The sequence below is a fragment of the Noviherbaspirillum malthae genome (genome assembly GCF_015352985.1).
Classification (GTDB): domain Bacteria; phylum Pseudomonadota; class Gammaproteobacteria; order Burkholderiales; family Burkholderiaceae_D; genus Noviherbaspirillum; species Noviherbaspirillum malthae.
On the sequence record NZ_JACYXF010000001.1, the window covers coordinates 111952 to 166471 of the forward strand.

Consider the following 54520-nt stretch of genomic DNA (forward strand, 5'->3'; position numbering starts at 1 on the left):
CATTGTTTCATTGACGATGCGGTCTGTCCCGCAGCGATGCGACCGGCGGCATTCATCCTGATCGGCAGCGGCTTCTTCCATCCATCGATCAGGGGTTTGTTGGCCAGCGCCGATGCGTGTGCGTCAAAGAATTGCCTGTTCAGTTCGACCAGTGCTTCAGCCTGCTGTACCTGATTTTCCGGATCGTTTTCAATTTGCTTTTTGGCTTGATGATATTCGCGATAACGATGCCAGTTGATCGCGTCAGGCAAAACCGGTTCTGAAGCGCCGGCGTCGGTCGGAGCGGCAGGAGTGCTTGATTGCGTATCTTCTGCAGCGTCCTTTGACGCCGCAAGTGCAGCGTGCGCAATGCCCCGCAGGCGATTGAGCAATTTAACTTCCTCACTTTCGTTGTCAACGTCCTTTTTGTTCAGCGCCTGCAGATAGGTTTCGTAGGCCTGTACCTGCTGCAAGGTCTCTTCTCTCGCGCCCGGATCGATGACGGCTGACAGCTTTGCCAAGGCAATGATTGCACGCTTGGCCTTCGCTTCCCCGTCTTTTTCGGGGCCGTCGCTGAGCTGGTAGGCGACGTAGGCGAGCACCGCCGCCAGGGTGGCGCCGGCCAGTCCTGCGCCGGCGGCCACGCCGGTAATCATCACCGGGGCCAATATCGAAACGCCGGAGGCGGTCAGCGTGCTCAGCGTGCCGATCCCTCCGGTCATGAGGTTGTACTTGTTGCCCTGCCATTCCACCTTGGCGTTTTCCGAGGCATTCCGGTATTTCTCCATGATATGCAGCCTGTGGGATATCTTGGCAGAGAGCAGGAGCAGCCTGTCGAGCCGCTGAGTTGATTGCTGTGCCGCGGCTGCGCTATCGCTGTTTTCCCGACGAGGCTCAGTTGCGGGCTGCGTCAATTCCGTGAGCAATGCCGTAAGTTCCTGCACGTCCTTGTCGAGGCCGCCCAATTTGGTCGCCGCAGACCATGAGGCCTGCAGGACATTCGGTGCGTGCCTGGCAGCAGGTGCCGCATCGGCGCGCCCGAGAGGGAACACATCTTCGGTCCCCGCATTATGCAAACGGCGTTCTCCGGAAGCCGCAACGGCGATGGAGGTCAGGAGCAGGCTGACAGTGCGCACCGCGGATAGCACCAGCTTGGCAATGGGATCCGGAACTATGAGTTGTGCAGCTCCCAGTGCATTGGTCAGCGTTGAACCCGCAACGACATGCTGGCGGTGAAGAGCACCCGTGCCGGTTCTTTTGAAACTTTTCAGCACGGCCTCGGGGTCTTCTTCCCCCACGGCGCGGAGAAATGCCAGGATGATTTCCTTGTGGTAAGCCGCGCGCAGCAGATGTGGTTCACGGACCCGTCGAAACCAGCGGGGCTTCTTGATCCCGGAGAGCAGAAGTTCTTCACTTCCTTGGGCCAAGTTCGCGCGGTGCTTGTATTCGTAAAGCAGGGCCATCATGCGTGAAGTGTCAATGAAACTTTCCTGAGACGTCAGGCATTTCTTCCGATCGCTGTCGTTTCTAAGCCAGTCATTGCAGATTGCCTCAGCGACCTGCGGCCAAGCGGAGTCGTTGTCCGGCCCGTACCTCAGCGCCGGCTCGTGCGGTAAAAACTTCGTATTCAAGATTTGCCGCGCGCGGTTTCGCATCCCCGCCATTCTCGGCGTGGATGAAGCTGCGGCTGCCGGCGATTCCGGCGCAGATGCGGAAGCGGCCGGTGCGACCGTATCAGTGTCTTGCAGCCGCGGCGCGTTGCGTTCCTGGTGACTTGCAGTACGGGGAATATTGCCAATACCAAGGCTGGATGTGATCGCTCTTAACATGACACGCTCGCCGGACGGGGTTAAATGCATAAGTGGACCCAAATGCATTGCGGTTCCATAGCGCTTTGAAATTTCATCAGCTTGAAACAATCCGCCTTTAGCATGCGGGCTTCGATGTCAAACCCGCATGATTTTTTCAAAGTGAAATGGGCCGCAACATGGAATCGTCCTCACTGCTGCAAGCGCGCGCGCAGATCCGCCTCGACCGGGATCTGCTGCAGAGGCTGTCGACAAGAGCGCCGCTGCGCCTGCTGCTGCAAACACTGGCGGAATGGCTGCTGATCGCGGCATTGATGATGACGGCAACCCATGCCGAACATGCGGCGGTCAGCGCCTTGTGCATCCTGCTGATCGCGGGACGCCAGCATGCCTTGCTGATACTGATGCATGAATACGCGCATCATCAGTTCAGCCGCAAGCGGGCATGGCTGAACGACATGCTAGGCGATGCGCTGGCCGCGCTGCCGTTCTTCCTGACGGTGCACGGCTTCCGGCGCAATCACATGCCGCATCACCGGCATGTCAAGACCGAGGCGGATACCAACTGGGCTTCCGCGCTGACGGTCTCGCGTTACCAGTTTCCAAAGTCAAGGACGCAGACCTATGCGGAAATGGCCAAGCATGCGCTGGGCTGGTACACGCTCAAGGAATTGAAGCACTACGCCGTCGATGCCGGCATGGCCGTCGACCTGCCGCCTGCGGTCCGCCGCTTCCGCATCGCCCATGCGATCTTCGTTCTTGCGCTCGTTGCCTATTTCGATCTGTGGTGGACGGTGTTGCTGTACTGGATCGTTCCGCTGACCACCTTCCTGGTGGGCATACTGTATGTGCGCGATGTGAGCGAGCATTTCGGCATGCCGTCGGAGGGCATTGCCGGCGCGAGAACCATGCTGGGCAACCGGGTGGAACGCCTGTTCTTTTGCCCGCATGGCATCAACTTCCACACCGAGCATCATCTTTATCCTTCGGTACCTTTTCATCATCTCGAGTCACTGCACGAGGCGCTTCGGAAGGACGATTACTATCGCCTTCACGCCGTGATCGCGCAGGGCTACCTGACCGGCATGGTGGATCAGCTGGCGCATGGGCGCGGCGCATCAAAGCCGTCCGCTCCGGAGGCAGGTGATGCTGCCGCACCCCTTCCCTGATGCGTCGCACGACGGGACCGGATCATGAAGATCATTTCACGCTACCTGCGAGCGGACGATATTCCCGAGCTGCTGATACTGGAACGAGCGAAATGGGAAGCACATCAGGCGGCCGACGCCGACGCGCTGCTGCAGCGTATCGAAACCTATCCGCAGCTCTGCATCGGCAGTTTTTGCGCGAGTTCGGGCAGGGCGCTCGCATCGCTGTTCATGCGTCCGGTCAGTCCGCATGCCTTCACCGCGCCGACGCGCTGGGATATCTCCGCCGATGTGCGCCTATGCCACGGCGCATCGGAAGCGGGCCGATCGCTGTTCGGGATCAGCCTCAGCAGCCTGGACGCGAGGGCCGTAGCGCAAATTTTCCGCTTCTTCTATCCCCGTGCGCTGAAGGCGGGATGGCGCGACATCTATCTCGGGTCACCGATTCCCGGCTTCAGGAAGGCGCGCGAAAAAGATCCGCAGCTGCAGGTCTGGCAATACGTGCATTCGCGCCGGCGCTTTCATGGCGACGAGCCGCTCGATCCGCAGCTGCGGTATTACCATCGAAAGGGTTTCGAGGAAATCATCTCGATTCATGAAGACTACTTTCCCCACGAGGATTCCCTAAACTACGGAGTCATCGTGCGCGGCGTCATTCCGCTGGCGGCACCGCGACGGCTTTGGCGCATCACGCCGATGTGCATACTGGAAACGTTTTCCATGGTGGCCATACGCTGATCACATCACCGGCCGCCCGCATTCGAACAATTTTTCCAGAGTGCAATGTTTGCTTTCAAGAAGCGCTTCATGCGTTGAATATTTCTCAACGTTGGTAAGGAATGTGAAAAGAATGTGCGCAAGGCGGAGATACTCTAAGACTCGCTTAAGCTTCGCATGCCACACTCTTTCCGTACCGAATGCAAGATGCCGCGCATGCATCACTGGCATTCAACCGGATCGACACTTCACTGAGGGATATATGACCACCCATCTCACCATTGCCAATGTCAGCGCAGCTTCCTCTCGCAGTGCCGTCTCGCCGGTCGTCAAGACCGGCCAGCAAACCACGACGGTGGCGCGCGGCAGCCGGGTGCAGCGTATCGAACTGGAGCGGCGTGACCGCTTCGGCCGTTTCGGCCGCCGCTGATCCGCTATCCGTCGTTGCGCCGTCAACGGCCTGCGCATGCCAGTCATGTGCAGGCCGTTTCAGTTTTTTCCGTCGTTTTCCCTTCTCCGCCGAGGCTGCAAGTTTTCGGTGCCATGCGATCCCTGATGCCCAAGGCATTGTCATCTTGCCCAGACGTCGCACGCAAAAGGGCGGCCGGTCATAAATGGTTCTAGAATCGAGTCTTTCCCGCACTAGAACGGCAAGCCCGTTACGACATGAAGATTCTGCTAGTTGAAGACGATGCAATGATCGGCGAAAACATACAGATTGCGCTCGAGGGCGAGGACATTTCCGTTGACTGGGTCAGGGACGGCGAAGCGGCCGACATGGCGCTCGCGACCCATACCTACGACGCGATGCTGCTCGACCTCGGACTGCCGGGAAAGGACGGCATGGAAGTGCTGCGCAGCCTGCGCGCCCGCACCAACAGCACCCCGGTGCTGATCGTCACCGCGCGCGATTCGGTGCCCGAGCGCGTGCTGGGCCTGAAGACCGGGGCCGACGATTATCTCGTCAAGCCCTTCGATGTCGAGGAATTGATCGCCCGCCTGCATGCGCTGGTCCGGCGTTCGCGCGGCATGACGGAAAGCACTTACCGCAACGGCAACATTGAAATCAATATCGAAACCCGGCAAGTCATGGTCGACGGCAGCCAGGTCATTCTGTCATCGCGCGAATGGGCGATCCTGGATGCGCTGATCGCACGTCCCGGCGCCATCCTGTCGCGCAGCCAGCTTGAAGAGCGGCTGTACGGATGGTCGGGCGATGTCGAGAGCAATGCCATCGAAGTCTATGTGCACGGCCTGCGCAAGAAGCTCGGCCCGCAGTTCGTGATCACGGTGCGCGGTCTCGGTTACATGGTGGGCAAATCATGATGCGTTCCCTGCGCGTCCGGCTGATCCTGCTGCTCGGCGTGGCCATCCTCGGCTCGGCCGCACTGCAGTTCACGGTGTCGCTGCGCGAAGCGATGCAGGAAGCCAACAAGCTCTTCGACTATCACATGAAGCAGATGGCCTTCGCGCTGAAGGACACTGCGTTCGACGATACCGAGTGGTACACCTCGTCCAAGCCGAGCACGAATTTCGATTTCGTCATCCAGGTCTGGGGCGACGACGGCGTGCGCGTCTTCCAGCGCCGGCCCTACCTGTTCCTGCCGCAGCAGGGCGCGCTCGGCTTTTCCACGGTGTCGCTGAACAACGGCGACTGGCGGGTGTTTGCCATCGAGAACCAGTCCAAGCGCATCCAGGTTGCGCAGAAGATGGATACCCGGCGCGACCGCGCCATTTCGCTGGCCATGCATTCGCTGTGGCCCATCATCCCGGTGTCGCTGATGCTGTTCGCCGCAGCCTGGTGGGTGGTGACGTCCGCACTCAGTCCGCTCAACCGCATCGGCCATGACCTGTCGCACCGCAATGCCGATTCCACTGCACCGGTGTCGGACGCGGGCGTGCCGCAGGAAGTGTCGCTGCTGGTGGCCGAACTCAACCTGCTGCTGACGCGCATGGGCAGCGCCCTGCAGTCGCAGCGCAATTTCGTGGCCGACGCGGCCCATGAACTGCGTTCGCCGCTGACCGCGCTCAAGCTGCAGCTGCAGACCCTGACCCGGGCCAAGGACGACATGGCGCGCGCCCAGGCGGTTGCCCGGCTGCAGGGCGGGGTGGACCGTGCGTCGCGGCTGGTGGAACAGCTGCTCGTGCTGGCGCGGCAGGATCCGATGTCGGTGCCCGCCAGCGATACCGTGGTGGACCTGCAGGCCTGCATCGAGTATGCCGCCGCCGACGTCGCGCCGCTGGCCGCCTCCAAGAACGTCGAAATCCGGCTGGAAGCCGCGGTGCGCACCGCCGTGGAAGGCGATGCCGAGGCCCTGCGCATGATGACGCGCAACCTGCTCGACAATGCGGTGCGCTATACGCCCGCCGACGGCAGCGTCGCCGTCGCCATTGCGAGTGCGGAGGGCAAGGCTCGCCTGACGGTCGAGGATTCCGGGCCGGGCATTTCGGAAGAGAACAGGACACGGGTGTTTGATCGCTTCTATCGTGTGCCCGGCACCAGCGCCGGCGGCAGCGGCCTGGGCCTGGCCATCGTCAAGGCGATTGTCGACCGGCACCAGGGCAGCGTGGAACTCGGCCGTTCGGCGCTCGGGGGCCTGAAGGTGGAAGTGGATCTGCCGCTGCACGATATCGTGAGCAAGCCTGAACCGGTGGCGGAGACCGTCTAGTTTAAGCTTCCCCTAAGCTAATTCGGGCATGATGAAGCCGTACTGCCACTCAGCAGGTGGCATTGAAGGTTCCCTTTTGGCTCGGCAGGTCCCTGGACCGCCGAGCCATTTTTTTGTGGCCGGCAAACATGCCATGCAGGACAGGAAGCGGCGCCGCAATGCAAAAGCCCGCTTCTTGTGGAAGCGGGCTTTCATGTCTCTCTCCTCAACTCCTGAGAATGGATTTTTTTAACAGCAGGCAGATTCTGCATCATTTTCAGGAATTTGAAAATGGTGCTGCAATCATTGCTCCGATGTTTTCCGGTACAGCATCAATCTTTCTTCCGGCTTAAGTTTCCCCTAAGCATAGTCATGCAACATGGCGCTGCTTGTGAACGCAGCGGCAACGGCGCCCGCCGTTCAGGCAGGCGCAAAAGCAGGTCCGCCCCGAACGCGGGCGCGCTGTTCCGGCCAAGCCGGAGGGCGATTGTTCAATTTTCAATTTCAGAGCACGTGCATATCGTGCATACGTACATAGGCGCGTTCTGCATTCCGCCGTATTTCGATTCGCGATCAATGCCGTGCCTTGGCGCGGCCCCGCGGCAGGCAGGACGATCCCCTCAACACATGGCGTAAGAAACCTGCCGCAACTCGATATCCGGTTATCGACCGCATGCGAGGATGCGCGGGGCCCGGCACCCGGGTGGCCAAAGCGCTCAACCCGCGCACACCCGGCCGCCTCCGCGGTCCAAGGATCTCGTGATCCAGGGTTGCAACGGGCACACGTGCGCCATGCAGCGAGCCGGCATGCCATGCCGCCTTGCCAACCAGCCAGGAAAAAGATGACAGAATTCCTACCTATCAGTACCGGTTTCGTCTGGCCGCTTGCCGTGGCAATTGCCTGGTTACTGGGCGAAATCGTGCACCGCTCGACGAATCTGCCCCGCATCAGCATCTACAGCCTGACCGGCGTGCTGCTCTCCTATGCCCAGACCGGCATGCTGCCGCGGCCCAGCGAAGGCGAAATCACGCTGATCGCCAACATGGCCTTCGGCCTGATCCTCTTCGAGTTCGCCTACCGCATCAACCTGCGCTGGCTCAGGCTGAACTGGTGGCTGGCCGTCAGCGGCCTGGCGGAATCGGTCGCCACCTTCGTGCTGGTGTATCTGGTGGCGGGTTCCTTCGGCATTACCGGCCTGCCGGGTCTGCTGATCGCGGCGCTGGCGGTATCGACCTCGCCGGCGGAAGTGCTGCGCGTCGTGAACGAGCAGCGCAGTTCGGGGCAGGTGACCGAGCGGGTGCTGCACCTGGCGGCGCTCAACTGCTTCTTCGCGGTGTTCATCTTCAACCTCATCGTCGGCCTCTGGTCCTTCCAGCATTCCGGCAGCCTGTGGGGCGCCGTCTCCAACAGCCTGCTGGTTCTCGTCGCCTCGGGCGCGCTGGGCATCGCCTTCGGCTATGCGGTGCCGGTGCTGCTGCGCAAGATCGGCATTCTCGCGCAGGACGCGACCCTGGCGTTTTCGATTGCGGTGATCCTGCTGGCCGCGCTGGCCCAGGCCTTCAAGATCTCGCCCATCCTGGCCACGCTCAGCTTCGGCCTGATGGTGCGCCACCGCCGCGAAGCGCTCAGTCCGGCGCAGCGCAATTTCGGCGCGCTCGGCGACCTGCTGACGGTGCTGCTGTTCGTCTTCATCGGCGCCAGCCTCGCCTGGCCGCGCATCGTGGCCGGCGCCGACATCGCGCTGGCCCTGCTGGGCGCGCGTTTCCTTTCCAAGCTGGCCGGCGCCACGCTGTTCGCCCGCTTCAGCGGCACCACCTGGCGCAAGGGGCTGCTGACCGGCGTTGCGATGTCGCCGATGTCGGTACTGGTCATCGGCCTGCTGGTACAGACGCGTTCCATGGGCATCGACCTGATGGACCAGCTCGCGCCGCTGGCGACCGCCACGCTTCTGCTTGCAATCTTCGGTCCGGTGCTGACGCAGCTGGCATTGAAGTTTGCCGGTGAAACTTCCGAATCCGAGGAGAAATGACATGCCGCTCGAACCCTTTGGCGAGTCCAAACCCCTGACGCTGGGCGTCGAACTCGAACTGCAGCTGGTCAGCCTGAGCGACTTCGACCTGGTCGATGCCAGCCCCGACATGCTCGCGCTGCTGTCGCGCCGCAAGTTTCCCGGCAACGTGGTGCCCGAAATCACGGAGAGCATGATCGAGATCTCGACCGACGTGCATACCAACCATGCGGAGCTGCTGGCGCAGCTGCGCGAGATCCGCGATACCCTGGTGCGCGCCGGCGACATGCTCAATGTCGGCGTCTGCGGCGGCGGCACGCATCCCTTCCAAAACTGGTCGGAGCGCAAGATATTTTCCAAGCCGCGCTTCCAGGAAGTCTCGACCCTGTACGGCTACCTGGCCAAGCAGTTCACCATCTTCGGCCAGCACGTGCACGTCGGCTGCAGTTCCGGCGACGTCGCGCTGCGCCTGCTGCACAGCCTCAACCGCTACGTGCCGCACTTCATCGCGCTCTCGGCATCGTCACCCTATGTACAAGGCAGGGATACCCTGTTCAATTCCGCGCGCCTGAACTCGGTGTTCGCCTTTCCGCTGAGCGGCCGCGCGCCTTTCCTGCTCACCTGGGAAGAATTCCAGAACGAGTATTTCGCCAAGATGGAACACACCGGCATCGTCAAGAGCATGAAGGACTTCTACTGGGACATCCGCCCCAAGCCGGAATACGGCACCATCGAACTGCGGGTGTGCGACACGCCGCTGACGGTGGAGCGCGCCGCCGGGCTAGCCTGCTACCTGCAGGCGCTGTGCTGCTATCTGCTCGAGGGCATGGAGCCCGCGCCGCGCGAGGAGGATTACCTGGTGTACAACTACAACCGCTTCCAAGCCTGCCGCTTCGGCTTGGACGGCACCATCGTCCATCCGCAGACGCATGAAGCGAAAACGCTGCGTGAAGACATTCTCTCCACCCTGGAGCGCATCCAGCCCTTCGCTGCGGCGCTGGGCGGCGAAGCTGCGCTGGCGCACATACGGCAAGCCGCACAGGCGGGCAGCGACGCCAGCTACCTGCGCGACAAGCGTGCGCAATGCGGTAGCACCGAAGGCATGGTCAACGAGGCGGTGCGCCGCTTCCGCGAGGATTTCGAAATTGCATGACGCCCGAGTCTTCGCTGCCCGGGGCGGCTTCAGGCAAGCGATGCCGGCACGGGTGCCGGTGCAGCGGCCAGCATGGCCGACAGCTGCGCCGCCGGCACCGGCTTGCTGTAGTAGTAACCCTGCACCTGATCGCATGAGGCGGCCTGCAGGAAGTCGCGCTGCGCCTCGGTTTCCACCGCTTCGGCCACCACCGTCACGTTCAGCGTCTTGGCCATGGCGACGATCGCACGCGTGATGCCGGCGTCCTTGGTATCGGAGGGAAGTCCGCGCACGAAGGCGCCGTCGATCTTGAGCGTGTCGATCGGCAGGTTCTTGAGCGTCGACAGCGAAGAAAAGCCGGTGCCGAAATCATCGACCGCAATGCGCACGCCCGCTTCCTTGAGCCGCACTATCGTCTTCAGGCTTTCCTCGAAGCGGTCCATGAACATGCTTTCCGTGATTTCCAGCTCCAGCCGCGTCGGGTCCATGCCGGTCTCGATCAGGATTGCGGCGATATCGCGGTGCAATCCCTCGTCGCTGAACTGCGACACCGACAGGTTCACCGCCACGTTCAGGTCCCCGAAGCCCTGTTCGCGCCAGGCGACGGCCTGCCGGCAGGATTCCTCGATCGCCCAGCGTCCGAGCTGGTGGATGAGGCGGGTTTCCTCGGCCAGCGGAATGAAGCGGGTGGGAGGCACCGTGCCCAGCTTGGGATGCGTCCAGCGCATCAGGGCCTCGACGCCGACGATGCGGCCGCCTGGCAGTCCGACCTTGGGCTGGTAATGCATCGAAATCTCGCGGCGCTCGATGGCGGTGCGCAGATAGGTTTCCAGCGTCAGCTTCTCGATCACATGCTCGTTGAGCTCGTTGCAGTAGAAGCGGAAGGCATTCTTGCCGTCGTCCTTTGCCTTGTACATGGCCACGTCCGCGCAGCGCAGCAGCGACTGCTCATTGTGGCCGTCGCGCGGAAACAGGCTGACGCCGATGCTGGCGGTGACATAGAACTCCTGTTCGCCGATGACGAACGGCCAGCGCGCCACCGCCAATATCTTTTCCGCGACCACGGCCACCGTCGCCGGCGCATCGACGTCTTCCAGCAGCACGACGAATTCGTCTCCGCCCAGGCGCGCAATGATGTCGCTTTCGCGCAGGCAGTGCCGGATGCGGGTGGCGACTTCCTGCAGCAGCTGGTCGCCGGCTTCATGGCCCATCGTGTCGTTGACCGTCTTGAAGCGGTCGAGGTCGATGAGCAGCAGGGCCAGCATCCTGCCGTGCCGCTGCGCCTGGTTCATGGCTCGCAGCAGATGGCTGCTGAGCATGCGCCGGTTCGGCAGCGAGGTCAGTGTGTCATGGTAGGCGAGATAGGCCACTTTCTCTTCCGAACGGATGCGCTCCTGGATCTCCTGGCGCAGCTGGCTGTTGGCATGCATGAGTTCCGCGGCCTTGCGTTCGAGGTCGTTGTTCACCTTCTCCAATTCCAGCGTATGCTGGCCGGAACGCGCGGCGAGGTAGGAATCGACGACGGAAAGATGAAAGCTCGTCGCCAGCAGCAGGAAAGCGATGCCGCCCACGGCCCAGGCCAGCCACCAGGCGTTCAGCACGCCGTTTTCGGTGATGCAGACGGCGCCGGCGGGAATATGCGCAGCCGCCATGCCGGTGTAATGCATTCCCGCGATCGACAGTCCCATGACCAGCGCGCCCAGCAGCCGCAGCGGCAGGCCGGAGGCTGCTCGTGCGCCGCGTACGCGCCGGTTGATCGACAGCGCGCCGGTGGAGGCGGCGGCTGCAATCAGGATGGAGGTGAACACCAGCCAGGAGTCGTAGGTGACGGCCGGATTCAATGCCAGCGCCGACATGCCGACATAATGCATGGCGACGATGCCGCCGGCCATCACGGCGCCGGCAACAAGCAGCTGCGGCTTCCTGCCGGAGGGAAGGTTCAGGATATGCAGCGAATAAGCGCTGACGCCGATGGCGATCAGGAGGGACAGCACCGTCGGGCCGAGGTCGTAGAACACCGGGATGGCCAGCTTGAGCGCGAGCATGCCGATGAAATGCATTGCCCAGATGCCCGTGCCCATGGACAGCGCGCTGCCCGCCAGCCAGCAGGCCGCGGCCCGCCGGCTTCTTGCCGCCGCAACGCGGCCGGTCAGGTTGAAGGCGACGAAGGAAGCAAAGACGGCAATGGCGATCGAAAGCATGACGAGCCAGGGCTCGTACCGTGATTCCATGGTGTGTATGTATTCAGGCCAGGTTGAGCCGGCGGACCCCATGTCGCTTCGGCAAGCCGCCAGTCAACTGCTCAACGTGCGAATGGCGCACGCTGCCATGGCGGACCCGGTTCATGATATCCCGAGCCGTATCTTCCAAGCATCTATTTTCCGTCTGAACCGGCGCTTTTCCTGAATCATGCCGCACCAACGTATGGAGTCATACGGAGTTGCCTGGAAAATGCCCCGTTTTCCATGGTGTTTCCAGGGTGTTTAACGGATGGTGCCGATGGCCATCGGCTCCGCCGGCAGCTGGGCCGGTCTTTTCATGGTGGCATTGACAATGGAATCGAAGCGCGGCGCGCCGACCGAACCGCACTGGCGCCTGGTGTTCGGCCGCTGCCCCAGCGGCACGCTGTAGCCGATGCGCATGGCGGTGCTGCCGGCGCCGTCGTTCTGTTCGCGGACGACCTGCAGATTCCATCGGTCGCGCGTCAGGGTCAGGTCGAAGCGCTCTGAGCTGCTCGTGCTGGCATAGCCGCCATGCAGCTGAAGGCAGTCGTCGAAGAAATGGGAATAGCGGACGCGGTTCGACGATTGAGATTCGCTGCGCATGGCGGCCGCATCGCCGAAATAGCTGGCCTGGTTCAAGTCATGCTTGAGTTCGAGCCTGGAGACGGGCGAGGGGCGCAGGTTGAGACTGAGCTGGTAGCCGTCGGTGCGCCCGGATGCCGGCAGCTGGATGCCGGCCATGCCCGCATCCAGCGTATCCGGGTCGGTGAGCGTCGATACCGCCGACGAGGCGGCCGCATTGGCCTCGACCTTGTACGCGGAAATACCGAGGTCGGACAGGTATTCGTAATGGTCCCAGTATTTCTTCGCGCCCAGCAGGTAGCCTTGCTGCTGTACCGCCGCAATGCCCGAGCTGCCGTCCGTGGCGCTATGCAGCTGCGACCCGGCGATACGGAATCGCACGTTTTTCTTGGGCGCGAAGATGCCGTTGACGACCACTTCCGATTGCTGTTCCCGGTGGGTAAGGGTGCCACCCACGCCGAACTGCTTCGACAGGGCACGGCCGTAATCCAGGGTCAGGGCCGGAGCCACCGTGTACTGCTCGAGCTTGGCGTCCCATTTTTCCTGCTGGCCGTTGTAGCCGATCATTGCGCGGTCGCGCGCGAGGCCGAAATAGCCGGGCGCATGCATGCCGCCCTGCAGGTCCGGCAACTGGCCGAGGATGTCCTGGTCCGGTTTCGGTCCCATCGCGGCTGCGCTCACCTGAGTCGAAAAAGTCAGCATGCTCAAGCTTGCATGCCATTTGATGCGATTGAAGAATTGAAAAAGCATGCGTTCCCGGCCTCCCTGTCCAGCTGCTTGACATGGCTCCCTTGCAACGGGCAATAAGAGCGGCAGTATTCTTGAACATTCCGACATGCATGGACAGCACCGGGCAGAAAATAGTTGCATTGAAAAAACTTCAACATCGGAAACGCTGGCGGTTTTACTTGTCGTTGTGATCAATGTGGCATCGGTAATGCCGGCAGGAGATTTGATGTGAACGGGTATTGGTGCGAGAAGCTTTTGTCAATCCATTGTCCATGACAGAAGGCTTCGCATACAATGTTGACATATTGAGCATTCCGCGTTGCATCGTGTCCAGAACCCTAATCCATTTCATGTCTTCCAATGACCTCTGACGCTACTCCGGCCGCTCCGCTCAGCATCGGCTCGGTCGAGCGCGAGACCGGCTTGTCCAAAGATACGCTGCGCATCTGGGAACGGCGCTACGGATTCCCGCAGCCCGGACGGGATGCTTTCGGCGAGCGCATCTATGCGCTGGAAGACGTGCGCAAGCTGCAATTGCTCAAGCGGCTGATCGACATCGGGCATCGGCCGGGAAAGATTGTCGATCGCAATATCGAGGAATTGCAGGCGCTTGCGCAAGGCATCGCCCGCACCGCGTTGCCGCTGCGTATCGAAGACGGTGAAAGGGAAGAACTGCAGCATTATCTCGATCTGTGCAAGACGCACCGCTTCGAGGAATTTCGCCGAATGCTTTCGCAGGACCTGCTGCGGCTCGGGCTGTTCGGATGCGTGGTCAACATCATTGCGCCGCTCAACCATATCGTGGGCAGGCATTGGGCCAACGGCAGCCTTGCCGTCTTTGAAGAGCACCTCTATACCGAGTCGGTGCAGATCGTGCTGCGCAATGCGATTGCCGCCGTTCCGAGACCGCACGGCGGCGCCGGACGGCCGCGCGTCCTGCTGACCACTTTTCCCCAGGAGCAGCACGGACTCGGCCTGCTGATGGCGGAAGCCATCTTCGCGCTGGAAGGCGCAAGCTGCATCTCGCTCGGCGTGCAGACGCCGATCATCGAAATTTCCAGGGCCGCCGAAACGCAGCATGCCGACATCGTTGCACTCTCGTTTTCTTCCGCAATGAACGGCAACCAGGCGCTCGAAGGCCTGCGCGATCTGCGCGCCGGCTTGAAGCCGGATACCGAAATCTGGATAGGCGGCGGCTGTGCGGTGCTGGCCCGCCGTCCGCCGCCCGGCATTGTCGTGCTCGACCTTTCCGACGTCGCAGCGCAGCTCGGTGAATGGTATCGCCGCCGCAATCCGCACGATCCGCATTGAGCAGCCGCCGCGGCGGTCGTTAATGTGCATGATCTCCGGCACTCGAACTCGTTGCCGTTGTCATAATGCCGATGCCGTGAAATGAACTTGCCTTATCAGGGAGAAACATTTCGCTGGCAGTTGTCATGGTTCAAGCCAGGTCGGAAACTTCTGCAGATCCGATATGAATGCCATGGTGTTCAACCTGCGCAACTCACTTGCAGCTCCTTATTCCAAGCATCGTGTCAAACATGTCCGGAAAGGGGTTTCCACGCTTTTCTTTGGTAAAATCAATTGGTTAACTAATCTCGAAGGTGCGTGATGCTGTACCCAGAACTCTTCAAATCGCTCGAACAAGTCCGCTGGAACATGGAAAAAGACATTCCGTGGGACCAGTTTGATGCATCGAAATTGTCGGACGAGCAAGCCCAGACCATCAGGATGAATGCGATCACCGAATGGTCCGCATTGCCCGCGACCGAAATGTTTTTGCGCGACAATCGCGGCGACAGTGATTTCTCCGCGTTCATGTCCGTCTGGTTCTTTGAAGAGCAGAAGCATTCGCTGGTACTGATGGAATATCTGCGCCGTTTCCGTCCCGAACTGGTTCCGACCGAAGAGGAACTGCATAACGTGCGTTTCGAATTCGATCCCGCGCCTCCGCTCGAAACGCTGATGCTGCACTTCTGCGGCGAGATCCGCCTGAATCACTGGTACCGCTGCGCCTCCGATTGGCATACCGAGCCGGTCATCAAGGCCATCTACAAGATCATCAGCCAGGACGAAGCCCGCCATGGCGGCGCTTACCTGCGCTACATGAAGAAGGCGCTGGGCGAAGTGGGCGATTCGGCACGTGCCGCATTTGCCAAGATCGGCGTACTGATGGCCTCCGCGCGCCGCACCGAAAAGCCGCTGCACCCGACCAACCTGCACGTCAACCAGTCGCTGTTCCCGAATGACACCGTGCAGAGCCGCCTGCCGGATCCGAACTGGCTGGAACGCTGGCTCGACGGCCAGATCAAGTTCGACGGCGAGTGGGAAAAGAAGGTGGTCGACCGCATCCTGCACAACATGTCGCTGCTGTTCGAACGTACCTTCGAGTCGGTGCAGGACCTGAACCGCTACCGCAAGGAAGTCACCGCGCGCCTGCAACCGGGGCAGCTGAAGCCGGCCGCCTGAGCGCCGGCGCCGGACGCATCAAGACCGCAGGACGCAATCGCGTTACACTCGAGGGCCGCAGGGAATTTCCTGCGGCCCTTTTTCTTTTTTCGTTTCTTTTTCCTTTGCTCCATGCCTGAATTCGAAAAGAAACTCTGCCGCCGCGACGAACTCGCCGGGCGCATCGCCCGTCTGCCCAAGCCCGTGGTGCTGACCAACGGCGTCTTCGACATCCTGCACCGCGGCCATGTCACCTATCTCGCGCAGGCGAGGGCGCTCGGCGCGTCGCTGGTCGTCGCCGTCAACACCGATGCCTCGGTCAGGCGCCTCGGCAAGGGCGACGACCGGCCGGTCAATGCCTGCGAGGACCGCATGGCCATTCTGGCGGCGCTGGAATCGGTCAGCATGGTCGTGCCCTTCGATGAAGACACCGCGCTCGAAGTGGTGCAGGAAGGGCGTCCGGACATCTACGTCAAGGGCGGCGACTATGACATGAACGCCATTCCCGAAGGCCGCGCCGTGGCTGCCTATGGCGGACGCGCGGTGGCCATCGATTTCGAACACGACCGCTCCACCACCAAGCTGCTGGCGAAGGTGCGGAAAGCCTGAAGGGGACTGCAATGACAGACGCTTCCTTTGTCCCATTGGTTGAAGCGACGCGCGGCGGACACACGGAATCGATTCACCATGGCGCCGTGGCGGTCGTCAATGCGCGCGGCGAATTGCTGTATCACGCCGGCGATCCCGACTTCCTGACCTTCACCCGTTCGACCATCAAGCCATTCCAGGCGCTTCCCTTCCTGCAGGACGGCGGCCACGAGAAATTCGGCTTCGAATCCCGCGAACTGGCGCTGCTGTGCGCCAGCCATTCCGGCGAAGCCATGCATACCGAGACGGTGGAACGCATGCTGCGCAAGGCCGGCTGCGACGAGCATCATCTGCGCTGCGGCTGTCATGTTCCGCTGTACTACCCAACGCATGACAAGGCGCCCGATGCCGGAGCGAGCTTCAACCAGCTGCACAACAATTGCAGCGGCAAGCATGCGGGATTTCTCGCCTGGTGCATCCAGCACGGCAAGCCGCTGGACAATTACGTCGAGCCCGCGCATCCGCTGCAGCAGTCGGTGCGGCAAAGCCTCGCAGAGGTAACCGGTCTCGCGCCGGACGCCATGCCGATGGGAATCGACGGCTGTTCTGCGCCGAATTTCGCATTGCCGCTGTCACGTCTGGCGCTGGCTTATTCCAGGCTGGCACAGGGCGACCGCGATCCGGTCTACGGCAGCGTGATGGGCGACCTGTTCGACGCCATGACCGGCCATCCCGAACTGGTGTCGGGCAGCGGCCGCAGCGATCTTGCCTTCATGCAAACCGCGCCGGGCGACTGGGTGGCCAAGATCGGCGCCGAGGCGGTGCAGGCGATCGGCATACGCTCGATGGGCATCGGCATCGCCATCAAGATTGCCGACGGCAATACGCGGGCGCTTCTTCCCGCCGCCGTTGCCGTGCTGAAGCAGATCGGCGCCATCGATGGAGTCGACGATACGCCGCTGGCTTCCTGGGCCAGCCCGCAGATCAACAATTGCAGGGGTGTGCACACCGGCGGCCTGCGCGCGGTGTTCACACTCGCCGGACATTGAAGAGGAACATGATGGAAAGAAGAACCCTGCTGAAGACGGCGCTCGCAGCACTGCTGGTCCCTGCCGCCGCCCGCGCCGCGGCGCCCGCCATCCAGGTATTCAAGACGCCGAGCTGCGGATGCTGCCATGCCTGGGTTGATCACCTCCGCGAAAACGGATTCACGGTGAAAGCGACCGATGTGGAGGACACGGCACCCTACCGCAGCAAGTACAAGGTGCCGAATGAACTGGCTTCCTGCCATACCGGCGTGGTCGCCGGTTATGCGCTGGAGGGACATGTGCCTGCGGCCGACATCAAGCGCCTGCTCGCGGAACGCCCTAAAGCCTACGGGCTGGCGGTGCCGCGCATGCCGATGGGCTCGCCCGGCATGGAAGGAGACCGCAAGGATCCTTTCGATGTCATCCTGATCAGGCAGGACGGCAAGCATGCCGTCTACCGCCACTACGGCGCCTGATACAAATCCCGGGGCATGTTACACCCTGGGATTTGTATAACGCGGAGCAAGCCGCGCAGCCCGGGCGGCGCGGCTGCAGACTTCAATGCTGGTGAAGCGCGGGAACGGGGGTGGCCTGCTGTCCCGGCTGCTTGCCCGCGTCTTCCACTAGGACCGACACCTCGGTCTTGCCCGCCTTTTCGAAGCTGAGCGTCAGCGGAATCTTTTCGCCCGCCTTCAAGGGCTGGTTCAGTCCCATCAGCATGATGTGATAGCCGTTGCCCGGCTTCATTTCCACCTTTGCGCCGGGCGGCAGGCCGATTTCGCCGACCTCACGCATCTTCATCACATTGCCTTCCATCGACATGGTGTGGATCTGCGCCGATTTCGCGACGGGAGATGTCACGCCGACGAGCCGGTCGCCCTGGCTTCCCTTGTTTTCAATGCTCAGATAGGCCGCTCCGCCGGGCTGATGCGCGACGGTCGGACGCGCATAGGGATGCCCAATCTGCAATTGCTTTACCGTGTATTCATGGGCATGCGAGACGCCGGCCAGCAGAACGGCGAACGTGAGGAATGAGAGGCGATGCAGGGTCATGAAAAATCCTGGTGATAAGAAATAAACAGGCTCAGCTTCCGCCGGCGAAGCCATTCTGCCGCCAGGCTTCGTAGACGACCACGGCGACCGTGTTGGACAGGTTGAGGCTGCGGTTATCGGGCCGCATCGGCAGCCGGATGCGCTGCGCAGGCGGGAAGGAATTGCGCAGCTCCGGCGCCAGCCCGCGCGTTTCGGAGCCGAACACGAAGACGTCGCCGGGGCGGAACTCTAGGTTCGCAAACGGCGCGGAGCCGTGCGTCGTCATCGCGAACATGCGCTGCGGATCGGGCGACTGCGCGGCGAGAAAGGCTTCCCAGCTCGCGTGCACTTTCATCGTCGCGTAATCATGATAGTCGAGGCCGGCGCGCCGCATCTTCGCATCGTCGAGCGGAAAACCGAGCGGCTCCACCAGATGCAGCTGCGCGCCGGTGTTGGCGCACAGGCGGATCACATTGCCGGTATTGGGCGGAATCTCGGGCTCAACCAGAACCACATGGAACAAAACGGCCTCCTTGCTTGTTGATCAATGTTGCGGCGTGCGGGCGAAGACGAAATTCGTGACCCGGGCGGCGCCGAAACGCTTGAGCGTCGCAGCGACCTCATTCAGCGTGTCGCCGGTGGTCATGATGTCATCGACGATGCCGACATGGCGGCCGCGAATCAGGTCTATCGATGGTGCAGCCACCGTAAAGGCACCGCGCACGTTTTTCTGCCGCTCGTCCGGGTGCAGCAGCGACTGGGCGCGGGTTTCGCGCTGCCGCAGCAGCAGTTGCCTGTGCAGCGGGATGCCGAGCATGCGCGACAAGGGCCGGGCAATTCCCAGCGCCTGGTTGAAGCCGCGGTCCGCGAGGCGGCCTACCCCCAGGGGCACTGTCGCAAGCAGTTCCGGTAATATCAGCCTGTCATGCCGCAGCATGGCGTCACGCATCACCGCCGCCATGACGGGGGCCAATGCCAGCTGCCCGCCGAACTTCAGACCGAGCGCCATGCGGTCATGCGGCGCCGCGTAATCGCAGGCAGCGACAGTCGCATCGAACGACGGCGGCTGCCGCAGGCATTGGCCGCAGCGTTCATGCGCGCCTGCCGGCGTGGGCAGCGTCATCGCGCAGCAGCGGCAGCGCGGCGTTGCAATCTCGAAAAAGCAAGTCTTGCAGGCGTCGCAAAGGCTGTCGCACGCCGATGCGCCGCACAGCGCGCAGGAAGACGGCAGCAATGCCGGCAGCCGGGCGAGGGCAGAGCGGGACCAGTGACGCAGGCTGGAGAACATGAAGCGGGCGAATGTTCAAACGTGTAAACTGGCCGCATTATCTCATCGCCCGACCGGATTTTTCCTTGGCTTCAGCACATTCTTCCGACAGTTCCGCATCCAGCGGTCCGATCGACCTGCGGACCGTCCGCCGTCTTTTTTCCGATCCGGCACGCATCAGGGAATCGGATTTCCTGCGCAGGGAGATTGCCCAGCGCATGCATGAACGCCTGTTGCTGATCAAGCTGCAGCCGAAAGACGTCCTGGATCTGGGCTGCGGCGAGGGGGCCGATCTGGCCGGGCTGCAGTCGCGCTATCCGCAATCGCGCATCATCGGCATCGATGCTTCTTCTGCTCTCCTTGATGAGGCGCGCAGGCATCGCGAGCAGGTGATGTCATCGATGCAGCGTCTCTTTTCCAGATGGCTGCCGGGGAAGGGAGGCGCCGGCGATGCGGTGCACATGATCTGCGGCGACTTCGCCCGCCTGGCGCTGCAGACCGGCTCGGCCGATCTCATCTGGTCCAACCTTGCGCTGCACTGGCATCCGCAGCCGGACCTCGTCTTTTCCGAATGGCGCCGCGTCCTGCGCATCGACGGCCTGCTCATGTTTTCCTGCTTCGGCCCGGATACCTTCCGCGAAGTCCGCGATGCCTTTGCCGAAGTCGACGATGCCGCGCATGCGTTCTCGTTCGTCGACATGCATGATTTCGGAGATATGCTGGTCAATGCCGGCTTTTCCACGCCGGTGATGGACATGGAAAAGATCACGGTGACCTACGATTCCGGCGCGAAGCTGCTGGCCGACGTGCGCGCCTGGGGCGGCAACCCGCTGCTGACGCGCCGCCGCGGCCTGCTCGGCCGCAGCGCGCACGCCAGGATGCTCGAGGTTCTGGAGGGCCGGCGCAACGCCGAGGGAAAAATACCGCTCACCTTCGAAGTGGTGTACGGCCATGCCTTCCGTCCCGCTCCACGCAAGACTTCGAGCGGAGAGGCAATCATCCGTTTCGATCCGCATCGCAAACCGTAAGTGCGCGCAAATGCGGCCGCGCGATCCGTATGCCGATCCAGGCGCGGCCGACTGTGATCAAAACATCAATGCGCCACAGCCGAATCCACCCGCAAAAGCGGCGCCGGGGCGGCCGTTGCGGCTGGTACGCGACAATTTTTTCCGCTTGATAAGCAGCTAAGTCTGGCCTTATACTTCCGTGGTTTTGCGTAGTGATTGTATCCCTTAGTCCGTAGCCGCAATCAGGATTTTTTATGGCGTCGCGCGAATGGATTTTGAGGCGCAATTGTTCGATCTCGCCGCGGCAGCTGGTCGCAGTTTATGTAGCGTTGTGCATGACTTCGCTGCTGATTGCGACGGTGTTTGCGCTGCGCGGCGCCTGGTACATCCTCGGCTTTGCCATATTGGAAATGTTGGCGGTGGGAACTGCCTTTTTCCTGTATGCTCGCCATGCCAATGACCGGGAACGGATTGAACTGGCAGACGACTGCCTCCTCGTTGAACTGATTCAAGTGGAGCGCATTCGGCAATTCAGGCTGGATCCGCGCAGTACGCGCGTTGCATCGCCCGAATCGCGACATGCGCTGATTTCGCTGGAGACGCGGGATTGCAAGGTGGAAGTCGGCCGGTTTTTGACGGAATGGAGAAGACGGGAGCTCGCCCGGGAATTGCGAAGCGAGCTGGCGTCAAGAAAAATTACAGGATTCCAATTTTAGGTTTTTGAGGAAAATATGAAACTTGCGAAGCGCCTCCAAACACTGATGCTCGGTGCGTCGCTCCTGATGGCCGGTATGCCAGCATGGGCGGTGGTGGATAGTCAGGGCGGCCCTGCCGTGCGTCAGTTGAATTTCCAGCAGCCGGTCACCAAGATCGCTGAAGAAATCTACTCGCTGCATAACCTGATGCTGGTTATCTGCCTGGCGATTTTCATCGGCGTCTTCGGCGTCATGTTTTATTCCATCCTCAAGCATCGCAAGTCTCTCGGCCACAAGCCCGCCACTTTCCACGAAAGCACCGCAGTCGAAATCGCCTGGACCGTCGTTCCTTTCCTGATCGTCATCGGCATGGCATTGCCTGCAACGAAAACCGTGGTGGCAATGAAAGACACTTCCAACGCCGACATCACCATCAAGGCGACCGGCATGCAGTGGAAGTGGGGTTACGATTACCTCAAGGGCGAAGGCGAAGGCATCTCCTTCCTGTCCGCCCTGTCGACGCCGCGCGAGCAGGTCGTCGATCCCACCAAGGTCAAGAACGACAACTACCTGATCGAAGTCGACAATCCCGTCGTCGTTCCGGTCAACAAGAAAATCCGCATCGTCACCACCGCCAACGACGTCATCCACGGCTGGACCATCCCGGCCTTCGGCGTCAAGCAGGATGCGATCCCCGGCTTCGTCCGCGATACCTGGTTCCGTGCGGAAAAGACCGGCGTCTACCGCGGCCAGTGTGTGGAGCTGTGCGGCAAGGAACACGCCTTCATGCCCATCGTCGTCAACGTGGTGAGCGAGGAGGAGTACAAGAAGTGGGTCGACGGCAAGAAGAAGGAAATGGCTGCACAGGCTGATGATCCGAACAAGACTTATACCGTCGACGAGCTGAAGCAGCGCGGCGAAAAGGTGTACGCAGCCAATTGCGTGGCCTGCCATCAGGCCAATGGCAAGGGCGTACCGGGCGCATTCCCCGGGCTTGACGCTTCCGCTGTCGTCACCGGTCCCAAGGGGCCGCAGATCGGCATCCTGCTGAACGGCAAGGGAGCGATGCCGCCTTGGAAGGGCGTATTGAACGACACCGATATTGCTGCCGTGATCACCTATACACGCAACTCCTGGTCCAACAAGGCACAGGAAAATATTGTTCAACCGGCTGAAGTGCTGGCTGCGCGCAAGTAATAAGAGAATTAGGAGATTGAGATGAGCACCACCGTAGTCGATCACGCCCACGATCACTCTCACGACCACGCGCATGACCATCCGCACGGCTGGCAGCGCTGGTTGTTCGCAACCAATCACAAGGACATCGGTTCGCTGTACCTGTGGTTCTCCTTCATCATGCTGCTGTCCGGTGGCGTACTCGCCCTGGGCATCCGCGCCGAGCTGTTCCAGCCCGGCCTGCAGCTGGTTCAGCCGGAGTTCTTCAACCAGCTGACCACCATGCACGGCCTGATCATGGTGTTCGGCGCGATCATGCCGGCCTTCGTCGGCTTCGCCAACTGGATGATCCCGCTGCAGATCGGCGCATCCGACATGGCGTTCGCCCGCATGAACAACTTCTCGTTCTGGCTGCTGCCGCCGGCGGCGATCCTGCTGGCCGCGTCCTTCCTCGTGCCCGGCGGCGCGACGGCTGCCGGCTGGACGCTGTATGCGCCGCTGTCGACCCAGATGGGCATCGGCATGGACATGGGCATCTTCGCGATGCACATCATGGGCGCATCGTCGATCATGGGTTCCATCAACATCATCGTCACCATCCTCAACATGCGCGCTCCCGGCATGACATTGATGAAGATGCCGATGTTCTGCTGGACCTGGCTGATCACCGCCTACCTGCTGATCGCCGTGATGCCGGTTCTCGCCGGCGCGATCACCATGACGCTGACCGACCGCCACTTCGGCACCTCGTTCTTCAACGCTGCCGGCGGCGGTGACCCGGTCATGTACCAGCACATCTTCTGGTTCTTCGGCCATCCCGAGGTCTACATCATGATTCTGCCGGCGTTCGGCATCGTGTCGCAGATCATCCCGGCCTTCGCCCGCAAGCAGCTGTTCGGCTACGCATCGATGGTCTATGCAACCGCATCGATCGCGATCCTGTCGTTCATCGTCTGGGCACACCACATGTTCACCACCGGCATGCCCGTGACCGCGCAGCTGTTCTTCATGTACGCGACCATGCTGATCTCGGTGCCCACCGGCGTGAAGGTGTTCAACTGGATCGCCACCATGTGGAAGGGCTCGATGACCTTCGAGACCCCGATGCTGTTCGCCGTCGGCTTCATCTTCGTGTTCACGATGGGCGGCTTTACCGGCCTGATCCTCGCGGTTACGCCGATCGACATCCAGATGCAGGATACCTATTACGTGGTGGCGCACTTCCACTACGTGCTGGTGGCCGGCTCGCTGTTCGCGCTGTTCGCAGGCTTCTACTACTGGGGTCCGAAGTGGACAGGCTTCATGTACAACGAAGGCCGCGGCAAGTTCCACTTCTGGGGCTCGATCATCACCTTCAACATTACCTTCTTCCCGATGCACTTCCTGGGTCTGGCAGGCATGCCGCGCCGCTATGCCGACTACCCGGCGCAGTTCACCGACTTCAACATGATCGCTTCGATCGGCGCATTCGGTTTCGGCCTGATGCAGGTGTACTTCCTGTTCGCCGTGGTGATCCCGTCGATCAAGGGCGGCAAGCCGGCGGAAGCCAAGCCCTGGGATGGTGCGGAAGGCCTTGAGTGGACCGTGCCGAGCCCGGCGCCGTTCCACACCTTCGAAGTGCCGCCAACCGTCAAGTAACATAAGGCCGAGGGGCAGGGCTCAACACCTGCCCCGATGCACATTGGCACGCATGCACCTATGCCGGATTCAAAAAAACCCAATAACCTGAAAACCGCGCTGATTATTGCCTCGATCGCGGCAGCATTCTTCATCGGCTTTTTCATCAAGCGCATCTGGTTTGCCTGATATGGAACAACAACCGAACATGAACGGGCAGCACAGCAAACTGAACAAGCAGATGCTTGGCAAGCTGCTCGTGGTGGCGGTAATGATGTTCGGATTCGGCTATGCGCTGGTGCCGATCTACAAGAAGATCTGCGAGATCACCGGCATCAACCTGCTGACGCCGAAGGACTCGATGGTCGGCGACATCAAGAATACGCAGGTCGACAAGACCCGCACGATCACGATTGAATTCGATGCCAACGTGCAAGGGCCGTGGCGGTTCCGGCCGACGGTGACCAGCATGCAGGTGCATCCGGGTGAAATGGCGCAGGTTGTGTATGAGGTCGTCAACACCCAGTCGCGCAACATCGACGCACAGGCGATTCCGAGCTATGCGCCGCAGCAGGCATCCAGCCATTTCAAGAAGATGGAGTGCTTCTGTTTCAAGCAGCAGACGCTGGGGCCGAACGAGGCAAAACAGATGCCGGTCGTGTTTTATGTCGATCCGGCCTTGCCAAAGGATGTAAAGACGATAACCTTGTCATATACATTCTTTGAAATCGGCGGACCTGGCAAGAAGTCCAGCTGAGGACACGCCGCCATGGATGACATGAACAAACCGGCGCAGCGCAAGGCATCGTTCGGTGCGACGGTCAAGGCAGTGCTGTGGTCCTTCTTCGGCGTCAGGAAAAGAAGCGACTACGAGAAGGATGCGCAGCAGTTGAATCCGGTGCATGTCATCATTGCCGGAATCATTGCAGCAATCATATTCGTTGCGACGCTCCTGCTCATCGTGAAGAGCGTCGTGGCAAAGTAACTACTTAAAATTTGTATTGGGAGATGGAAATGAGTTCTCAGCACGCTGGCAAGGCACCGTACTATTTCGTGCCCGGTCCGTCCAAGTGGCCGGTTCTGGCAGGGTCGTCCCTGCTTCTGACGATGGCAGGCGCCTCGGCATGGGTGAACGGCTACAACTGGGGTCCGATCGCCAATATCATCGGCATCATTGCAACGGTGATCGTGCTGTTCAAGTGGTTCGGCGAAGCCTTTTCGGAATCGGAAAGCGGTCTCTACAGCTCCCGCATCGACGTCTCTTTCCGCTGGAGCATGAGCTGGTTCATTTTCTCCGAAGTCATGTTCTTCGCCGGCTTCTTCGGCGCCCTGTTCTATGCGCGCAGCGTCACGATGCCCTGGCTGGCCGACATCGACCACAAGCTGCTCTGGCCGGATTTCTCCGCGCAGTGGGGCAATACGCCGGCAGGAACGATCGATCCGTTCACCAAGATGGGTCCGTTCCCGATCCCGACCATCAATACCGCGCTGCTGCTGGCTTCCGGCGTAACCCTGACCATTTCCCACCACGCCCTGCGTGCAGGCGAGCGTGGCAAGACGGCGTTCTGGCTGCTGGCCACCATCATCCTCGGCGCCATCTTCATGGGCTTCCAGGTCTATGAGTACATGCATGCCTACAGCGACCTGAACCTGAAGCTCACTTCCGGCATCTACGGTTCGACCTTCTTCATGCTGACAGGCTTCCACGGCTTTCACGTGACGCTGGGCGCCATCATGCTGGCTGTCGTGCTGTACCGCGTCATGAAGGGCCACTTCACTCCGGAAAACCATTTCGGTTTCGAAGGCGCCGCATGGTACTGGCACTTCGTCGACGTCGTCTGGCTCGGCCTCTACGTCGTCGTGTACTGGCTGTAAGGATTCATAGCAGAAAAAAAGCCGCACTACGGTGCGGCTTTTTTTCTGCGTGACCTGCACAGTGATGGACTGCTTGCCTGCCGGGCTGTTTAGGGGCTCAGCGAATGCCGGTCGGCTGTATCCAGCCCTGGCTGTGTGCAATCAGGATCAGGATGAACAGCGTGATGGAAAAGCCGACCCGAAACGCCAGCGCCTTCACGGTACGATTGCTCTTGCCCTTGTCTTTCATCAGGAAGAGCAGTGCGGAACCGAGGCTGGCCAGAATGAGCAGGAAGGCAATGGCGACGAGGATTTTCATCAAGGTGTGCAGGATAGGATGACCGAAGCTGCGGAGTCTGGAAGCAGGCTTCTCTTCGGTCCGGTTAAAAAGACATTGTAATGCCATTGACCTTCCGTTTTCGCTGGATCCCTTTCCTTGCCGCCGTGACAGTCGCGGTGATCGGTTTCATGCTTGGCAACTGGCAAACCCGCCGGGCTCATGAGAAGGAAGCCATCGAGGCCAAACTTCAGGAGCGCTCCCATTCGGCGGTCCTTGCTCTGGACGGCGCGCCGAAAAACGCCGGCGAAATGGAATACCGCCGCGTCAGCGCCAAGGGAAGCTTCGTTGGCAACTGGACCATTTACCTGGAAAACCGGCCCTACCAGGGATCTCCGGGTTTTTATGTCCTCTCGCCGTTGAAAATCGACGGGTCCGACATGCATATCCTGGTAGTGCGGGGATGGGTCAAGAGAGACGCGACAGACCGCGCCAAATTGCCGCCCATCGCGACACCGACGGGTCTGGTCGAGATCATCGGGACGGCGCGTGCCAATACCGGTCATGTACTCCAGCTGGGCACGGCAGAACCCTTGAAACCCGGTGCGATCGTGCAGAATGCCGAGATCGCCGACATTGGCCGCGCGGCCGGCATTGCACTGCAGCCGTTTGTCGTCGAGCAGACGTCGGATGCGGCCGACGGACTGGTCCGGGACTGGCCGCGCCCCTCATCCGGTGCGGACAAGCACCGCGGCTATGCCTTCCAGTGGTATGCGCTGGCAGCCACCGCCCTTTTATTTTTTGTCGTCACAGGATTTCGACGTGGAAAAAAGTCAACGTAAAAATACCGGCCGCTGGAAGCTGTTCGCGGTGCTGGCTGTGTGCGCCTCGCCGCTCATCGCTTCCTACCTGACCTACTACGTGATCAAGCCCGAGGGCCGGACCAATTACGGCGCCCTGATCGATCCTCGCGCCTATCCGATGCCGCAGCTCAACACCGCCGCGCTCGACGGCGCGCCGGCCAATCTCCAGCAGTTCAAGGGCAAGTGGATCATGATGATTGCGGACGGCGGCGAGTGCCAAGAAGCGTGTCGCAAGCGCCTGCATGACATGCGGCAGCTGCGGCTCGCCCAGGGCAAGGACATGGACCGCATCGAGCGCGTCTGGCTGATCACCGACAAGCAGCCGCTCGACACCGTGCTGATGCGCGAATACGACGGCACCCACATGCTGCGCTCCGACGCGCAGGCGGTGAAGTCCTGGCTGCCGAGCGATCAGGCATCCGCCTACACCGATCACATCTACATGATCGACCCCCTGGGCAATCTGATGATGCGCTTTCCGAAGGATGCTGATCCGAACAAGATCAAGAAGGATCTTGCCAAGCTGCTCAAGGCTTCCAGAATAGGTTAGGCGGGCACATGCTGATTCAACTTGGCTTGATGGGTCTGCTTGCGGCGCTGCTGCCGCTGTCCATCGTCTGGGTATCCGGCGATGCCAACAAATACCGCAAACTGGTCTGGGTCACGGTTTTCCTGACCTTCGACCTGATCATGTTCGGCGCCTTCACCCGCCTGACCGATTCGGGACTGGGCTGCCCCGACTGGCCGGGCTGCTACGGCCATGCCAATCCGCTGCAGGCGCACGAGCATATCAGCGCCGCCGAAGCCGCCATGCCGACCGGCCCCGTGACTGTCGCCAAGGCCTGGATCGAAATGATCCACCGCTACCTCGCCATGGCGGTCGGCGTGCTGATCATTTCCATCATGGCGATCGCCTGGCGCGGATGGATCAAGTCGCGCCGCTCCAATCCGCGCTTTTCGCCCTGGCTGCCGACCTTCCTGTTCGGCTTCGTCTGCCTGCAGGGCGCCTTCGGCGCCTGGACGGTGACCTTGAAATTGCAGCCGGTCATCGTCACCATCCACTTGCTGCTGGGCCTTTCCCTGCTCATGCTGCTGGTGTGGCTCGGGGAGCGCGAAAATGCACATCCCGCCGTGACATCTGGCGCTGCCCGACTGAAGCTTCCGGCGACGCTGGCGCTCATGTTGCTGTTCGTCCAGATTGCACTCGGCGGCTGGGTCAGCACCAACTATGCCGCGCTGGCCTGCCTCGACTTTCCGCTGTGCCATGGCAAGGTGTTGCCCGACATGGATTTCGACAATGGATTCACGCTCTGGCGCCATCTGGGCAAGACTGCCGAGGGTGATTACCTGCCGTTCCCGGCGCTGACGGCGATCCACTGGGTGCATCGCAACTTCGCCTTCGTGGTGATTGCCGCCGTCGCCTGGGCCGGACATAAAGCCTTGCGCATCAAGGGGTTCGAGAGGCTTGGGAAATGGCTGCTGATGGCTGTGGCATTCCAATTCCTGACAGGAATGTCAACGATTTTCCTGAAGTGGCCGCTGGCGTTGGCCGTGGTGCACAATGGCGGCGCGGCCGTCCTTGTGCTTGTGCTGACCATGTTAAACTATCGGGCTCGCATACCTGAGCAGGCCGCTGCGAGCCGCAGCGCAACGCAACTTTCGGCCGCATGACACTCAAGTGACTACCCTGACCGTACAACCCAACCGCCTGGCCCAGTATTGGGCTTTGACCAAGCCGCGCGTTACGCAGCTCGCCGTCTTCTGCGCGGTCATCGGAATGTTTCTGGCCGTGCCTGGCCTGCCGGACTGGCGCATTGTCGTTGCCGCCACGATCGGCATCTGGCTGCTGGCCGGCGCAGCCTTCGCGGTGAACTGCCTGGTCGAGCGCGAAATCGATTCACGCATGGCGCGCACCGCGCGGCGACCGATGGCACGCGGCGAAATCACGGTAGGGCAGACGCTGGTGTTTTCCGGCGTGATCGGCGGCGCCGGCATGTGGATTCTTTTCAATTTTGTCAATCCCCTGACGATGTGGCTGACCTTCGCCACCTTCGTCGGCTACGCAGTGATCTATACCATGCTGCTCAAGCCGGCGACGCCGCAGAACATCGTGATCGGCGGCCTGTCCGGCGCCATGCCGCCCGCACTGGGATGGGCAGCCGTCGCCAACGACGTGCCGATGCAGGCATGGATACTCGTCCTGATCATTTTCGTCTGGACGCCGCCGCATTTCTGGGCGCTGGCCCTGTATCGCCGTGACGATTACGCAAAGTCCGGCCTGCCGATGCTGCCGGTAACCCACGGCCTGAAATTCACCCAGTTCCATATCTGGCTGTACACGATCGCGCTGGTGGCGACCACCATGCTGCCGTTCGCGGTGCAGATGAGCGGCTTGATCTACCTTGCGAGCGCCGTTGTGCTCGGCGCCATCTTCCTGTGGTATGCGTGGCAGATCTATCGCCACTACACCGACCTGATCGCCCGCAAGACCTTCGCCTATTCGATCATCTACCTGTCGCTTCTGTTCGTCGCGCTGCTGGTCGATCATTACCTGAAATTCTGACATCATGCGATCCCGATTCCCGCGCCGTGCCGCTGCGCTCATCCTCGCCGGAGCCGGCCTCCTGCTCTCCGCCTGCGACAAGCAGAGCGAAGGCGGCCAGATGCTGCTGTCCCCGGCGCAGTCCAGCTTCAAGAATACCGATGTGACCGGGCTGGATTACGCCAAGGATTTCTCGCTGCCCGACTTCAACGGCAAGACGCGCACGCTGGCCGATTTCAGGGGGAAGGCAGTCGTCGTCTTCTTCGGCTATACCCAGTGTCCCGATGTCTGTCCGACCACCATGGCGGAAATGGCCAACGTGATGCAGCAGCTCGGACCGCAGGCCGACAAGGTTCAGGTCATCTTCATTACGGTGGACCCGGAGCGCGATACGCCCGAGCTGCTTTCCAAGTACGTGCCCGCCTTCGACAAGCGCTTCATCGGTCTGGTCGGCGACAAGGCCGCCACGGAAAAAGTCGCCAAGGATTTCAAGGTCTTCTACCAGAAGGTGCCGGGCAAGGAGCCAGGCAGCTATACGGTGGACCACACCGCCGGCAGCTATGTGTTCGATCCGCAGGGCCGCATCAGGCTCTTCATCCGCCACGGCCAGGGTACCGAACCGATCGTGCACGACCTGAAGCAGCTGCTGTCATGAGAGTTGGTCGTGCCGTTGCCGCTGCAAGGGCATGACGAGGCCGCGGCGATGCCACGAAGGTAATGAACGCAAGCAGCAAACAGCATCGTTAAACAAAAAAGGCGCTCCGAGGAGCGCCTTTTTCATGGCTGCATCGAGATCCGCTTCAGGCGTATGCCGCGAGCGTACCCTTCATCTTCTTCAGTGCCGCGCTTTCGATCTGGCGGATGCGCTCGGCCGATACGCCGAATTCGTCAGCCAGCTCATGCAGCGTCGCGCCAGAACCGTCGTCGTTCGCAAGCCAGCGCGCTTCCACGATGCGGCGGGAACGCGGATCCAGCTTGCCCAATGCCGTTTCCAGGCCTTCCGTTTGCAGGCGGTCGTACTGCTGGGCTTCCAGCGCGCGGGTAGGCTCATTCGCGTCGGTCGACAGATAGGCGATCGGCGCAAACTTGTCATCTTCGTCATCGCTGGGCGCATCCAGAGCGATGTCATGGCCCGACATGCGGGTTTCCATTTCAATCACTTCCTCGCGCTTCACGTTCAACGACTTGGCCAGATCATCGACCTGTGCCGGCGTCATCGCGTCCAGCCCCTCTTTGTGGCTGCGCAGGTTGAAGAACAGCTTGCGCTGCGCCTTCGTCGTTGCCACCTTGACCAGCCGCCAGTTCTTCAGAATGTACTCATGCATTTCCGCCTTGATCCAGTGCATCGCATAGGAAACAAGACGCACGCCCTGGTCCGGGTCGAAACGCTTGACGGCCTTCATCAGGCCGATATTGCCTTCCTGGATCAGGTCGGCATGCGGCAGGCCGTAGCCCAGATAGCCGCGTGCGATCGACACCACCAGACGCAGGTGCGACAGCACGAGCTTTTGCGCGGCTCCGAGGTTGTTTTCCTCTCGAAACTGGCGCGCATAGCGTGTTTCTTCCTCAGGCGTGAGCATGGGAATGCGGTTGACTGCAGAGATGTAAGCCTCGATGTTGCCAAGGTTTCCCGAAAAGCCCAACGCCAGCGCGTTGTTATGGCTTACCGGAACCAGTGCAGACTGTGCAGATGCTTTCATCGTTTCTCCTTCCTTGAAGCGGTGTCCGCCCAAAGGTGAACGGCCCGCTGTTCGAACAACATATTAGCACTCCCAAATGAAGAGTGCTAATCGTGGTTCTCAACAACCCTCATAGGACCGTTCTATTGCAGAAATGGAATAATCCGTCAGGGAGACTTTAGGCCACAGCGCGGCTTGGAAGTTGCGAGGTATCAAACAAAAAAGCAGCCAAACGCAAAAAAGATGCCAAAGCCATGAAGACCCGCTCAGGGAAGCCGGGCAAGGTGGCGGCGCACGCAAAGAAGGGCGCCGGCAAGCCCCAGTCCGGCGCTCAGTGCAAGCAGACCGATCTGCGTCCCTGCATCAAGCGGAACGAGACGGAATTCCGAGGCATATAGTCTTGCGAATTCCGTAATGGCGTTGTTCAGCGGGTTGAGCGCCAGTGCGACCGTGCCCAAGGCGAATGCGCCGGCCAGCACGCCGAGCAGCGCCCCCGAGTAATAGAACGGGCGGCAGATGAAGCCATTGGTGGCGCCGAACATGCGGGCAACGGCAATTTCTTCACGCTGCGTCATCACTTGCAGGCGGATGGTGTTGAATACGACGGCAATCACCACCACCCCCAGCGTGACGGCAAGAAACAGCAATGCCAGGCGCAGCACATGCATCAGCGCCGCCAGGCGCTTCACCCAAGCGGAATCGATCTGCACGTACTCGACGCCGGGAAGCGCCTTGAGCTTGGAAGCAAGCATTTCCACGCGCGCCGCATCGCCGGCATTCTGCACGCCCGACAGCTTCAGCACGTAGGCATCGGGCAGCGGGTTTTCGCCCAGCGCCGTGATCGTATCGGAGAGACCGGTCTTGTCCTTGAGCAGCACCAGGGCCTTTTCCTTCGGAATGAATTCCAGCCTGCCCGTGCTCTCGGAAGCCAGAACGACATTGCGGATCTGGCCGGCCAGTGCTGACGAGCGCTCGCGCGGTGTGTCCATCGACATGAAGATGCTGATTTCCGGCTCCACCGCCAGCTGCTCGGATACCGGCCGGATGTTTTCCAGTACCGTCAATCCGGCAAAGGGCAGGGCGAGGGCAATCGCCACCACCAGTACATTGAGGATGAAGCTGCCGGCCGAAGACACGACATGGCGGACGGCGTCGCCCAGGGCGGCGGCATGCTGCGCGATCCAGCTCATGGCATGGCTCCCGGCGCCGGGCTGGCCGCCTGTCCGGACACGACGCGTCCCTTTTCAAGGCGGATCACGCGCCTCGCACCCTGCAGGATGGATTCGTCGTGGGTGGCAATCACGCAGGTGACGCCGGCCTCGTGGAAAGCCCTGAGCGCATCCATGACCTTGTCCGCGGTGCCGCGGTCGAGGTTGGCGGTCGGTTCGTCGGCAAGAATGATCTGCGGACGGTTGACGATGGCGCGGGCGATCGCTACCCGCTGCTGCTCGCCGCCCGAGAGGGCAAGAGGTTCAGAGGCTGCCTTGTCTTCCAGTCCGACCCTGGAGAGGGCGGCGCGCGCACGCTTGTCGGCATCGGGCCGGCTGGCTCCGGTAACCAGCAGCGGCAGCATGACATTCGCAAGCACGCTGCGGTCGTTGAGCAGGTTGGCCGGCTGGAACATCAGCCCAAGCTTGCGGCGCAGATAGGGAATGCCGGAGGTGCCCAGCCGGCCGATGTCCTGGCCGTTGACCGACACCGTACCCGAGCTGGGGCGCTCCATGGCCGCAATCATCTTCAGCAGGGTGGACTTGCCGGCGCCGGACGGCCCGGCAAGATAAACCAGTTCCCCCGCCTCGATGGAAAGGCTGACGTCGGACAGCGCGGCGCTGGCACCGCTGTTGTTACTGCGGCCGCTGCCGCTGCCGCTGCTGCCGTATTGCTTGGATACCTGGCGAAAATCGATCATGTCAGCAGCGCGTCGACAAACTCTTCCGCATTGAAGGGCTGCAGGTCCTCGATCTTTTCTCCGACGCCGATGAAATACACGGGCACCGGGCGCGTCTTCGCGATGGCGGCCAGGATACCGCCCTTGGCCGTGCCGTCGAGCTTGGTGACCACCAGTCCGGTCAGGCCGAGCGCATCATCGAAAGCCTTGACCTGCGCCAGCGCGTTCTGGCCGGTATTGCCGTCAATCACAAGAAGTACTTCATGCGGCGCCGATTCCATGCCCTTGCCGATGACACGGCGCACCTTTTTCAATTCCTCCATCAGGTGCAGCTGGGTCGGCAGGCGGCCGGCGGTATCGATCATCACGACCTTGGTGCCGCGGGCGCGCGCCGACTGCACGGCATCGAAGGCCACCGCAGCCGGGTCGCCGGATTCCTGCGCGATCACCGACACATTGTTGCGCTGTCCCCAGACGGCGAGCTGCTCGCGCGCCGCTGCCCGGAAGGTGTCCCCCGCCGCCAGCAGCACCGACTGGCCGTGCGACTGCAGGTGCATGGCCAGCTTGCCGATGGTGGTGGTCTTGCCGGCGCCGTTGACGCCGGCGATCATCATGACCAGCGGCTGGTGGCGGCCGAGCACCAGCGGCTTTTGCAGCGGCGCCAGCAGCTCGATGAGCAGGGTACGCAGCGCGGCCTTGACCTGCGCGGCATCGGTCAGCTTCTCGTTCTTAACCTTTTTCTTCAGCGTATCGAGGATGTACTGGGTCGCTTCGACGCCGGCGTCGGATACCAGCAGGGCGGATTCGAGCTCCTCGTACAGGTCGTCGTCGATCCTGGCGCCGACGAACAGCGTGGTCAAGCTGGTCGAGGTTTTCGACAGGCCGGCCTTCAGGCGCCGCATCCACGACTGCTTTTCCTCGGGTGCCGCGGCGGGCGCCGGAACAACCTCGCCTTCTTCCTCTTCGAGGGAGGCTTCGGCCGCAGCCGCTGCCGGAACCGGATCGGCGGCTGGCGCCGGCGTGGCCGTCACGGCGGGCGCGGACGGTTCAATTGCCGCGGCGTCGCGCTTGAACAGGCCGAACCACGATTTTTGCTCCGCAGGGGCGGCATCCGGCACAGGAGCCTCGGCAGCGGTGCTGTCCGACGACGCGGTCTGCTCCTTTGCCTCGTCCTGGGGCACTGCTTCCTGAGGCGCAGGATTGTCTTTCGATTTTTTCTTGAAGAAACTAAACATCGGCACAGGGAAGGAAAGGCGGCCGGCATGCGGACAGCCGCGTCGCCGAAAGAAGATACAATCGGAACCACTTCTCATGCACGACGTCGCAATTGCAACAGAATGCGTGTCGCTGCATCAAACAATTCCGTATTTTATCAGAGCACACAATATGAAATTTCGGATCGCCTCAATGCTGGCGGCGCTGGCTCTCTGCTGCTTACAGGGTCCTGCCGCCGCCGAGACCAGGGTTGCGCAGGAATTCATGCTCGACAACGGCATGAAAGTCATCGTCAAGGAAGACCACCGGGCTCCCACGGTGGCCCACATGATCTGGTACAAGACCGGATCGATGGATGAGCAGAACGGCACCACCGGCCTGGCGCATGCCCTCGAGCACATGATGTTCAAGGGCACCAGGACGCTCAAGCCGGGCGAGTTCAGCCAGCGCGTGGCGGCGCTGGGCGGCCGCGAAAATGCCTTCACCAGCAAGGACTACACCGCGTATTTCCAGCAGATCGAGAAATCCAAGCTGGAAAACGTGATGACGCTGGAAGCCGACCGCATGGCCAACCTGGTGTTCGACAAGGATGAATTTGCGAAGGAAATCCGGGTGGTCATGGAAGAGCGCCGCTGGCGCACCGACGACCAGCCCATCCCGAAAGTTTATGAGACGCTGAATGCGACGGCATTCACGGCGCATCCCTACCATCATCCCATCGTCGGCTGGATGGCCGATCTGCAGAGCATGACCGTCCAGGATGCCAAGAACTGGTACGACCGCTGGTACGCACCGAACAATGCGGTCATGGTCGTGACCGGCGACGTCGATGCAAAGCAGGTGCTGGCGCTGGCGAAAAAGCATTTCGGCAAGATCCCGCGCAAGGCGGTGCCGACCACCCGGCCGCAGGAAGAGCCGGAGCAGAAGGGCATGCGCCGGGTCGTCGTCAAGGCGCCGGCGGAAAACCCTTATGTCGTGCTGGCGTTCAAGGTGCCGACGCTGCGCGATGTGGAGAAGGACGATGAGTCGCATGCGCTCGACGTGCTGGCCGCAATTCTCGACGGCTACGACAACGCCCGCCTGAACGCCAAGCTGGTGCGCACCGACAAGGTGGCCAATTCGGTCGGGGCAGGCTACTCCAACATTGCGCGCGGCCCGGTCACCTTCCTTCTCGACGGCACGCCGGCCAACGGCACCACGACGGAGCAATTGGAAAAGCTGCTGCGCGCCGAAGTCGATCGCATCGCCAAGGAAGGCATTTCAGAAGAGGAATTGAAGCGCGTGAAGGCGCAGCTGGTCGCCGGCCAGATCTACAAGCGCGATTCCATCTTCGGCCAGGCGATGGAAATCGGCGTGATGGAAATGAGCGGCCTGTCCCACAAAAACATCGACCGCGTCATCGAGAAGCTCAGGGCGGTCACCGCGGAACAGGTGCAGGCCGTTGCCCAGAAGTACTTCGGCGACGATGCGCTGACGGTCGCCACGCTGGTGCCCCTGCCGCTGTCCGAGAAAAAAGCCGCTCCGCCGCCGAAAGGCTTGCGTCACTGATACTGGAATCCAACATGATGAAGCGATTTTTCCTAGCATTTAGCCTGGCGTTCGTGGGTGCTGCGCCGGCGCACGCCGCCCTCCAGATCCAATCCTGGTCCCTGGACAACGGCGCCCGCGTGCTGTTCGTCGAGAGCCATTCCATTCCCGTGCTCGACCTCAGCGTGGAGTTCGATGCCGGTTCCCGGCGCGACCCCCAGGACAAGGCCGGCGTGGCCGAACTGACCAATGCCATGCTTGCCCGCGGCCTGCGGGAGACCGGCACGGCCGATGCGGCCAATGCCTCCAACGCTGCCAACGCTGCCAACGCGCCCAATGCCGAGCCGGCGATGAGCGAAGCGCAGATTTCCGACACCCTGGCCGATACCGCAGCCCAGCGCGGCGGCGGTGCAGGAAGCGACCGCGCGGGCGCTTCGCTGCGCACGCTGGTGTCCCAGCCCGAGCGCGATACGGCCGTCAAGTTGCTGGCGCGCATCCTGGCGCATCCGAGTTTTCCGGAAAACCTGCTGGCGCGTGACAAGGCGCGTGTCATCGCCGCCATCCGGGAGGAGGACACCAAGCCCGAGGCGATCGGAAGCAAGGCATTCTGGCGCCTCATGTACCCGAGCCATCCCTATGGCCGGCAGCAGACGGTGCAGTCGGTGGAATCGATCACACGCGATGACCTGGTGGCCTTTCACAACACGCATTACGTTGCGAACCGGGCCATCGTGTCCATCATCGGCGACATCAGCCGGGCCGAAGCCGATGCCATCGCCCGTCAGCTGACCGTGCGCCTGCCGCAGGGCACCCCGCTGCCTGCGCTGCCGCCGGTGGAGCAGGCGCCGGCGCGCAGTGAAAACATCGCCCATCCCGCATCTCAGGCGCACATCATGCTGGGCATGCCGGCGATCGCGCGAGGCGACCCGGATTACTTTCCGCTCCTGGTCGGCAATTACACGCTGGGCGGCGGCGGATTCGTGTCGCGGCTGACACGCGAAGTCCGGGAAAAGCGCGGCCTGTCCTACAGCGTCTACAGCTACTTCAATCCGATGGCGCAGCCGGGCCCGTTCCAGGCTGGTTTGCAGACGCAGAAGGATCAGGCCGGCAATGCGCTCAACGTAGTGCGCGATACCATCTCCGCCTTCCTGCGCGACGGGCCCACGCCGCAGGAGCTCAAGGCCGCGAAGGACAACCTGACAGGCGGCTTCGCGCTGCGCATCGACAACAACAAGAAGATTCTCGACAACGTCGCCGCGATCGGTTTCTACAACCTGCCGCTGAACTATCTCGATGCCTGGACCGCCAACGTCTCCAAGGTGACCGCCGCCGACATCAAGGCTGCATTCAACCGCAGGCTGGCGCTGGACAAGATGTCAACCGTGGTGGTCGGCAATGGCCAGTAAGCAGGCCAGGACAGGCACGCGGGGCGGCGCCGGGCTTGCACCGAGGCACGCCGGTCCGGCGCGCCAGGTCCGCATCATCGGCGGTCAGTGGAAGCGCACGCCGCTGCCGGTGCTCGATGCCGAAGGCTTGCGGCCGACACCTGACCGGGTGCGCGAAACCGTCTTCAACTGGCTGACCCACCTGTTCGACGGCGCATGGGGCTCGGTCAACTGCCTGGATCTGTTCGCCGGCACCGGCGCGCTCGGTTTCGAGGCGGCCAGCCGCGGCGCGGCATCGGTGACGATGGTCGAGGAGCATGCGGCTGCCGTCAGGCAGTTGGAGGCCAATGCTGCCAAGCTCAAGGCCGAACAGGTGCGCGTGCGCCGCGGCGACGCTTTGGCCGCCGCGCAGGCACTGGCGGCGCGCGGCGAACGCTTCCAGCTCATCTTCCTCGACCCGCCGTATCATCAGGACTGGCTGGTAAAAATACTGCCTTTGTGCAGCCGCCTACTTGCCGATGGCGGCTTGGTATATGCTGAAGCTGAAACGCCGCTGGACGGCGAAGACACGCCCGAATGGCTGCAGGGCTGGTCGGCGGTCAGGGCGGACAAGGCGGGCATGGTGTTCTACCACTTGCTGCATCGCAATAGGGCGCCCGAAATTGAGGCATAATGCGCGTTCCAATTTTGTTTCGTAACTGGACAGGGAGCCAAGATGGTCACAGCAGTTTATCCGGGCACGTTCGATCCACTCACGCGCGGCCATGAAGATCTGGTACGGCGCGCATCGGGACTGTTCGACAAGCTGGTCGTCGGCGTCGCCGACAGCAAGAACAAGCGGCCCTTCTTTTCGCTCGACGAGCGGCTGTCGATCGCCAATGAAGTGCTTGGCCATTATCCCAACGTGCAGGTTGAAAGCTTCTCCGGTCTGCTCAAGGACTTCGTGCGCGCCAACGATGCGCGCGTGATCGTGCGCGGCCTGCGGGCGGTGTCCGACTTCGAATATGAATTCCAGATGGCCGGCATGAACCGCTACCTGCTGCCGGACGTCGAAACCCTGTTCCTGACGCCGTCGGACCAGTACCAGTTCATCTCGGGCACCATCGTGCGCGAGATCGCGACGCTGGGCGGCGATGTCTCCAAATTCGTTTTCCCTTCGGTCGAGAAGTGGCTGAAGGACAAGATGGCTGCGGGCGGCAAGCAGGGCTGATACGGCGCCGAAGGCCGGAAGGCCGCGGTGCAGCAGCGCCTGCGCTCCCGCAGCGACCATAGAGGTTGCCATGGCATTAATGATTACGGACGAATGCATCAATTGCGACGTATGCGAGCCCGAGTGCCCGAACGACGCGATTTACATGGGTCCGGAAATTTACGAGATCGATCCGAACAAGTGCACCGAGTGCGTCGGTCACTTTGACGTGCCCCAGTGCCAGCAGATCTGTCCGGTGGAGTGCATTCCCTTCAATCCCGCATGGCGGGAAACACCGGAGCAGCTGCACGCGAAATACGAACGCCTGCAGGCCGAGGCGGCGGCCAAAGCCGAAGCCGGCGGAAACTAGGCCTGGTATGTTCGGCAGGCCGGCTAGGCCGCAACCACCCGGTTGCGGCCCGACTGCTTTGCCTTGTAAAGCGCCCCGTCGGCGCGGGCCACCAGCCTTTGCGAGACGGCTTCCACCGCGCCTTCGGTCACCGGCGACTCCAGCGCGGCCACGCCCAGCGATACCGTCACATCGAGCTTGTCGCCGTTGATCAGCACGACCGGATGTTCCGCGATGCCGAGCCTGATGCGCTCGGCCACGTTGATTGCGTCCGGCTGTTCGGTATCGATCAGCAGCACGATGAATTCCTCTCCCCCGAACCGGCCCAGCGCATCGCTCAGGCGCAGCTCGGCCTTGATGCGCGCCGCCACGCTGCGCAGCACCTCGTCGCCGGCCTGATGGCCGATGCGGTCGTTGATCTGCTTGAAGTGGTCGATGTCGATGTACATGCACGACAGCGCATACCCTTGGCGCCGCGAGCGGCCGATCTCCTCCAGCAGCCGCCGTTCGATATAGCGGCGGTTGTTCACGCCGGTCAGCGGATCGGTGAGGCCGATGTGCTTGAGGCGCTCGGTGTTGATCACGTTCTCGACGCAGATCGCCACGATGGAGGCGAGGTGCTGGATGAATTCCGTGCTCAGGTTGGGCGCGAAGCGCAAGCCGTCGGCGCTGCCGAGATTCATGCTGCCGATCAGCCGGCCATGCCGTATCAGCGGCAACACTGCCACGCTCGCCGGCGGCGTGATCGGCTCCGGATACAGGCAGCCGTGCAGCTGTTCGGCATAGGTGCCGAGCACCGGCCTGGCGAGGCGCTCCGCCAGCTCGCCGAATTCGGACTCCTCCTGCATGAACAGCAGGTGCGGCAGTTCCGTCAGGCGGATGTTGAGGTCGACCAAGATGCGGCGGATATCGTAGTCCGGGTCCAGCAGGGACAGCGTGACCACATCGAGCCCGGCGGACTTGGCGAAGGTATGGAAAACCGTATGCAGCAGCTCGCGAAAGCTGTCGGCCGAGATGAACTGCAGATCGAAGGCCTGGTGCCGCTGCAGGATGTCCTGGTTCTGCTGCGCCTGCGCCAATAGCTGCGCCAGCTGCTCGCGCAGCCTCCGGTTTTCATTCACCAGATCTTGCATCATCGGCGAAGCTCACTCTCAGGACTTGGGGCGTAGGACGTGGAACGGCATGTGCGGCCAGAATATTTCCGCATGGTACCGTGCCGGACCGCGGCTCACAAGGCTTTGAGCCAGCTTTGAGCGGGATGGTTGTGGCTTAGAATGCCAGCGTCAGTTCAATGTCTTGCCCGACTTTCAACAACTGGCCTTCGCCCTGAAGCAGGATGGTGTTCATGCCGAACGCAATTCCGCCGTCGACTTTGGGATTGACGCGATAGGTCTGCAGAATGTCGAGCGGGTCAGGTCCGACTTCGCCGGTCGCCTGGTCGATCGCAGGCATGGGGCAGCGCGGGCAGGGCTTCACAGGCTTGAGAACGGCATTGCCGATATTGAACGAAGCGGCGTAATCCTCTTCGAAGGCTTCGACGCCGCCGATCACGATGTTGGGCCGGAACCGGTTCATCGGCAGCGCAGGGCGGCCCTGCGCCTGCAGCTTGCCGTTCAGGTCGTCAAGCGAAGCCTGTGAAATCACCAGCATCGGATAGCCGTCCGAGAACAGGGTGGGCGCTTCGACGCCTTCGGTCCATTTGGGGTTGGCAAGGCGCTTGGCTTCGGCATGGAAGCGCACCAGCCGGCACGGCACGCCGAGGAATTTCGAGAACCAAGTGGCGGTCACCTCGTCGCAGTCGTAAGCTTTCAGCTCCTCATCCCAGATCCTGACGGCAAGCGTCTTTTCGTCTTCCGGGTCCGGCAGGCCGAGCGGCACTTCCAGGCGCAGCATGCCGGGCGCGCGCAGTTCCAGCGTGTCGGCCTTGATGCGCGGCGCGATCAGCGCCATGCGCGGGAAGTCGCGCTGCGTCATGTAATTTCCCTGCGCATCGACGACCATCCATTCGCGATCATAGATGTGTTCGCTCATCAGGCCGGCGGCGGTCAGCGTGGCCTCGCGCAGCGAGATGCCGGCGCAGGACTTGACGGGATACAGGTTGAGTTCGGTGAGGATGGGCATGGGATGGAGGCGTTCGTGCAGCGAGATGTCAGCCATGGGGTCCGCAGACTGAGGCCCAGCCTGCGGAACGGCTCGTTGAAAATCAGACGTTGAACAGGAAATTCAGCACGTCGCCGTCCTTGACGATGTATTCCTTTCCTTCGGCGCGCATCTTGCCCGCTTCCTTGGCGCCCTGTTCGCCCTTGAAGGCGATGAAGTCGTCGAAGGCAATGGTCTGTGCGCGGATGAAGCCGCGTTCGAAGTCGGTGTGGATCACGCCGGCCGCCTGCGGTGCCGTGGCGCCGACGGGAACGGTCCAGGCGCGCACTTCCTTGACGCCGGCGGTGAAGTAGGTCTGCAGGCCGAGCAGCTTGAAGCCGGCGCGGATCAGGCGGTCCAGGCCCGGCTCTTCCATGCCCATGTCGGCGAGGAAGGCACCCTTGTCCTCGTCTTCCAAGTCGGCGATTTCAGCCTCGATCGCGGCGCAGATGGCGACGATGGGCGCGTTCTGCTCCTTCGCATACGCGCTCAGCTGGTCGAGCAGGGGATTGTTGGTGAAGCCGGTGTCGGAGACGTTGGCGACATACATTGCCGGCTTGGCGGTGATCAGGCAGAACGGCTTGATCAAGGCCATTTCCTCTGCATCCAGGCCCATGGCCCTTACCGGCTTGGCGTCGTTGAGCTGCGGCAGGATGCGCTCGAGCAGGGCGACCAGCTTGATCGCATCCTTGTCGCCCGACTTGGCTTTCTTGGTTTCCCGCTGCACCGCCTTTTCGACCGTGCCCATGTCGGCCAGCGCCAGTTCGGTCTGGATCACGGCGATGTCGTCGAGCGGGCTGACCTTGCCGGCAACGTGCACGACGTTCGGATCTTCGAAGCAGCGCACGACATTGACAATGGCATCGGTCTCGCGGATATGGGCGAGGAACTGGTTACCCAGGCCTTCGCCCTTGGAGGCGCCCGCGACCAGGCCGGCGATGTCGACGAACTCGACCACGGCCGGCACGATGCGCTCGGGCTTGACGATCTCCGCAAGCTGCTTGAGGCGCGGATCCGGCACTTCGACGATGCCGACGTTGGGCTCGATGGTGCAGAAAGGATAATTTTCCGCAGCGATGCCTGCTTTGGTCAGCGCGTTGAACAGGGTGGATTTGCCGACGTTAGGCAGGCCGACGATGCCGCATTTGAGACTCATGGTATGTACTTCGCTCAGTATTGGAAATTAACCCGGTATTCTACCGTAGCCCGTCGCCCGCCATGGAGGCATTGGGCCGCGTGTCAGATCGGCTGCACCAAGGCCGGATCCGGCTTGTCAATGAAGCTTGCCAGGGCGTCACGCAGGCGTTCGCCTTCGCTGATGGCCAGCTTCCAGTTGCGGACGCGGGCAGCATGATTCAGGCCGTGATAGCGGAAATCGTTGCGGTCGGGAAGTTTCCCTAGGGGCAGTGTCTGCAGGAACGACTGCGACGGCGAGATCAGGATGACATTGTCCAGCCAGTCGCGATTGGGTCCGCGGTGCGCGCGCCGCCATGGCAGGGACTTGTCCAGCCAGCCGGGCACGAGATAGTTGTTGAAATGCGGATAGAGCACCAGGCCGCCAGCGGGATTGTGCGCAATCCGGGAGTAGGGCAGGGCCAAGTGGTAATCGATCAGGCCGCCGTCCCAGTAGGCGCCGGCGGGCGCCATCGGAATGTCGCGCACCGGCTCCATCGTGAACGGCAGCGTGCCCGAGGCTAGCAGTGCGCTTTGCAGGTTGTCCGGCGTCAGGGGAGCGAACTGGGTGTCGAAGGCATCGAATTTTGCCTTGAGCCAGAAGGCGGGGTCGCGCTGGTCGCCGATGACCACGCGGGCGAGATGGCGCGCGAGCTGCGAACGGGAAGTCAGATTGCCGAGCACCGCAAGGCTGAACCCGGCACCGACTCCGAGCTTGCGGCCCGGCGTCTTCAGCAGCCCGCGTCCGCGCGAGACGATAATCTGCAGCCGATGCCGGGGATGAGAGGTCAGTGCCTTTTCGCCGCCGGAAATGAGGCCGCCGAGAACGTTGTTGCAGGTCTGCGTCACATAAGCTGCCGAAGGGCGGTGGGGATAGGTCTGCTCGCAGTAGAGGTCGCCCAGGCGCTCGAAGGCTGCCTCCGGCTCGGGATGGCAGGCGGCAGCCATGCGCCAGGCGCCGATGGAAGCGCCGATCAGGGTGCGCTCGCGCGGCGCGGAAGGCAGCCAGCTGCCGAACAGCCATTGATCGAGCTTTTGCAGGATCAGGCCCTTGGGTCCGCCGGCAGCGCCCGGAACAATCGCCACGTCCCGCGCGCGCAATCCATGTTCACGCAGATGCGCAAGGGCTTTTACCCCGGCGTGAATGGCAAGCGGACTCATTTCGCCGAGTGCAGCTTCATCATCGCTGCTTCGAACTTGCCCTCGCAGAGCATGGGAATGACGTCGATGCTCTTGCCGATGGCTTCGTCGATCAGCGGCTGCTCTTCCTTGCGCGGGCGGTGCAGCACGAAGTCCACCACAGGCTGCTGCAGGTTCAGGGTGCGCGGATGGCCGATGCCGATGCGCAGGCGCCAGTAATCCTGCGTGCCGAGGGCAGCGGTGATGTCCTTGAGGCCGTTGTGCCCGCCGGAGGAGCCGCCCTTCTTGATCTTCGCCGAGCCCGGCGGGAGATCGAGTTCGTCGTGCACCACGAGAATGTCGTCGGCAGGAATCTTGTAGAAGCGCGCAAGCGCGCCGACGGACTGGCCGGAGCGGTTCATGAAGGTTTGCGGCTCGAGCAGCCAGACTTCCTGTCCCGCAATGCTGGTTTTCGCGGCGAGGGCGTTGTAGCGCGATTCGCGCGCCAGCCGGTTTCCGGCCAGCTGGTCAACCAGCCAGAAGCCGGCGTTATGGCGTGTCTGTTCATAGTCGGGCCCCGGATTACCGAGACCCACAATCAGGCGGATAGGCATGCTTGAAGGCGCTTCTGCCGCAGGAGGACGCATGGCGGCATGTTGGCGCGGAGTAAAAATTGCGATTATCGGGGAAGTCGGCGGCTATCGTCCAACATCTGCGGGAATGGCCGCCGGCCCTGGATTGCCAGCGATGCAATTTCAGGCGGCGCAAATAAAAAACCCTGCCGCGAGGGCAGGGTTCTCTTGATGCGGTAACAACCGATTACTTCGCTTCGCCTTCGGCAGCAGCGTCGTCAGCCGAAACCTGGCCGGCAGGAATGCTTGCAGTTGCGATGGTCGGGTTGTCCTGGCCGTGCAGCACAGCGGTAACGCCGTTGGGCAGCTTGATGTCGGACAGGTGCACGGATGCGCCGGCTTCGACATTGGACAGGTCGACTTCGACGAACTCGGGCAGATCGCCCGGCAGGCAGCTGACGTCCAGTTCGTTGACCACGTGGCTGATCACCGCGCTGGACAGCTTGACGGCCGGCGAAATTTCAGCGTTCACGAAGTGCAGCGGCACCTTGACGTGGATCTTCTGGTTCTGGTCGACGCGCTGGAAGTCGGCGTGCAGGACCAGCTGCTTGAATGCGTGCATCTGGAAGTCGCGCAGCAGGACTTTCTCAACCTTGCCTTCGATTTCCATGTCGAGGATCGACGAGTGGAAAGCTTCTTTCTTCAGGGCGTGGAACAGCGCATTGTGATCGAGAGCGATAGCGACCGGTGCAGCCGTGCCACCGTAGATGATGCCCGGTGTCTGGCCAGCATTGCGCAGGCGGCGGCTCGCTCCGGACCCCTGCTCTTTGCGTGGGAATGCAACAACTTTCATTTTGATACTCCAGTAATGGCAGGGCGCTGCCCTGCGTTGACGCCCCCCGCGACCAGGGGACGTAAAAAACCTGCGACCCGAAAGGGCCGCAGGGAAATTCTGATGCTTAGTCGATGAAGAGCGAGCTGACCGAGTCGCCCTTGGTGATGCGCTTGAAAGTTTCGGCCAGCAGTTCCGCAGCGGTCAGCTGGCGGATCTTCGGGCATGCCCGGGCAGCGGCTGTCAGCGGGATGGTGTCGGTGACGACCAGCTCATCCAGCGGGGAAGTGGCGATGCGCTCGATGGCCGGGCCCGACAGCACCGGGTGGGTACAGTAGGCCACCACTTTCTTGGCGCCGCGTGCCTTCAGCACTTCGGCTGCCTTGGTCAGCGTGCCCGCGGTATCGACCATGTCGTCCATGATGACGCAGTTGCGGCCTTCGACTTCACCGATGATATGCATCACTTCGGAAACATTGGCCTTGGGACGGCGCTTGTCGATGATGGCGAGATCGCAGTTCAGGCGCTTCGCCAGTGCGCGGGCGCGAACCACGCCGCCGACGTCCGGCGACACGACCAGCAGGTCATCGTAATTCTTGGCCACCAGGTCGGACAGCAGGATGGGCGATGCGTAGATGTTGTCGACCGGGATATCGAAGAAGCCCTGGATCTGGTCTGCATGCAGGTCCATGATCAGGACGCGCTCGACGCCGACCTGCTGCAGCATGTTGGCAACGACTTTGGCCGAGATGGCGACGCGGGCGGAACGTGGACGGCGATCCTGGCGGGCGTAGCCGAAATAGGGGATGGCTGCGGTGATGCGGCCTGCGGATGCGCGCTTGAGGGCATCGACCATCAGCATGATTTCCATCAGGCTGTCATTGGTGGGGGCGCAGGTCGACTGCAGGACGAAGACATCCTTGCCGCGGACGTTCTCGTTGATTTCCACCATCACTTCACCATCGGAGAACTTGGAGACCACCGCCTTGCCGAGCGGGAGGCCAAGCTGCTTGGCCACTCCCGCGGCCAGCTCCGGGTTTGCGTTGCCGGTAAAGACCATCAGGTTTTCAAGCGCCATGGAACACCTAGGTGAGAGATAGGGTTAAAAATTTGAAAAGCCGCCAAGGCTTTGACGTATCGTCTTGCGTTGGCGGCTTTTGGTTTCTTCTGTATTTAATGGCAGAGGAGGAAGGATTCGAACCTTCGAATGCCGGAATCAAAATCCGGTGCCTTGACCAACTTGGCGACTCCCCTACGCAACCTGTCTGTTCAATCTTGCCGATACGCTGGCAACATCGAACGAATCCTTGACTTACTGCTGACCCAGCAAATACGAGAGCGGGTGATGCTCGATCGCCTGGGCTTTCCATGCTTTCCAGCTCGAACGTCCGGTGTTTCGAAAAACGTGAAGCACTTCATCAGCTTCATGCTCTTCCGAAAAGGCGCAAAACACACATGCACCCGAACCAGTCATCCTTGCATCGCCATATTGTCGTAGCCATTGCAGCGCTTCGTCAATCGGCGGAAACAGCTTGGTCGCCACGACTTGCAGGTCGTTTTTCCCGAATTGATTTGTCGCTTCAGGAAAGTCCGTTATTCTGACGGCTTTCGTATCTCTTGTCAATTCCGGATCGGAAAATATTGCTGCGGTCGGTGCGGCGATGCCGGGTTCGATGACAATGTACCAAAGTTTGGGCGTCGAAATCCGGGTTAGTTCCTCACCGATGCCCTCGGCAAACGCATTGGTGCCGAAGATGAAGAAGGGCACGTCGGCGCCGAGCTGCACGCCGAGCTGCATCAGTGCCCGGCGCTCCAGCCCGGTTTCCCATAAATGATTCAATGCAATCAGCGCCGTCGCCGCATCGGACGAGCCGCCGCCCAGGCCGCCGCCCATGGGCAGCAGCTTGTCGATACCGATGTCGGCGCCAAGCGACGTTCCCGTTGCCGCCTGCAGCAGGCGCGCGGCACGCACGATCAGATCGTCGGCTTCGGCAACGCCCGGCACGTCGGTCGTGCGCCGGACCGTGCCGTCGTCGCGCACCGAAAAGTGCAGCGTGTCGCCCCGGTCGAGCAGCTGGAAGGCAGTCTGCAGCAAATGGTAGCCGTCGGCGCGGCGTCCGGTCACATGCAGAAAGAGATTGAGTTTTGCGGGGGCCGGGCAGTTGTTCAGTGTTCTTGCCATGAGTCGATTGCGATGCGGATGGAAACGTCCCCGGCCTGCTGCGTATTGCGGACGAGATCGATGCGTTTGGGTCTTGCTTGCGGAGGAGGAGTATCGTCCGGCTGCCAGTTCGCATAGCGTATCTGCCAGCCGTCCGTAGTCACAACTTCGCTTTGCTGCGGCGTGGCGACAAAGCGCTGTCCGGATGCTGTTTGCGCAATGCCCTGCAGCCATTCGCGCAGTCCGGAAACCGGCAATGGCCATCCGAGCGTTTGTGCGGTCAGGGCATCGACATCGGGAGCATGCCGCGCGGGCTGTCCGGCTTGGGTGAGGCTGGCTCCCTGCGGTGATACGTCGATGAGCGCGATGGTCTGACCCAGCGGAGAAAGCAGGGTGATCCTGGTCTGCGAAGGCGTCTGCATCCAGGTAAAGCTGCCGTGCACGGCCTCTTCCTTCTGCGGACCCTGGTAGCGCACCGACAGGCGGCCGCCCAGTTCGATATTTTCGGCGAGGCGGCGTTCGGCGGACTGGGTAGCAAGCGGTGCCGTCGATGACGGCGAAGGAGGAAGGCTGCTGCAGGCGGCAAGCAGCGGCAGCAGCGCCGCGGTCAGCGTGCGCCGCCAGTTCGGGAACGATGTCATAGATTTACGTTGAGCCGCGCCAGTGTGTTCTTCAGCGTGTCGTTCTGCGGATCCTTCTTGCGGGCATCGCGCCAGAGCTTCTCGGCATCGGCGCGCTGCCCCTTGACCCAGAGAACCTCGCCGAGATGGGCGGCAATCTCGACATCCGGACGGATTTCATAGGCGCGGCGCAGCAGGGCTTCCGCCTCCTTCAGCCTTCCCAGCCTGAACTGCACCCAGCCCATGCTATCCATGATGAAGGGATCATCCGGTGCAAGCTTGAGCGCCTTGTCGATCAGCGTATAGGCCTCTTCGAGCCGGAGATTGCGCTCGGCCAGCGAATAGCCGAGGGCGTTGTAGGCGTGATGGTTCGCCGGCGCCAGCTGGATGATCTTGCGCAGCGACGTTTCCATCGCGTCCCATTGGCTGCTCTTTTCCGCAAGCATTGCATAGTCGTACAGCAGGTCGGTGTTGTCCGGGAATTGCTTGAGCGCTTCCTGCAATATGCGCATCGCTTCCGGCACCTGATTCGCATCGCGCAGCAGTTGCGCCTCGGCCAGCAGTACCTGGGCATGCTCGCGCTCACCGCTGACATTGATCTCATGCAAGAGGCGCCGCGCGCCGGGCAGGTCGCGCTTGGCGATGACCTGGGCGCGCTTGAGCTGGGCGTTGAGATACGCGTCGCCCGGCTCGATCTGCGACAGCCATTTGAGAACGCCTTCGGTGTCCTTGCGCTCTTCCGCGATCTGCGCCAGCAGCAGCAGCGCCTGCGACGAATCGCGTTCCTCGTCGGGGTTGGCGGCCAGCACCTTCAGGTAGGTCGTCAGGTGCTGCTCGGCGGCCTTGAGTTCATTGGCCTGGACTTCCAGCACGCCGAGCGCGTAGAGCGATGTCAGGTCATCGGGCTGCTCCTTCAGCAGCGCTTCGAACTGGGCGCGTGCCTTCGCATATTCCTTCTGCTCGACCAGCATGCGAGCGTAAGCCAGGCGCACTTCCCGCGTCTTCGGATTCTTTGCAATGAAGTCCTGCAGAATCTTTCCTGCTTCTGTCTTGTCAGGCGTCACCTGAGCCAGTGCCAGCGCAGCGATTTCCGAGTCGGGCTTGGCCTTGAGCGCCAGTTGCGCTTCCCTGCGGGCGCGCTGGCTGTCGCCTGCGGCGAAGGCGCCCTGGGCGAGCGCCAGATGGGCCTCGGGCATGTCGAGATAAGGAGCCAGGACCTCGTCGAGCAGAGCCAGCGCCGCTGCCTTGTCCTTGGCGCGGGCCAGCAGCCGCTGCATCTGGAAGGCCAGCAGTCCGCGCGTCTGCGGACGCGCTTCCTTCAGGCGCTGTTCCAGAATCGGCTTGGCTTCGGCGAGGTTGTCGCCGAGGATGATGAAGCTCAGGTAATACTGAGTCGCTTCGTCGGAGTTGGGCGCCAGGCTGCGCCACAGCCGCACGGCATTCATGGCCTCGTCCGGCTGCTTGGCGCTGAGCGCGATTTCCGCGGCCCGCTTTGCCAGGCGGGGATCGCGCGTCTGCTGGGCGGCGCCCAGCATGGTGACATAGGCGGTCTGCCATTCGCCGCGCTGGACGGCGAATTCCGATGCAAGCAGCTTGTAGAGCAGCTCGTCGGTTAATTGCACCGACGGCAAGCCTTCTTCCTCGTTCTGCTCCGCGGCGCTGCTGCCCGTGCGGCGTGCCGCGACTGCCGGCTTGCGCGCCGCCGAGGCCTCGGCGGCTGCGGCATCTGCCGTCCGGGTGGCTGCTGGAGCCTGCGCGAGCGCCGAGGCCGCATTCATGCCGCCGGTGGCGCAGGCCGATAGTCCGATCGACAGAGTTACAATGAGAAGAGTGTTTTTCAAGGGATATTCCCGGCTAATCAGGCAGATTCCAATTCTACGCCGAAGCTTGCAGTATTTGCCCGATGGGTGGAACCGGAGGCGGCGTGCTTTCATTTGGCGACCTCGCCCCCAACTATGAATGGACTTGGGTTAGTGACTGAGTCTAGTCATAACATGCTTGTTCCCCATCAAATTTGTCTTTCTACAAAGAATAGTCTTTCCAACCATGCCTGAATTACCTGAAGTCGAGGTCACGCGGCGCGGCGTCGCTCCGCACCTGGAAGGTCGCACGGTCACCGGGGTGACGCTGCGGCATACCGGCTTGCGCTGGCCGTTTCCGGCCGACCTCGCTCAATTGCTGCATGGCCGGCAAATTCTCAGGACCGGCCGCCGCGGAAAATACCTGCTGATCGTGTTCGACCATGGAACGCTGATCGTCCATCTGGGAATGTCGGGGCATTTGCGAATCTTGCAAGCCGGCGAGCCGCCGCAGAAGCATGATCATTTCGACCTGCTTGTCGGCGATCAACTGCTGCGCATGACCGATCCGCGCCGTTTCGGCGCCGTGCTCTGGCATGCGCATGACGACGGCGCGGTGGAAGACCATATCCTGCTGCGCAGCCTGGGCGTGGAACCGCTGGAGGATGCCTTCACGGCGCTGCTGCTGTATCGGGAGACCCGTAGGCGCAGCGCGCCGATCAAGCAGGTGTTGCTGGCAGGGGACATCGTGGTCGGCGTCGGCAACATCTATGCATCCGAAAGCCTGTTCAAGGCCGGCATCAACCCCAAAACGCCGGCGCACAGGATAGGACTGGCGCGTTATGAAAAGCTGGCGATCGCCATCCGCGAGACGCTGGCAGCTGCGATAGAAAAGGGCGGCAGCACGCTGCGCGACTTCATGGCGGTGGATGGTCAGCCCGGTTACTTTCAGCAAACCTACTTCGTCTACGACCGTACCGGGCAGCCTTGCCGGAATTGCGGTGTGGATATTCGCCAACTGAAACAGGGCCAGCGCTCCACTTTTTATTGCCCAAATTGTCAAAAGTAGTGGCGGGTGCTAGATTCTTGGCTACAACTCAGATGAATTGGGGAAACTGTGAGTGAACTGGTACAACGCTTCCAAGAGTACAGTGGCTGGCGCAACGGCGTGCTGGCATCCTTGGAACGCTATCGCGCCTGCGTCGGCGCATCGGATCTGGCCGATGCCGCGAGCGACCAGCGCTTTGCGCGGCTGCAGGCCAGGCTGACCGACGACAAGCTGTCGATCGCCTTCGTCGCCGAGTTCTCCCGCGGCAAGTCGGAACTGATCAACGCCATCTTCTTCGCCGATTACGGCCAGCGCATCCTGCCGTCGTCGGCCGGGCGCACGACGATGTGCCCGACCGAACTGCTGTATGACGAGACTTTCCCGCCGTCGATCCGCCTGCTGCCGATCGAAACCCGGGCGGAAGCCGCCTCCACCAGCGATTTCAAGGAGCAGAGCCATGTCTGGACCGTGCTGCCGCTCGACATTTCCTCGACCGAAGGCATGCTCGAAGCCTTCAAGCAGGTCAGCCTGACCAAGCGCGTCAGCATCGACGATGCCAGGCGCTACGGCCTGTATCAGGACGACGATCCCGATGCCGCGCTCTCGGTGGACCAGAACGGCTTGGTCGAGATATCGCAGTGGCGGCATGCCATCGTCAATTTCCCGCATCCCCTGCTCAAGCAGGGCCTGGTGATCATCGATACCCCGGGACTGAATGCCATCGGCACCGAACCCGAACTGACGCTGAACCTGATTCCGAATGCGCACGCGGTGCTGTTCATCCTGGCCGCCGACACCGGCGTCACCAGGAGCGATATCGACGTCTGGCGCGACCATATCGGCTCCGGTCCGGCGCGCATGGTGGTGCTGAACAAGATCGACAGCATGTGGGACGAACTGCGCAGCGCGAGTGAAGTCGAGCAGCAGATCGCCCGCCAGGTCGACACCGTGGCGCAGACGCTGGGCCTGACTTCCGACCAGGTGTTCCCGATTTCCGCGCAAAAGGGATTGGTGGGCAAGGTCAACAGCGATCCGGCACTGCTGGCGAAAAGCCGCCTGCCGCTGCTGGAATCGGCCCTGTCCGCCGAGCTGATTCCCAGCAAGCAGGAGATCGTGCGGGAACAGCTGCTGGCCGACCTGAATGAAATGACCGCCGCCAAGCAGGCCCTGCTGGCATCGCGTTCGCGCAACGTGGTCGAACAGCTGGTCGAACTCAAGAGCCTGCGCGGGAAGAACCAGACCATCATCGAACACATGATGAAGCGTGTCGACCTGGAGAAGAAGGATTTCGACAGCAGCCTCCTGAAACTGCAGGGCACGCGCGCCGTCTTTACCCGCCTGTCCACGGAAGTCTTCACCAGTCTCGGCATGGACATCCTGAAGGAAGATATCGCGCTGACCCGCGACGCCATGGAAAGGAGCAAGTTTTCCACCGGCCTGCGCGCGGCGGTCAGGGACTTCTTCGCCCGCATTCGCAGCAATATCGCCGCCTCCGGCCGCAAGACCGAGGAAATCACCGAAATGATGACGATCATGTACCGCAAGTTTTCAACGGAACATGGTCTGGCCTTGTCGGCGCCCATGCCGTTCTCGCTGGACAAGTACCTGAAGGAGATCGAGCTGATCGAAGGCGTGTACCACAAGCAGTTCGGCACCGCGGCCATCCTGACGACGCCGCAGGTCGTGCTGATGACCAAGTTCTTCGATTCGATCGCATCGCGCGTCAAGCAGAGCTTCCTGCAGGCCAACCGCGATGTGGAAGCCTGGCTGAAAGTCGTGATGGCGCCGCTCGAGGCGCAGATCTGGGAGCACAAGGCGCAGCTGAAGAAGCGCCGGCAGTCGATCGAGCGGATTCACATGGCGACCGAAAGCCTGGAAGAAAAAGTGGAAGCGCTGGAGCAGCTGCAGGCAGATCTCGACTCCCGCAGGAAAACGCTCTCGCTGCTGGAATCCGAGCTCAGGAATGCCATCACCACGGACCTCTCGGTATTGAAGGCTGCCGCTTAGGATGAAACAGGTTGTCAAGGCGCCGGACCCGTCGACGTCCGGCGCGAAGCGGGTTCGCTCCCGCGGCGCAAGCCATGCCGCCGATTATTCCGATCCGGCGTTTTCCGAGGCGGTCATCCGCTGGCAGAAGCAGCATGGACGGCATTCACTCCCCTGGCAGAATACCCGCGACGCCTACCGCATCTGGCTGTCGGAGATCATGCTCCAGCAGACGCAGGTGGCGGCGGTGATTCCCTATTATCAGCGCTTCCTGGAGCGCTTTCCCGATGTCCGGGCGCTCGCCGAAGCGCCATCCGAAGATGTGATGGCGCACTGGAGCGGGCTGGGCTACTACACCCGCGCGCGCAATCTGCATCGCTGCGCGCAGCGCGTCGTTGCCGAATACGGCGGCGTGTTTCCAAGCGATCCGGGTTTGCTCGCCGAACTGCCGGGCATCGGCCGCTCCACGGCGGCGGCGATCAGCGCCTTCGCCTACGGCACGCGCGCCGCGATTTTGGACGGTAACGTCAAGCGCGTGTTCTGCCGGGTATTCGGCATTGAAGGCTTTCCGGGATCGAAACCGATCGAGGACCAGTTATGGCTGCGCGCCGTCGCCCTGCTGCCGGAGCAGGACGTCGGATCCTACACGCAAGGCCTGATGGATCTGGGCGCGACGCTTTGCACGCGCGGCAGGCCGGCCTGCGAGCGCTGTCCGCTGGCGGAGCAATGCGTGGCGAGGGCGACCGGACGCACGCACCTGCTGCCGACGCCAAGGCCGAAGAAGGCGGTGCCGGAGAAGAGCACGACGATGCTGGTCATTGCCGACCGCACGCATGTTCTGCTTGAGCAGCGTCCCGACAGCGGCATATGGGGCGGCCTGCTGTCGCTGCCCGAGATCGATGTGCTCAGCCCCGACGACGCCGATGCGGCCGCCAGGGAAGAGCGGCTTGCGCCCGAGGCAGCGAATTACGGATTGCCGCGGTCCTTTGACAGGCTGCAGCCTTTCACCCATGTCTTCACGCATTACAAGCTGCATGTATGGCCGTATCACATACGGCTGGACAGCCGCAGTGAATTCGCGGGAGAGGGCAACCGGGTCTGGTATCCGGTCGACCGTCTGGCCGATGCGCCGTTGCCGGCGCCGGTGAAGAAGCTCCTGCTGGCGATCTTCGGCGAGCCCGACCTGCTGTCCTGAACTTGGCTACTGGAGAAGTGCCTTGCTGAAGGGCTGAAGTGGAGTGTGTAGGCGTACGGTTGGATAGACGGTTTATTGACTGTCTATCCACTCCACCCGGTTGCGGCCCATCTGCTTGGATTGATACAGCGCCGAGTCGGCGCGTGAAATCATGTCCGTGATCTTTTCTCCGCTGCGATATTCGGTCACGCCGATCGAAAGCGAGATGTTCTTCTGGACCAGAATCTTCTGGAAATCCAGGAAATGCGCATACACGCGCAGGCGCTCGGCATGCATCACCGCGCCCTTGATGCCGGTATCGGGCAGGATCAGCAGGAATTCATCGCCGCCGTAGCGGCCCAGGATGTCGGTGTCGCGGATGCTTTCCCGCGCCGTCCTCGAAAAGTCCTTCAGGATGGTGTCGCCGACCAGGTGGCCGTTCCTGTCATTGATTTCCTTGAAGTGGTCGATGTCGATCAGGCAAATCGAAAACGGCGCTCCCGAAGTGTCGGCATGCAGCTTGGCCTGCGCCAGTTCGGCCTGCAGCTGGCGGCGGTTGTACAGGCCGGTCAGTTCGTCGCGGGCGGATTTTTCCTCGTAATGTTCGAGCTGGTACTTGGTCGCGCGCAGCAGCTGGCGCATGTTCTGGATCTGTTTCCCGACCAGGATCATGCTTGGCAAGGTCAGGGCCAGCACGCACCACTGCACCAGGTCGGCGCGAAACCCCTGGACATAGCCTTCCGCCTGGCCGCGCAGCACGATGATCGCCAGATAAGCACTCACGCAGGCAAGGGACAGCCCGATCAGCGATGCAGTCGACAGGCGGAAGATCCCGAAGGAGAAGGCGATCAGCATGAAGGGAACGAGCGCCATCTGGGTGGCACGCTCGACATAGGCCGCCGCCAGCATGATGAGCAGCGAAGCCGTCAGCTGCGGCAGCATCAGGCTGGGTTCGCGGAAGCGCTGGTTGAATCCGAATCGAAAAATCCCGTAGAACAGCACGACGAAACCCAGCACGATGGCGGCCACGCCGATGAAGGTGGCGCCGCTGATGAAGCCCTGACGATAGAAGATGTAAAGGCTGAGCGCGTACAGCAGCGAGATCAGGCTGATGGGCGAGATCTGCGGAATACGCACTGACGGCATATTCTTGCGGCGGTTGATGGATTCTGTCCGCATGGTTTCGCGTGCGTCATCCAGAAGCATAGGGTTAGCGCTCAAGATAATGTCGGTTCGGGACTTGCGGGCTTTGGGAATAATGGAACGGCGAGGCGACTGTGCATTTATCCTATGAATG

At 61.8% G+C, this 54520-nt stretch carries 58 protein-coding genes and 1 tRNA gene (1 of these 59 cut by a window edge); 35 read left to right on the forward strand and 24 right to left on the reverse strand.

Annotation, left to right across the window (positions count from 1 at the left end):
* Nucleotides 1-1445, reverse strand: the 5' portion of a protein-coding gene (locus IGW03_RS00545; RefSeq protein WP_194720562.1) for a hypothetical protein. 1330 nt of this gene lie to the left of the window's left edge; 1445 of the gene's 2775 nt are visible here — the first part of the coding sequence; the start codon lies at nt 1443-1445; its stop codon lies beyond the left edge, outside the window.
* Between the two features lie 521 nt (nt 1446-1966).
* Between IGW03_RS00545 and IGW03_RS00550 the strand changes: the two genes are divergently transcribed.
* The 5 genes from IGW03_RS00550 to IGW03_RS00570 all read left to right on the forward strand — a co-directional run bounded on the left by IGW03_RS00550 (nt 1967) and on the right by IGW03_RS00570 (nt 6321).
* Nucleotides 1967-2956, forward strand: coding sequence for a fatty acid desaturase family protein (locus IGW03_RS00550; RefSeq protein WP_194720563.1), 990 nt, complete (start codon nt 1967-1969; stop codon nt 2954-2956).
* A 24-nt stretch (nt 2957-2980) separates the two neighbouring features.
* Nucleotides 2981-3673: a hypothetical protein gene (locus IGW03_RS00555; protein ID WP_194720564.1), complete on the forward strand. Its 693-nt coding sequence runs from the start codon at nt 2981-2983 to the stop codon at nt 3671-3673.
* A 241-nt stretch (nt 3674-3914) separates the two neighbouring features.
* Entirely contained in the window at nt 3915-4082 is a 168-nt protein-coding gene (locus tag IGW03_RS00560) for a hypothetical protein (protein WP_194720565.1), read from the forward strand.
* Between the two features lie 236 nt (nt 4083-4318).
* On the forward strand, nt 4319-4978 hold the full coding sequence (locus tag IGW03_RS00565; RefSeq protein ID WP_194720566.1) for a response regulator: 660 nt from the start codon (nt 4319-4321) through the stop codon (nt 4976-4978).
* Nucleotides 4975-6321 (forward strand): ATP-binding protein, encoded by a 1347-nt coding sequence (locus IGW03_RS00570; RefSeq protein ID WP_194720567.1) that lies wholly within the window; start codon nt 4975-4977, stop codon nt 6319-6321. Before IGW03_RS00565 ends, IGW03_RS00570 begins: the two co-directional genes overlap by 4 nt.
* Before the next feature lie 12 nt (nt 6322-6333).
* Here the strand turns inward: IGW03_RS00570 and IGW03_RS00575 are convergent, their stop codons facing one another.
* Entirely contained in the window at nt 6334-6516 is a 183-nt protein-coding gene (locus tag IGW03_RS00575; protein WP_194720568.1) for a hypothetical protein, read from the reverse strand.
* A gap of 626 nt (nt 6517-7142) precedes the next feature.
* On the opposite strand from IGW03_RS00575, the gene IGW03_RS00580 reads away from it, so the two are divergent.
* Together IGW03_RS00580 and IGW03_RS00585 are read left to right on the forward strand one after the other, a co-directional pair.
* Nucleotides 7143-8330 (forward strand): cation:proton antiporter, encoded by a 1188-nt coding sequence (locus tag IGW03_RS00580; protein ID WP_194720569.1) that lies wholly within the window; start codon nt 7143-7145, stop codon nt 8328-8330.
* Nucleotide 8331: 1 nt separating this feature from the next.
* A complete protein-coding gene (locus tag IGW03_RS00585; protein WP_194720570.1) occupies nt 8332-9462 on the forward strand; it encodes a YbdK family carboxylate-amine ligase in 1131 nt (376 codons plus the stop codon).
* A 29-nt stretch (nt 9463-9491) separates the two neighbouring features.
* Here IGW03_RS00585 and IGW03_RS00590 read toward each other — a convergent pair whose 3' ends face one another.
* Entirely contained in the window at nt 9492-11642 is a 2151-nt protein-coding gene (locus IGW03_RS00590; protein ID WP_194720571.1) for a putative bifunctional diguanylate cyclase/phosphodiesterase, read from the reverse strand.
* Between IGW03_RS00590 and IGW03_RS00595 the strand changes: the two genes are divergently transcribed.
* Nucleotides 11626-11847 carry a hypothetical protein gene (locus tag IGW03_RS00595; protein ID WP_194720572.1) on the forward strand — a complete coding sequence of 74 codons (222 nt, stop codon included), beginning with the start codon at nt 11626-11628 and terminating at the stop codon, nt 11845-11847. The genes IGW03_RS00590 and IGW03_RS00595 overlap by 17 nt on opposite strands.
* A gap of 77 nt (nt 11848-11924) precedes the next feature.
* On the opposite strand, the gene IGW03_RS00600 is transcribed toward IGW03_RS00595, so the two are convergent.
* Entirely contained in the window at nt 11925-12947 is a 1023-nt protein-coding gene (locus IGW03_RS00600; protein WP_194720573.1) for a hypothetical protein, read from the reverse strand.
* Between the two features lie 387 nt (nt 12948-13334).
* On the opposite strand from IGW03_RS00600, the gene IGW03_RS00605 reads away from it, so the two are divergent.
* From IGW03_RS00605 to IGW03_RS00630, 6 genes are all read left to right on the forward strand, one after another.
* Nucleotides 13335-14285, forward strand: a complete 951-nt coding sequence (locus tag IGW03_RS00605) for a MerR family transcriptional regulator (RefSeq protein ID WP_194720574.1) — start codon at nt 13335-13337, stop codon at nt 14283-14285.
* 163 nt (nt 14286-14448) lie between these two features.
* Nucleotides 14449-14586: a hypothetical protein gene (locus IGW03_RS00610; protein ID WP_194720575.1), complete on the forward strand. Its 138-nt coding sequence runs from the start codon at nt 14449-14451 to the stop codon at nt 14584-14586.
* Nucleotides 14586-15443 (forward strand): ferritin family protein, encoded by an 858-nt coding sequence (locus IGW03_RS00615; RefSeq protein ID WP_151635821.1) that lies wholly within the window; start codon nt 14586-14588, stop codon nt 15441-15443. Before IGW03_RS00610 ends, IGW03_RS00615 begins: the two co-directional genes overlap by 1 nt.
* A gap of 111 nt (nt 15444-15554) precedes the next feature.
* Nucleotides 15555-16031 carry a D-glycero-beta-D-manno-heptose 1-phosphate adenylyltransferase gene (gene rfaE2, locus IGW03_RS00620; protein WP_194720576.1) on the forward strand — a complete coding sequence of 159 codons (477 nt, stop codon included), beginning with the start codon at nt 15555-15557 and terminating at the stop codon, nt 16029-16031.
* Between the two features lie 11 nt (nt 16032-16042).
* Nucleotides 16043-17059 (forward strand): asparaginase, encoded by a 1017-nt coding sequence (locus IGW03_RS00625; RefSeq protein WP_194720577.1) that lies wholly within the window; start codon nt 16043-16045, stop codon nt 17057-17059.
* An 11-nt stretch (nt 17060-17070) separates the two neighbouring features.
* Nucleotides 17071-17514 (forward strand): DUF411 domain-containing protein, encoded by a 444-nt coding sequence (locus tag IGW03_RS00630; RefSeq protein ID WP_194721172.1) that lies wholly within the window; start codon nt 17071-17073, stop codon nt 17512-17514.
* A gap of 82 nt (nt 17515-17596) precedes the next feature.
* On the opposite strand, the gene IGW03_RS00635 is transcribed toward IGW03_RS00630, so the two are convergent.
* The 3 genes from IGW03_RS00635 to IGW03_RS00645 are packed head-to-tail and all read right to left on the reverse strand — an operon-like array spanning nt 17597 to nt 19358.
* Entirely contained in the window at nt 17597-18091 is a 495-nt protein-coding gene (locus IGW03_RS00635; RefSeq protein WP_194720578.1) for a copper chaperone PCu(A)C, read from the reverse strand.
* Nucleotides 18092-18122: 31 nt separating this feature from the next.
* Nucleotides 18123-18593 carry a tRNA (uridine(34)/cytosine(34)/5-carboxymethylaminomethyluridine(34)-2'-O)-methyltransferase TrmL gene (gene trmL, locus IGW03_RS00640; RefSeq protein WP_194720579.1) on the reverse strand — a complete coding sequence of 157 codons (471 nt, stop codon included), beginning with the start codon at nt 18591-18593 and terminating at the stop codon, nt 18123-18125.
* Nucleotides 18594-18614: 21 nt separating this feature from the next.
* Nucleotides 18615-19358 carry a ComF family protein gene (locus IGW03_RS00645; protein WP_194720580.1) on the reverse strand — a complete coding sequence of 248 codons (744 nt, stop codon included), beginning with the start codon at nt 19356-19358 and terminating at the stop codon, nt 18615-18617.
* 65 nt (nt 19359-19423) lie between these two features.
* On the opposite strand from IGW03_RS00645, the gene IGW03_RS00650 reads away from it, so the two are divergent.
* The 8 genes from IGW03_RS00650 to IGW03_RS00680 all read left to right on the forward strand — a co-directional run bounded on the left by IGW03_RS00650 (nt 19424) and on the right by IGW03_RS00680 (nt 25707).
* Complete coding sequence (locus IGW03_RS00650; protein ID WP_228534864.1) at nt 19424-20365, forward strand: methyltransferase domain-containing protein; 942 nt, start codon at nt 19424-19426, stop codon at nt 20363-20365.
* 233 nt (nt 20366-20598) lie between these two features.
* The gene (locus tag IGW03_RS00655; protein ID WP_194720582.1) at nt 20599-21060 is read left to right on the forward strand and encodes a DUF2244 domain-containing protein; all 462 of its coding nucleotides are present in this window, start codon (nt 20599-20601) and stop codon (nt 21058-21060) included.
* Between the two features lie 15 nt (nt 21061-21075).
* Nucleotides 21076-22236: a cytochrome c oxidase subunit II gene (coxB, locus tag IGW03_RS00660; protein ID WP_194720583.1), complete on the forward strand. Its 1161-nt coding sequence runs from the start codon at nt 21076-21078 to the stop codon at nt 22234-22236.
* 21 nt (nt 22237-22257) lie between these two features.
* Nucleotides 22258-23853: a cytochrome c oxidase subunit I gene (gene ctaD / locus IGW03_RS00665; RefSeq protein ID WP_194720584.1), complete on the forward strand. Its 1596-nt coding sequence runs from the start codon at nt 22258-22260 to the stop codon at nt 23851-23853.
* A 60-nt stretch (nt 23854-23913) separates the two neighbouring features.
* Nucleotides 23914-24021, forward strand: a complete 108-nt coding sequence (locus IGW03_RS37845) for a cytochrome oxidase small assembly protein (protein ID WP_228534866.1) — start codon at nt 23914-23916, stop codon at nt 24019-24021.
* A gap of 1 nt (nt 24022) precedes the next feature.
* A complete protein-coding gene (locus tag IGW03_RS00670; RefSeq protein ID WP_228534868.1) occupies nt 24023-24589 on the forward strand; it encodes a cytochrome c oxidase assembly protein in 567 nt (188 codons plus the stop codon).
* 12 nt (nt 24590-24601) lie between these two features.
* Complete coding sequence (locus IGW03_RS00675) at nt 24602-24817, forward strand: DUF2970 domain-containing protein (protein ID WP_194720585.1); 216 nt, start codon at nt 24602-24604, stop codon at nt 24815-24817.
* A gap of 29 nt (nt 24818-24846) precedes the next feature.
* Nucleotides 24847-25707, forward strand: coding sequence for a cytochrome c oxidase subunit 3 (locus IGW03_RS00680; RefSeq protein WP_194720586.1), 861 nt, complete (start codon nt 24847-24849; stop codon nt 25705-25707).
* Nucleotides 25708-25804: 97 nt separating this feature from the next.
* Here IGW03_RS00680 and IGW03_RS00685 read toward each other — a convergent pair whose 3' ends face one another.
* Complete coding sequence (locus IGW03_RS00685; RefSeq protein WP_194720587.1) at nt 25805-26005, reverse strand: twin transmembrane helix small protein; 201 nt, start codon at nt 26003-26005, stop codon at nt 25805-25807.
* A gap of 80 nt (nt 26006-26085) precedes the next feature.
* Here IGW03_RS00685 and IGW03_RS00690 point away from each other — a divergent pair, with 80 nt between their 5' ends.
* From IGW03_RS00690 to IGW03_RS00710, 5 genes are read left to right on the forward strand one after another with little or no spacing between them, the layout of a single operon-like run.
* The gene (locus IGW03_RS00690) at nt 26086-26805 is read left to right on the forward strand and encodes an SURF1 family protein (protein WP_194720588.1); all 720 of its coding nucleotides are present in this window, start codon (nt 26086-26088) and stop codon (nt 26803-26805) included.
* Entirely contained in the window at nt 26786-27376 is a 591-nt protein-coding gene (locus IGW03_RS00695) for an SCO family protein (RefSeq protein ID WP_194720589.1), read from the forward strand. Before IGW03_RS00690 ends, IGW03_RS00695 begins: the two co-directional genes overlap by 20 nt.
* An 8-nt stretch (nt 27377-27384) precedes the next feature.
* Complete coding sequence (locus IGW03_RS00700) at nt 27385-28497, forward strand: COX15/CtaA family protein (protein ID WP_194720590.1); 1113 nt, start codon at nt 27385-27387, stop codon at nt 28495-28497.
* Between the two features lie 7 nt (nt 28498-28504).
* Nucleotides 28505-29389, forward strand: a complete 885-nt coding sequence (cyoE, locus tag IGW03_RS00705) for a heme o synthase (protein ID WP_194720591.1) — start codon at nt 28505-28507, stop codon at nt 29387-29389.
* 4 nt (nt 29390-29393) lie between these two features.
* Entirely contained in the window at nt 29394-30023 is a 630-nt protein-coding gene (locus IGW03_RS00710; RefSeq protein WP_194720592.1) for an SCO family protein, read from the forward strand.
* 145 nt (nt 30024-30168) lie between these two features.
* On the opposite strand, the gene rpoH is transcribed toward IGW03_RS00710, so the two are convergent.
* From rpoH to ftsY, 4 genes are all read right to left on the reverse strand, one after another.
* Complete coding sequence (rpoH, locus tag IGW03_RS00715) at nt 30169-31068, reverse strand: RNA polymerase sigma factor RpoH (RefSeq protein ID WP_194720593.1); 900 nt, start codon at nt 31066-31068, stop codon at nt 30169-30171.
* Nucleotides 31069-31313: 245 nt separating this feature from the next.
* Entirely contained in the window at nt 31314-32237 is a 924-nt protein-coding gene (locus IGW03_RS00720) for a cell division protein FtsX (RefSeq protein ID WP_194720594.1), read from the reverse strand.
* Nucleotides 32234-32956 (reverse strand): cell division ATP-binding protein FtsE, encoded by a 723-nt coding sequence (locus tag IGW03_RS00725; RefSeq protein ID WP_194720595.1) that lies wholly within the window; start codon nt 32954-32956, stop codon nt 32234-32236. Before IGW03_RS00725 ends, IGW03_RS00720 begins: the two co-directional genes overlap by 4 nt.
* Entirely contained in the window at nt 32953-34170 is a 1218-nt protein-coding gene (ftsY, locus tag IGW03_RS00730; RefSeq protein WP_194720596.1) for a signal recognition particle-docking protein FtsY, read from the reverse strand. The genes IGW03_RS00725 and ftsY overlap by 4 nt, the downstream gene beginning before the upstream one ends.
* A 151-nt stretch (nt 34171-34321) precedes the next feature.
* Here ftsY and IGW03_RS00735 point away from each other — a divergent pair, with 151 nt between their 5' ends.
* From IGW03_RS00735 to IGW03_RS00755, 5 genes are all read left to right on the forward strand, one after another.
* Nucleotides 34322-35698, forward strand: coding sequence for a M16 family metallopeptidase (locus IGW03_RS00735; RefSeq protein ID WP_194720597.1), 1377 nt, complete (start codon nt 34322-34324; stop codon nt 35696-35698).
* A gap of 17 nt (nt 35699-35715) precedes the next feature.
* Nucleotides 35716-37083 (forward strand): M16 family metallopeptidase, encoded by a 1368-nt coding sequence (locus tag IGW03_RS00740; RefSeq protein ID WP_194721174.1) that lies wholly within the window; start codon nt 35716-35718, stop codon nt 37081-37083.
* Complete coding sequence (gene rsmD / locus IGW03_RS00745) at nt 37073-37735, forward strand: 16S rRNA (guanine(966)-N(2))-methyltransferase RsmD (protein ID WP_194720598.1); 663 nt, start codon at nt 37073-37075, stop codon at nt 37733-37735. Before IGW03_RS00740 ends, rsmD begins: the two co-directional genes overlap by 11 nt.
* A 42-nt stretch (nt 37736-37777) precedes the next feature.
* Nucleotides 37778-38272, forward strand: coding sequence for a pantetheine-phosphate adenylyltransferase (coaD, locus tag IGW03_RS00750; RefSeq protein ID WP_151635491.1), 495 nt, complete (start codon nt 37778-37780; stop codon nt 38270-38272).
* A gap of 70 nt (nt 38273-38342) precedes the next feature.
* The gene (locus tag IGW03_RS00755) at nt 38343-38621 is read left to right on the forward strand and encodes a YfhL family 4Fe-4S dicluster ferredoxin (protein ID WP_194720599.1); all 279 of its coding nucleotides are present in this window, start codon (nt 38343-38345) and stop codon (nt 38619-38621) included.
* A gap of 23 nt (nt 38622-38644) precedes the next feature.
* Here IGW03_RS00755 and IGW03_RS00760 read toward each other — a convergent pair whose 3' ends face one another.
* The 11 genes from IGW03_RS00760 to IGW03_RS00810 all read right to left on the reverse strand — a co-directional run bounded on the left by IGW03_RS00760 (nt 38645) and on the right by IGW03_RS00810 (nt 49057).
* Nucleotides 38645-39736 carry a GGDEF domain-containing protein gene (locus tag IGW03_RS00760; RefSeq protein ID WP_194720600.1) on the reverse strand — a complete coding sequence of 364 codons (1092 nt, stop codon included), beginning with the start codon at nt 39734-39736 and terminating at the stop codon, nt 38645-38647.
* Between the two features lie 133 nt (nt 39737-39869).
* Nucleotides 39870-40721 carry an MOSC domain-containing protein gene (locus IGW03_RS00765; RefSeq protein ID WP_194721175.1) on the reverse strand — a complete coding sequence of 284 codons (852 nt, stop codon included), beginning with the start codon at nt 40719-40721 and terminating at the stop codon, nt 39870-39872.
* 82 nt (nt 40722-40803) lie between these two features.
* Nucleotides 40804-41895: a redox-regulated ATPase YchF gene (gene ychF, locus IGW03_RS00770; RefSeq protein WP_194720601.1), complete on the reverse strand. Its 1092-nt coding sequence runs from the start codon at nt 41893-41895 to the stop codon at nt 40804-40806.
* An 83-nt stretch (nt 41896-41978) separates the two neighbouring features.
* Nucleotides 41979-43073: a patatin-like phospholipase family protein gene (locus IGW03_RS00775; RefSeq protein WP_194720602.1), complete on the reverse strand. Its 1095-nt coding sequence runs from the start codon at nt 43071-43073 to the stop codon at nt 41979-41981.
* Nucleotides 43070-43645 (reverse strand): aminoacyl-tRNA hydrolase, encoded by a 576-nt coding sequence (gene pth / locus IGW03_RS00780; RefSeq protein WP_194720603.1) that lies wholly within the window; start codon nt 43643-43645, stop codon nt 43070-43072. Before pth ends, IGW03_RS00775 begins: the two co-directional genes overlap by 4 nt.
* A gap of 205 nt (nt 43646-43850) precedes the next feature.
* A complete protein-coding gene (locus IGW03_RS00785; RefSeq protein ID WP_194720604.1) occupies nt 43851-44456 on the reverse strand; it encodes a 50S ribosomal protein L25/general stress protein Ctc in 606 nt (201 codons plus the stop codon).
* A 106-nt stretch (nt 44457-44562) separates the two neighbouring features.
* Nucleotides 44563-45513, reverse strand: coding sequence for a ribose-phosphate pyrophosphokinase (locus tag IGW03_RS00790; RefSeq protein ID WP_194720605.1), 951 nt, complete (start codon nt 45511-45513; stop codon nt 44563-44565).
* 99 nt (nt 45514-45612) lie between these two features.
* Nucleotides 45613-45689: transfer RNA gene (locus IGW03_RS00795), tRNA-Gln, on the reverse strand.
* 58 nt (nt 45690-45747) lie between these two features.
* The gene (gene ispE / locus IGW03_RS00800; RefSeq protein ID WP_194720606.1) at nt 45748-46617 is read right to left on the reverse strand and encodes a 4-(cytidine 5'-diphospho)-2-C-methyl-D-erythritol kinase; all 870 of its coding nucleotides are present in this window, start codon (nt 46615-46617) and stop codon (nt 45748-45750) included.
* Nucleotides 46602-47237 (reverse strand): lipoprotein insertase outer membrane protein LolB, encoded by a 636-nt coding sequence (lolB, locus tag IGW03_RS00805; RefSeq protein ID WP_194720607.1) that lies wholly within the window; start codon nt 47235-47237, stop codon nt 46602-46604. The genes ispE and lolB overlap by 16 nt, the downstream gene beginning before the upstream one ends.
* Nucleotides 47234-49057 (reverse strand): tetratricopeptide repeat protein, encoded by a 1824-nt coding sequence (locus IGW03_RS00810; RefSeq protein ID WP_228534872.1) that lies wholly within the window; start codon nt 49055-49057, stop codon nt 47234-47236. The genes lolB and IGW03_RS00810 overlap by 4 nt, the downstream gene beginning before the upstream one ends.
* Before the next feature lie 205 nt (nt 49058-49262).
* On the opposite strand from IGW03_RS00810, the gene mutM reads away from it, so the two are divergent.
* From mutM to mutY, 3 genes are read left to right on the forward strand one after another with little or no spacing between them, the layout of a single operon-like run.
* Entirely contained in the window at nt 49263-50084 is an 822-nt protein-coding gene (gene mutM / locus IGW03_RS00815; RefSeq protein WP_194720608.1) for a bifunctional DNA-formamidopyrimidine glycosylase/DNA-(apurinic or apyrimidinic site) lyase, read from the forward strand.
* A 48-nt stretch (nt 50085-50132) separates the two neighbouring features.
* Nucleotides 50133-52070: a dynamin family protein gene (locus IGW03_RS00820; protein WP_194720609.1), complete on the forward strand. Its 1938-nt coding sequence runs from the start codon at nt 50133-50135 to the stop codon at nt 52068-52070.
* Between the two features lies 1 nt (nt 52071).
* Nucleotides 52072-53244, forward strand: a complete 1173-nt coding sequence (mutY, locus tag IGW03_RS00825; protein WP_194720610.1) for an A/G-specific adenine glycosylase — start codon at nt 52072-52074, stop codon at nt 53242-53244.
* A gap of 72 nt (nt 53245-53316) precedes the next feature.
* On the opposite strand, the gene IGW03_RS00830 is transcribed toward mutY, so the two are convergent.
* Nucleotides 53317-54402 (reverse strand): GGDEF domain-containing protein, encoded by a 1086-nt coding sequence (locus IGW03_RS00830; RefSeq protein WP_228534874.1) that lies wholly within the window; start codon nt 54400-54402, stop codon nt 53317-53319.
* Between the last annotated feature and the right edge of the window lie 118 nt (nt 54403-54520).

What these genes read in the sequence shown, in the direction of transcription:
- IGW03_RS00550 (WP_194720563.1), top strand. Translation starts at nt 1,967, where the DNA reads ATGGAATCGTCCTCACTGCTGCAAGCGCGCGCGCAGATCCGCCTCGAC.
- IGW03_RS00555 (WP_194720564.1), top strand. Translation starts at nt 2,981, where the DNA reads ATGAAGATCATTTCACGCTACCTGCGAGCGGACGATATTCCCGAGCTG.
- IGW03_RS00560 (WP_194720565.1), top strand. Translation starts at nt 3,915, where the DNA reads ATGACCACCCATCTCACCATTGCCAATGTCAGCGCAGCTTCCTCTCGC.
- IGW03_RS00565 (WP_194720566.1), top strand. Translation starts at nt 4,319, where the DNA reads ATGAAGATTCTGCTAGTTGAAGACGATGCAATGATCGGCGAAAACATA.
- IGW03_RS00570 (WP_194720567.1), top strand. Translation starts at nt 4,975, where the DNA reads ATGATGCGTTCCCTGCGCGTCCGGCTGATCCTGCTGCTCGGCGTGGCC.
- IGW03_RS00575 (WP_194720568.1), bottom strand. Translation starts at nt 6,516, where the DNA reads ATGAAAGCCCGCTTCCACAAGAAGCGGGCTTTTGCATTGCGGCGCCGC.
- IGW03_RS00580 (WP_194720569.1), top strand. Translation starts at nt 7,143, where the DNA reads ATGACAGAATTCCTACCTATCAGTACCGGTTTCGTCTGGCCGCTTGCC.
- IGW03_RS00585 (WP_194720570.1), top strand. Translation starts at nt 8,332, where the DNA reads ATGCCGCTCGAACCCTTTGGCGAGTCCAAACCCCTGACGCTGGGCGTC.
- IGW03_RS00595 (WP_194720572.1), top strand. Translation starts at nt 11,626, where the DNA reads ATGGCGATCGAAAGCATGACGAGCCAGGGCTCGTACCGTGATTCCATG.
- IGW03_RS00590 (WP_194720571.1), bottom strand. Translation starts at nt 11,642, where the DNA reads ATGCTTTCGATCGCCATTGCCGTCTTTGCTTCCTTCGTCGCCTTCAAC.
- IGW03_RS00600 (WP_194720573.1), bottom strand. Translation starts at nt 12,947, where the DNA reads ATGCTGACTTTTTCGACTCAGGTGAGCGCAGCCGCGATGGGACCGAAA.
- IGW03_RS00605 (WP_194720574.1), top strand. Translation starts at nt 13,335, where the DNA reads ATGACCTCTGACGCTACTCCGGCCGCTCCGCTCAGCATCGGCTCGGTC.
- IGW03_RS00610 (WP_194720575.1), top strand. Translation starts at nt 14,449, where the DNA reads ATGAATGCCATGGTGTTCAACCTGCGCAACTCACTTGCAGCTCCTTAT.
- IGW03_RS00615 (WP_151635821.1), top strand. Translation starts at nt 14,586, where the DNA reads ATGCTGTACCCAGAACTCTTCAAATCGCTCGAACAAGTCCGCTGGAAC.
- rfaE2 (WP_194720576.1), top strand. Translation starts at nt 15,555, where the DNA reads ATGCCTGAATTCGAAAAGAAACTCTGCCGCCGCGACGAACTCGCCGGG.
- IGW03_RS00625 (WP_194720577.1), top strand. Translation starts at nt 16,043, where the DNA reads ATGACAGACGCTTCCTTTGTCCCATTGGTTGAAGCGACGCGCGGCGGA.
- IGW03_RS00630 (WP_194721172.1), top strand. Translation starts at nt 17,071, where the DNA reads ATGGAAAGAAGAACCCTGCTGAAGACGGCGCTCGCAGCACTGCTGGTC.
- IGW03_RS00635 (WP_194720578.1), bottom strand. Translation starts at nt 18,091, where the DNA reads ATGACCCTGCATCGCCTCTCATTCCTCACGTTCGCCGTTCTGCTGGCC.
- IGW03_RS00645 (WP_194720580.1), bottom strand. Translation starts at nt 19,358, where the DNA reads ATGTTCTCCAGCCTGCGTCACTGGTCCCGCTCTGCCCTCGCCCGGCTG.
- IGW03_RS00655 (WP_194720582.1), top strand. Translation starts at nt 20,599, where the DNA reads ATGGCGTCGCGCGAATGGATTTTGAGGCGCAATTGTTCGATCTCGCCG.
- coxB (WP_194720583.1), top strand. Translation starts at nt 21,076, where the DNA reads ATGAAACTTGCGAAGCGCCTCCAAACACTGATGCTCGGTGCGTCGCTC.
- ctaD (WP_194720584.1), top strand. Translation starts at nt 22,258, where the DNA reads ATGAGCACCACCGTAGTCGATCACGCCCACGATCACTCTCACGACCAC.
- IGW03_RS37845 (WP_228534866.1), top strand. Translation starts at nt 23,914, where the DNA reads ATGCCGGATTCAAAAAAACCCAATAACCTGAAAACCGCGCTGATTATT.
- IGW03_RS00670 (WP_228534868.1), top strand. Translation starts at nt 24,023, where the DNA reads ATGGAACAACAACCGAACATGAACGGGCAGCACAGCAAACTGAACAAG.
- IGW03_RS00675 (WP_194720585.1), top strand. Translation starts at nt 24,602, where the DNA reads ATGGATGACATGAACAAACCGGCGCAGCGCAAGGCATCGTTCGGTGCG.
- IGW03_RS00680 (WP_194720586.1), top strand. Translation starts at nt 24,847, where the DNA reads ATGAGTTCTCAGCACGCTGGCAAGGCACCGTACTATTTCGTGCCCGGT.
- IGW03_RS00685 (WP_194720587.1), bottom strand. Translation starts at nt 26,005, where the DNA reads ATGAAAATCCTCGTCGCCATTGCCTTCCTGCTCATTCTGGCCAGCCTC.
- IGW03_RS00690 (WP_194720588.1), top strand. Translation starts at nt 26,086, where the DNA reads ATGCCATTGACCTTCCGTTTTCGCTGGATCCCTTTCCTTGCCGCCGTG.
- IGW03_RS00700 (WP_194720590.1), top strand. Translation starts at nt 27,385, where the DNA reads ATGCTGATTCAACTTGGCTTGATGGGTCTGCTTGCGGCGCTGCTGCCG.
- IGW03_RS00710 (WP_194720592.1), top strand. Translation starts at nt 29,394, where the DNA reads ATGCGATCCCGATTCCCGCGCCGTGCCGCTGCGCTCATCCTCGCCGGA.
- rpoH (WP_194720593.1), bottom strand. Translation starts at nt 31,068, where the DNA reads ATGAAAGCATCTGCACAGTCTGCACTGGTTCCGGTAAGCCATAACAAC.
- IGW03_RS00720 (WP_194720594.1), bottom strand. Translation starts at nt 32,237, where the DNA reads ATGAGCTGGATCGCGCAGCATGCCGCCGCCCTGGGCGACGCCGTCCGC.
- IGW03_RS00725 (WP_194720595.1), bottom strand. Translation starts at nt 32,956, where the DNA reads ATGATCGATTTTCGCCAGGTATCCAAGCAATACGGCAGCAGCGGCAGC.
- ftsY (WP_194720596.1), bottom strand. Translation starts at nt 34,170, where the DNA reads ATGTTTAGTTTCTTCAAGAAAAAATCGAAAGACAATCCTGCGCCTCAG.
- IGW03_RS00735 (WP_194720597.1), top strand. Translation starts at nt 34,322, where the DNA reads ATGAAATTTCGGATCGCCTCAATGCTGGCGGCGCTGGCTCTCTGCTGC.
- IGW03_RS00740 (WP_194721174.1), top strand. Translation starts at nt 35,716, where the DNA reads ATGAAGCGATTTTTCCTAGCATTTAGCCTGGCGTTCGTGGGTGCTGCG.
- rsmD (WP_194720598.1), top strand. Translation starts at nt 37,073, where the DNA reads ATGGCCAGTAAGCAGGCCAGGACAGGCACGCGGGGCGGCGCCGGGCTT.
- coaD (WP_151635491.1), top strand. Translation starts at nt 37,778, where the DNA reads ATGGTCACAGCAGTTTATCCGGGCACGTTCGATCCACTCACGCGCGGC.
- IGW03_RS00755 (WP_194720599.1), top strand. Translation starts at nt 38,343, where the DNA reads ATGGCATTAATGATTACGGACGAATGCATCAATTGCGACGTATGCGAG.
- IGW03_RS00760 (WP_194720600.1), bottom strand. Translation starts at nt 39,736, where the DNA reads ATGATGCAAGATCTGGTGAATGAAAACCGGAGGCTGCGCGAGCAGCTG.
- IGW03_RS00765 (WP_194721175.1), bottom strand. Translation starts at nt 40,721, where the DNA reads ATGCCCATCCTCACCGAACTCAACCTGTATCCCGTCAAGTCCTGCGCC.
- ychF (WP_194720601.1), bottom strand. Translation starts at nt 41,895, where the DNA reads ATGAGTCTCAAATGCGGCATCGTCGGCCTGCCTAACGTCGGCAAATCC.
- IGW03_RS00775 (WP_194720602.1), bottom strand. Translation starts at nt 43,073, where the DNA reads ATGAGTCCGCTTGCCATTCACGCCGGGGTAAAAGCCCTTGCGCATCTG.
- pth (WP_194720603.1), bottom strand. Translation starts at nt 43,645, where the DNA reads ATGCCTATCCGCCTGATTGTGGGTCTCGGTAATCCGGGGCCCGACTAT.
- IGW03_RS00785 (WP_194720604.1), bottom strand. Translation starts at nt 44,456, where the DNA reads ATGAAAGTTGTTGCATTCCCACGCAAAGAGCAGGGGTCCGGAGCGAGC.
- IGW03_RS00790 (WP_194720605.1), bottom strand. Translation starts at nt 45,513, where the DNA reads ATGGCGCTTGAAAACCTGATGGTCTTTACCGGCAACGCAAACCCGGAG.
- ispE (WP_194720606.1), bottom strand. Translation starts at nt 46,617, where the DNA reads ATGGCAAGAACACTGAACAACTGCCCGGCCCCCGCAAAACTCAATCTC.
- lolB (WP_194720607.1), bottom strand. Translation starts at nt 47,237, where the DNA reads ATGACATCGTTCCCGAACTGGCGGCGCACGCTGACCGCGGCGCTGCTG.
- mutM (WP_194720608.1), top strand. Translation starts at nt 49,263, where the DNA reads ATGCCTGAATTACCTGAAGTCGAGGTCACGCGGCGCGGCGTCGCTCCG.
- mutY (WP_194720610.1), top strand. Translation starts at nt 52,072, where the DNA reads ATGAAACAGGTTGTCAAGGCGCCGGACCCGTCGACGTCCGGCGCGAAG.
- IGW03_RS00830 (WP_228534874.1), bottom strand. Translation starts at nt 54,402, where the DNA reads ATGCGGACAGAATCCATCAACCGCCGCAAGAATATGCCGTCAGTGCGT.